The 56,653-nt window shown below is 68.4% G+C and carries 55 protein-coding genes (2 of these 55 running past the window's edge); 31 read left to right on the top strand and 24 right to left on the bottom strand.

All coding sequences use genetic code 11. The features are described from left to right. The 5 genes from ftsH to dacB form a co-directional block, all read right to left on the bottom strand. On the bottom strand, positions 1-273 hold the 5' portion of the coding sequence (gene ftsH / locus OG817_RS41310) for an ATP-dependent zinc metalloprotease FtsH (RefSeq protein ID WP_396392634.1). Its footprint begins 1,764 nt before the window's first position; only the first 273 of its 2,037 coding nucleotides appear in the window; it begins with the start codon at positions 271-273; its stop codon lies off the left edge, out of view. Between the two features lie 172 nt (positions 274-445). Further along, positions 446-997, bottom strand: a complete 552-nt coding sequence (hpt, locus tag OG817_RS41305) for a hypoxanthine phosphoribosyltransferase (RefSeq protein WP_360449883.1) — start codon at positions 995-997, stop codon at positions 446-448. A gap of 4 nt (positions 998-1,001) precedes the next feature. Further along, a complete protein-coding gene (gene tilS, locus OG817_RS41300) occupies positions 1,002-2,066 on the bottom strand; it encodes a tRNA lysidine(34) synthetase TilS (RefSeq protein ID WP_406050440.1) in 1,065 nt (354 codons plus the stop codon). After that, positions 2,038-3,132, bottom strand: a complete 1,095-nt coding sequence (locus OG817_RS41295) for a zinc-dependent metalloprotease (protein ID WP_360449888.1) — start codon at positions 3,130-3,132, stop codon at positions 2,038-2,040. The genes tilS and OG817_RS41295 overlap by 29 nt, the downstream gene beginning before the upstream one ends. Before the next feature lie 62 nt (positions 3,133-3,194). Beyond that, positions 3,195-4,556 (bottom strand): D-alanyl-D-alanine carboxypeptidase/D-alanyl-D-alanine-endopeptidase, encoded by a 1,362-nt coding sequence (gene dacB / locus OG817_RS41290; protein ID WP_406050438.1) that lies wholly within the window; start codon positions 4,554-4,556, stop codon positions 3,195-3,197. 50 nt (positions 4,557-4,606) lie between these two features. Here dacB and OG817_RS41285 point away from each other — a divergent pair, with 50 nt between their 5' ends. After that, the gene (locus tag OG817_RS41285; RefSeq protein ID WP_360449893.1) at positions 4,607-5,095 is read left to right on the top strand and encodes an inorganic diphosphatase; all 489 of its coding nucleotides are present in this window, start codon (positions 4,607-4,609) and stop codon (positions 5,093-5,095) included. Between the two features lie 70 nt (positions 5,096-5,165). Here the strand turns inward: OG817_RS41285 and OG817_RS41280 are convergent, their stop codons facing one another. Continuing rightward, a complete protein-coding gene (locus OG817_RS41280) occupies positions 5,166-5,597 on the bottom strand; it encodes a MarR family winged helix-turn-helix transcriptional regulator (RefSeq protein ID WP_396392638.1) in 432 nt (143 codons plus the stop codon). 87 nt (positions 5,598-5,684) lie between these two features. On the opposite strand from OG817_RS41280, the gene OG817_RS41275 reads away from it, so the two are divergent. Both OG817_RS41275 and OG817_RS41270 read left to right on the top strand, forming a co-directional pair. Further along, entirely contained in the window at positions 5,685-6,650 is a 966-nt protein-coding gene (locus OG817_RS41275) for a zinc-binding alcohol dehydrogenase family protein (protein ID WP_406050437.1), read from the top strand. Between the two features lie 15 nt (positions 6,651-6,665). Continuing rightward, entirely contained in the window at positions 6,666-6,995 is a 330-nt protein-coding gene (locus OG817_RS41270) for a hypothetical protein (RefSeq protein ID WP_406050436.1), read from the top strand. A gap of 42 nt (positions 6,996-7,037) precedes the next feature. Here OG817_RS41270 and OG817_RS41265 read toward each other — a convergent pair whose 3' ends face one another. The 4 genes from OG817_RS41265 to OG817_RS41250 all read right to left on the bottom strand — a co-directional run bounded on the left by OG817_RS41265 (position 7,038) and on the right by OG817_RS41250 (position 12,159). Further along, a complete protein-coding gene (locus OG817_RS41265; protein WP_406050435.1) occupies positions 7,038-8,468 on the bottom strand; it encodes an NlpC/P60 family protein in 1,431 nt (476 codons plus the stop codon). 434 nt (positions 8,469-8,902) lie between these two features. After that, positions 8,903-9,715, bottom strand: coding sequence for an endonuclease/exonuclease/phosphatase family protein (locus tag OG817_RS41260; protein WP_406050434.1), 813 nt, complete (start codon positions 9,713-9,715; stop codon positions 8,903-8,905). Positions 9,716-9,779: 64 nt separating this feature from the next. Beyond that, positions 9,780-10,865, bottom strand: coding sequence for a WD40/YVTN/BNR-like repeat-containing protein (locus OG817_RS41255; RefSeq protein ID WP_406050432.1), 1,086 nt, complete (start codon positions 10,863-10,865; stop codon positions 9,780-9,782). Positions 10,866-10,887: 22 nt separating this feature from the next. Continuing rightward, positions 10,888-12,159 (bottom strand): RICIN domain-containing protein, encoded by a 1,272-nt coding sequence (locus tag OG817_RS41250; RefSeq protein WP_406050430.1) that lies wholly within the window; start codon positions 12,157-12,159, stop codon positions 10,888-10,890. 164 nt (positions 12,160-12,323) lie between these two features. Here OG817_RS41250 and OG817_RS41245 point away from each other — a divergent pair, with 164 nt between their 5' ends. Beyond that, positions 12,324-13,208, top strand: coding sequence for a bile acid:sodium symporter family protein (locus OG817_RS41245; RefSeq protein WP_406050429.1), 885 nt, complete (start codon positions 12,324-12,326; stop codon positions 13,206-13,208). Here the strand turns inward: OG817_RS41245 and OG817_RS41240 are convergent. Next, the gene (locus OG817_RS41240; protein WP_406050427.1) at positions 13,184-14,029 is read right to left on the bottom strand and encodes a helix-turn-helix transcriptional regulator; all 846 of its coding nucleotides are present in this window, start codon (positions 14,027-14,029) and stop codon (positions 13,184-13,186) included. The genes OG817_RS41245 and OG817_RS41240 overlap by 25 nt on opposite strands. A 99-nt stretch (positions 14,030-14,128) precedes the next feature. Between OG817_RS41240 and OG817_RS41235 the strand changes: the two genes are divergently transcribed. After that, positions 14,129-14,872: an SDR family oxidoreductase gene (locus OG817_RS41235; protein ID WP_406050426.1), complete on the top strand. Its 744-nt coding sequence runs from the start codon at positions 14,129-14,131 to the stop codon at positions 14,870-14,872. Here the strand turns inward: OG817_RS41235 and OG817_RS41230 are convergent. From OG817_RS41230 to OG817_RS41220, 3 genes are read right to left on the bottom strand one after another with little or no spacing between them, the layout of a single operon-like run. Then, positions 14,861-15,160: an MTH1187 family thiamine-binding protein gene (locus tag OG817_RS41230; protein ID WP_406050425.1), complete on the bottom strand. Its 300-nt coding sequence runs from the start codon at positions 15,158-15,160 to the stop codon at positions 14,861-14,863. The genes OG817_RS41235 and OG817_RS41230 overlap by 12 nt on opposite strands. A 24-nt stretch (positions 15,161-15,184) precedes the next feature. After that, positions 15,185-16,765: an MDR family MFS transporter gene (locus OG817_RS41225; protein WP_406050423.1), complete on the bottom strand. Its 1,581-nt coding sequence runs from the start codon at positions 16,763-16,765 to the stop codon at positions 15,185-15,187. Continuing rightward, positions 16,762-17,424, bottom strand: a complete 663-nt coding sequence (locus OG817_RS41220; RefSeq protein WP_406050421.1) for a TetR family transcriptional regulator — start codon at positions 17,422-17,424, stop codon at positions 16,762-16,764. The genes OG817_RS41225 and OG817_RS41220 overlap by 4 nt, the downstream gene beginning before the upstream one ends. A 165-nt stretch (positions 17,425-17,589) precedes the next feature. On the opposite strand from OG817_RS41220, the gene OG817_RS41215 reads away from it, so the two are divergent. After that, positions 17,590-18,135, top strand: coding sequence for a hypothetical protein (locus OG817_RS41215; RefSeq protein ID WP_406050420.1), 546 nt, complete (start codon positions 17,590-17,592; stop codon positions 18,133-18,135). Here the strand turns inward: OG817_RS41215 and OG817_RS41210 are convergent. Both OG817_RS41210 and OG817_RS41205 read right to left on the bottom strand, forming a co-directional pair. Continuing rightward, complete coding sequence (locus OG817_RS41210) at positions 18,125-18,586, bottom strand: methyltransferase family protein (protein WP_406050418.1); 462 nt, start codon at positions 18,584-18,586, stop codon at positions 18,125-18,127. The two genes, OG817_RS41215 and OG817_RS41210, sit on opposite strands and share 11 nt — an antisense overlap. Next, positions 18,579-19,049, bottom strand: a complete 471-nt coding sequence (locus tag OG817_RS41205; protein ID WP_360445874.1) for a helix-turn-helix domain-containing protein — start codon at positions 19,047-19,049, stop codon at positions 18,579-18,581. The genes OG817_RS41210 and OG817_RS41205 overlap by 8 nt, the downstream gene beginning before the upstream one ends. A gap of 38 nt (positions 19,050-19,087) precedes the next feature. On the opposite strand from OG817_RS41205, the gene OG817_RS41200 reads away from it, so the two are divergent. From OG817_RS41200 to OG817_RS41185, 4 genes are all read left to right on the top strand, one after another. Beyond that, positions 19,088-20,332 carry a glycosyltransferase gene (locus OG817_RS41200; protein ID WP_406050417.1) on the top strand — a complete coding sequence of 415 codons (1,245 nt, stop codon included), beginning with the start codon at positions 19,088-19,090 and terminating at the stop codon, positions 20,330-20,332. Positions 20,333-20,398: 66 nt separating this feature from the next. Next, positions 20,399-22,879, top strand: a complete 2,481-nt coding sequence (locus OG817_RS41195; protein WP_406050416.1) for a GH116 family glycosyl-hydrolase — start codon at positions 20,399-20,401, stop codon at positions 22,877-22,879. Between the two features lie 30 nt (positions 22,880-22,909). Further along, complete coding sequence (locus OG817_RS41190; RefSeq protein WP_406050414.1) at positions 22,910-23,461, top strand: TetR/AcrR family transcriptional regulator; 552 nt, start codon at positions 22,910-22,912, stop codon at positions 23,459-23,461. Between the two features lie 10 nt (positions 23,462-23,471). Next, entirely contained in the window at positions 23,472-23,963 is a 492-nt protein-coding gene (locus OG817_RS41185) for a DUF2867 domain-containing protein (RefSeq protein ID WP_406050412.1), read from the top strand. On the opposite strand, the gene OG817_RS41180 is transcribed toward OG817_RS41185, so the two are convergent. Continuing rightward, positions 23,964-24,518: a TetR/AcrR family transcriptional regulator gene (locus tag OG817_RS41180; RefSeq protein WP_406050410.1), complete on the bottom strand. Its 555-nt coding sequence runs from the start codon at positions 24,516-24,518 to the stop codon at positions 23,964-23,966. A 91-nt stretch (positions 24,519-24,609) separates the two neighbouring features. Between OG817_RS41180 and OG817_RS41175 the strand changes: the two genes are divergently transcribed. Then, the gene (locus tag OG817_RS41175; RefSeq protein ID WP_406050408.1) at positions 24,610-27,120 is read left to right on the top strand and encodes a bifunctional FO biosynthesis protein CofGH; all 2,511 of its coding nucleotides are present in this window, start codon (positions 24,610-24,612) and stop codon (positions 27,118-27,120) included. A gap of 1,150 nt (positions 27,121-28,270) precedes the next feature. Here the strand turns inward: OG817_RS41175 and OG817_RS41170 are convergent. Together OG817_RS41170 and OG817_RS41165 are read right to left on the bottom strand one after the other, a co-directional pair. Continuing rightward, positions 28,271-28,897, bottom strand: coding sequence for a hypothetical protein (locus tag OG817_RS41170; RefSeq protein ID WP_360445860.1), 627 nt, complete (start codon positions 28,895-28,897; stop codon positions 28,271-28,273). Continuing rightward, positions 28,890-30,812, bottom strand: coding sequence for an acyl-CoA dehydrogenase (locus OG817_RS41165; protein WP_406050407.1), 1,923 nt, complete (start codon positions 30,810-30,812; stop codon positions 28,890-28,892). The genes OG817_RS41170 and OG817_RS41165 overlap by 8 nt, the downstream gene beginning before the upstream one ends. Before the next feature lie 99 nt (positions 30,813-30,911). On the opposite strand from OG817_RS41165, the gene OG817_RS41160 reads away from it, so the two are divergent. From OG817_RS41160 to OG817_RS41135, 6 genes are all read left to right on the top strand, one after another. Beyond that, positions 30,912-31,307, top strand: a complete 396-nt coding sequence (locus OG817_RS41160; protein WP_360445857.1) for a TOBE domain-containing protein — start codon at positions 30,912-30,914, stop codon at positions 31,305-31,307. After that, entirely contained in the window at positions 31,307-32,092 is a 786-nt protein-coding gene (modA, locus tag OG817_RS41155; protein ID WP_406050406.1) for a molybdate ABC transporter substrate-binding protein, read from the top strand. The genes OG817_RS41160 and modA overlap by 1 nt, the downstream gene beginning before the upstream one ends. Before the next feature lie 38 nt (positions 32,093-32,130). After that, the gene (modB, locus tag OG817_RS41150; RefSeq protein WP_406050404.1) at positions 32,131-32,895 is read left to right on the top strand and encodes a molybdate ABC transporter permease subunit; all 765 of its coding nucleotides are present in this window, start codon (positions 32,131-32,133) and stop codon (positions 32,893-32,895) included. Then, a complete protein-coding gene (locus OG817_RS41145) occupies positions 32,892-33,953 on the top strand; it encodes an ABC transporter ATP-binding protein (RefSeq protein WP_406050403.1) in 1,062 nt (353 codons plus the stop codon). The genes modB and OG817_RS41145 overlap by 4 nt, the downstream gene beginning before the upstream one ends. 169 nt (positions 33,954-34,122) lie before the next feature. After that, positions 34,123-36,015: an alkyl/aryl-sulfatase gene (locus OG817_RS41140; protein ID WP_406050401.1), complete on the top strand. Its 1,893-nt coding sequence runs from the start codon at positions 34,123-34,125 to the stop codon at positions 36,013-36,015. Between the two features lie 107 nt (positions 36,016-36,122). Beyond that, complete coding sequence (locus OG817_RS41135) at positions 36,123-37,826, top strand: SulP family inorganic anion transporter (RefSeq protein ID WP_406050400.1); 1,704 nt, start codon at positions 36,123-36,125, stop codon at positions 37,824-37,826. 56 nt (positions 37,827-37,882) lie between these two features. Here OG817_RS41135 and OG817_RS41130 read toward each other — a convergent pair whose 3' ends face one another. Further along, positions 37,883-39,001, bottom strand: coding sequence for a hypothetical protein (locus tag OG817_RS41130; RefSeq protein ID WP_406050399.1), 1,119 nt, complete (start codon positions 38,999-39,001; stop codon positions 37,883-37,885). Between the two features lie 126 nt (positions 39,002-39,127). Here OG817_RS41130 and OG817_RS41125 point away from each other — a divergent pair, with 126 nt between their 5' ends. The 4 genes from OG817_RS41125 to OG817_RS41110 all read left to right on the top strand — a co-directional run bounded on the left by OG817_RS41125 (position 39,128) and on the right by OG817_RS41110 (position 41,936). Next, positions 39,128-39,799, top strand: coding sequence for a hypothetical protein (locus OG817_RS41125; RefSeq protein WP_406050397.1), 672 nt, complete (start codon positions 39,128-39,130; stop codon positions 39,797-39,799). 231 nt (positions 39,800-40,030) lie between these two features. Beyond that, entirely contained in the window at positions 40,031-40,483 is a 453-nt protein-coding gene (locus OG817_RS41120; protein WP_406050396.1) for a hypothetical protein, read from the top strand. After that, the gene (locus OG817_RS41115; protein WP_396392669.1) at positions 40,480-41,016 is read left to right on the top strand and encodes a DUF5946 family protein; all 537 of its coding nucleotides are present in this window, start codon (positions 40,480-40,482) and stop codon (positions 41,014-41,016) included. Before OG817_RS41120 ends, OG817_RS41115 begins: the two co-directional genes overlap by 4 nt. Before the next feature lie 344 nt (positions 41,017-41,360). After that, positions 41,361-41,936: a transglycosylase family protein gene (locus tag OG817_RS41110; RefSeq protein ID WP_396392670.1), complete on the top strand. Its 576-nt coding sequence runs from the start codon at positions 41,361-41,363 to the stop codon at positions 41,934-41,936. Between the two features lie 193 nt (positions 41,937-42,129). Here OG817_RS41110 and OG817_RS41105 read toward each other — a convergent pair whose 3' ends face one another. The 3 genes from OG817_RS41105 to OG817_RS41095 are packed head-to-tail and all read right to left on the bottom strand — an operon-like array spanning position 42,130 to position 44,033. Further along, a complete protein-coding gene (locus OG817_RS41105) occupies positions 42,130-42,780 on the bottom strand; it encodes a class I SAM-dependent methyltransferase (protein ID WP_406050395.1) in 651 nt (216 codons plus the stop codon). Between the two features lie 4 nt (positions 42,781-42,784). Next, the gene (locus OG817_RS41100; protein WP_396392672.1) at positions 42,785-43,426 is read right to left on the bottom strand and encodes a Pr6Pr family membrane protein; all 642 of its coding nucleotides are present in this window, start codon (positions 43,424-43,426) and stop codon (positions 42,785-42,787) included. 40 nt (positions 43,427-43,466) lie between these two features. Further along, on the bottom strand, positions 43,467-44,033 hold the full coding sequence (locus OG817_RS41095) for a 2TM domain-containing protein (protein WP_406050394.1): 567 nt from the start codon (positions 44,031-44,033) through the stop codon (positions 43,467-43,469). A 79-nt stretch (positions 44,034-44,112) separates the two neighbouring features. Here OG817_RS41095 and OG817_RS41090 point away from each other — a divergent pair, with 79 nt between their 5' ends. The 3 genes from OG817_RS41090 to OG817_RS41080 all read left to right on the top strand — a co-directional run bounded on the left by OG817_RS41090 (position 44,113) and on the right by OG817_RS41080 (position 47,445). Then, complete coding sequence (locus OG817_RS41090; protein ID WP_406050393.1) at positions 44,113-44,712, top strand: TetR/AcrR family transcriptional regulator; 600 nt, start codon at positions 44,113-44,115, stop codon at positions 44,710-44,712. Between the two features lie 91 nt (positions 44,713-44,803). Continuing rightward, positions 44,804-45,316: an AAA family ATPase gene (locus OG817_RS41085; RefSeq protein WP_396392675.1), complete on the top strand. Its 513-nt coding sequence runs from the start codon at positions 44,804-44,806 to the stop codon at positions 45,314-45,316. A gap of 35 nt (positions 45,317-45,351) precedes the next feature. Continuing rightward, complete coding sequence (locus tag OG817_RS41080) at positions 45,352-47,445, top strand: molybdopterin-dependent oxidoreductase (RefSeq protein ID WP_406050391.1); 2,094 nt, start codon at positions 45,352-45,354, stop codon at positions 47,443-47,445. On the opposite strand, the gene OG817_RS41075 is transcribed toward OG817_RS41080, so the two are convergent. Continuing rightward, positions 47,442-48,455: a LacI family DNA-binding transcriptional regulator gene (locus OG817_RS41075; RefSeq protein WP_406050389.1), complete on the bottom strand. Its 1,014-nt coding sequence runs from the start codon at positions 48,453-48,455 to the stop codon at positions 47,442-47,444. The two genes, OG817_RS41080 and OG817_RS41075, sit on opposite strands and share 4 nt — an antisense overlap. Positions 48,456-48,768: 313 nt before the next feature. Between OG817_RS41075 and OG817_RS41070 the strand changes: the two genes are divergently transcribed. The 7 genes from OG817_RS41070 to OG817_RS41040 all read left to right on the top strand — a co-directional run. Next, complete coding sequence (locus tag OG817_RS41070) at positions 48,769-49,518, top strand: sugar phosphate isomerase/epimerase family protein (protein ID WP_406050387.1); 750 nt, start codon at positions 48,769-48,771, stop codon at positions 49,516-49,518. Further along, a complete protein-coding gene (locus tag OG817_RS41065; RefSeq protein ID WP_396392679.1) occupies positions 49,515-50,612 on the top strand; it encodes a Gfo/Idh/MocA family protein in 1,098 nt (365 codons plus the stop codon). The genes OG817_RS41070 and OG817_RS41065 overlap by 4 nt, the downstream gene beginning before the upstream one ends. 10 nt (positions 50,613-50,622) lie before the next feature. Further along, positions 50,623-51,231 carry an SGNH/GDSL hydrolase family protein gene (locus OG817_RS41060; protein ID WP_406050386.1) on the top strand — a complete coding sequence of 203 codons (609 nt, stop codon included), beginning with the start codon at positions 50,623-50,625 and terminating at the stop codon, positions 51,229-51,231. A 71-nt stretch (positions 51,232-51,302) separates the two neighbouring features. Then, positions 51,303-53,750 (top strand): glycoside hydrolase family 2 protein, encoded by a 2,448-nt coding sequence (locus OG817_RS41055; protein ID WP_406050385.1) that lies wholly within the window; start codon positions 51,303-51,305, stop codon positions 53,748-53,750. 68 nt (positions 53,751-53,818) lie between these two features. Further along, positions 53,819-55,177, top strand: coding sequence for an APC family permease (locus OG817_RS41050; protein ID WP_406050384.1), 1,359 nt, complete (start codon positions 53,819-53,821; stop codon positions 55,175-55,177). Between the two features lie 23 nt (positions 55,178-55,200). Then, positions 55,201-55,584, top strand: a complete 384-nt coding sequence (locus tag OG817_RS41045; protein WP_396392683.1) for a hypothetical protein — start codon at positions 55,201-55,203, stop codon at positions 55,582-55,584. After that, positions 55,584-56,653 carry the 5' portion of a glutathionylspermidine synthase family protein gene (locus OG817_RS41040; RefSeq protein WP_406050383.1) on the top strand. It continues 157 nt past the right edge of the window, so the window shows 1,070 of its 1,227 coding nt (coding positions 1-1,070); its start codon is at positions 55,584-55,586; the stop codon falls past the right edge of the window. The genes OG817_RS41045 and OG817_RS41040 overlap by 1 nt, the downstream gene beginning before the upstream one ends.

Genomic DNA, 56,653 nt, shown 5'->3' with positions numbered 1-56,653 from the left:
GAGGGTGTTGGCCTGGCCGTCGACCCAGTGCGCCCGGACCTTGGTCCCGTCGGTCTTCTCGACCCGGATCTCCTGGTCGGGGTCGATCAGAGTCACCGACTTGATCGACTTGTCGGAGGAGGACTTGGCCTGCTGGATCAGCTGGACCACCTGGCCGGTGGGCTCGGTCTTGTACCCGGTCGAGCCGGTCAGGAGCTGTCCGATCACCAGTACGCCCAAGAAGGCGACGACGATCCAGAACAGGGGTCCGCGGAAGATACGCTTCACGTCCATGATCGAGGCCTACGCCCCGTCCCTCCTAGCTCGGCAGGCCCGGGTATGCGGGCTTGAGACGGTAACACCAGTCCAAGTGTCTCGTGTCGCACAAGACAACACATAACGAGGGTCACCAAGACGGCGTGACCCCGTTGTACAGGCTGTCACCAAGTCTGCCCCGAAGGATGGATCAGGAGTAGACGTGCGGGGCAAGCGTCGCCACGCAACGCAGGTTCCGGTACTTCTCCGCGTAGTCCAGGCCATAACCGACCACGAACTCGTCCGGGAGCTCCAGTCCGACGTACTTGACCGGGACCCGCATCTTGGCCGCGTCCGGCTTCACGAACGCCGTGCACAGCTCCAGCGAGGCCGGTTTCCGTGACTCCAGGTTACTGACCAGCCAGCTCAGCGTCAGCCCGGTGTCGATGATGTCCTCGACGATCAGCACGTGCCGGTTGGTGATGTCGGTGTCCAGGTCCTTCTGGATCCGGACCACCCCGGACGACTTGGTGCCCGAGCCGTACGACGAGATGGCCATCCAGTCCATCTCCACGTGCCGGCTGAACGACCGGGCCAGGTCGGCCATCACCATCACCGCGCCCCGCAGGACGCCGACCATCAGCAGGTCCTTGCCCTCGTAGTCCTGCTCGATCCGCGCCGCGAGCTCGCGCAGCTTCGCCAGGATCTGGTCCTCGGTGTAGTGGACCTTGCTCAGGTCCTTCTCGATGTCCGCGGCATCCACGCGGTCAGCCTGTCACACCTTCGCCCAACACGATGTATCCGCCCCTGCGGACCGCCCGGACCCCTTGTGGCAGATCGATCCACCGCTGTCCACGCCACGCGGTCACCAGTGCGTCGACGGCAGCGATGTGCGCCGCGGTGAGGTCCGTGGCCCGGCAGCCCGCTTCCAGGGCCGCCTGACGCAAGGCCCTGGTACGAATCGCCGCCGGCTCGTCCTCGAGCATCCCGAGGTCGCACACCACTTCGTCGTCGGTACGCCGGAGTGCGGTCTCCGCAAGGTCCGCCGCGAGCACGTCCAACGCATCCGCGTCCGCCCGGAGCAACCCCGCCGTACGGGCGAGCGCTTCGACCACACCAGGCCCCAGCGCCTCCTCGAGGACTGGCAGGACCTCGTGCCGCACGCGGACCCGGGTGTACTGCGGATCGTCGTTGTGCGGGTCGTGCCACGGCCGGAGCCCCGACGCGATGCACGCGGCAGCCGTGGTGGCTCGAGGAACCTCCAGGAACGGCCTTCTGAGCAGTCCGGCGACCGGAGCCATGCCCGCGAGCGACCGAGCGCCCGAGCCGCGCCCCAGCCCCAAGAGAACAGTCTCGGCTTGGTCGTCCCGCGTGTGAGCCAGCAGTACGGCGTCCGCCCCGGATTCGTCAGCCGCGTCACGAAGAGCGTCGTACCGGGCCGTCCGGGCAGCGGCCTCTGGACCGCCGTCGGCGCCGACCTCTACCGGACGCACGTGGACCGGGTCGAGCCCGAGGGTCCGGCACTGTGTGGCGGCGGTCTCCGCGACGTGGGCGGAGTCGGCCTGGAGCCCGTGGTCGACGATGACCGCACCAGCACGGACCTCCAGCTTCGGGGCCTCGAAGGCGGTCGCAGCCGCGAGGGCCAGCGAGTCCGTACCGCCGGAGCAGGCGACCAGAACGGTCGTGCCCTTGGGCAGCTCGGCCAGCATGGTCCGCACTGCCTCCCGGGTGCGTGCGACGGCGGGGTGCAGCTTCCCTCTCCGGCGCTCGACCAGGTCGTCGGCAGCCGATCCGCCCGGTGGCTCAGCCGTGGAGCCGGCTGACCCAGGCATCCGGATTCGCGATCTCGTGCTTGGTCGGCAGCGTGTTCGGGCCGGTCCAGACCCGGTTGAACCCGTCCATCCCGACCTGCTCGACCACGCGGCGTACGAACGCGGCGCCGTCCTTGTACTGCCGCAGCTTGGCGTCCAGGCCGAGCAGCCGCTTCAGCAACTGGTCCACCGGGTTGCCGCTCTGCCGGCGCGACGTGAACTTGGAGCGGATGGCGTCCACGGTCGGGATCACCGACGGCCCGACGCCGTCCATCACGAAGTCGGCGTGGCCCTCGAGCAGGGACATGACCGCGGTCAGCCGGTCCAGCACCGCACGCTGCTCCGGCGACTGCATCAGGTCGACCAGGCTCAGCTCGGCCTCGCCGCGGACCGATCGGCCCAGCCGCTGCACCGCCTCGCGGAACATCGCGGCGTACGCCGACGCGTCCAGCTCGGCCTGGTCGAGGAACAACGCGATCTCCGACCGCAGGTGGTCCCGCAGCCACGGGACCGCGGTGAACTGCACCCGGTGCGTCTCCTCGTGCAGGCACACCCACAACCTGAAGTCCCGCGGTACGACGCCCAGCTCGGACTCGACGTGCATGACGTTCGGCGCGACCAGCAGCAACCGGCCGGTCAGACCCGGCCGGTCCGGATCCGGCTCGGATGGATAGAACGGGTCGAACTGCCCAAGCACGCGGGACGAGAGGAAGGCCAGCAACGCTCCGGCCTCGATCGCGGTCACCCGCGAGCCGACCGCGGAGGACAACCCACCGGTCCGCTCGGCCTTCTCGCGCAGCTTGTCGGCCAGTGGCTGCAGCACGGTCCGGAAGCCGTCCGCGTTCGCCTGCACCCAGCCGGGCCGGTCCACGATCACCACCGGCGCGGTCGCTGAGGTGGCTTCCAGCTTGGTGAACTCCCGGACGTGGTGCTCGGAGTCGGCCGCGAACTGCCGCAGCTCGGCCACCACCTGATCCGCCTCCGCGCGGCTGACCGCCGGTCCGGGCCGCAGCAGCTTGCGAGCCACTCCCGTTGCCAGCTGCCAGTCGACCATCTCGGCCGCGGTCTCACCTTCCGCCGTACTCATGTTTCTGACCCTAGTCGCATGTCCCAACATGCGTCTGCTGATCGGTCCGGGTCAGACCGCCGTCAGACGGCACAGCCGCAGTTGGCCAGCGCAGCGGCTGCCCGGTCGAGCGCAGCCCGCGCGTCGAGGGTCTTGGGCACCGCAACACTGTCGGTGGCCACCGCGAACACGAGCAGGGTGCCGGTGCGGTCGCGGACCAGACCGGCCAGGCTGTGGACTCCGGTCAGCGTGCCGGTCTTCGCACGGACCAGTCCGGTCCCGCCTGCAGTGCCGGCTCCGGTGAAGCGTTCCTCGAGGCTTCCGGTGAATCCTGCGACCGGCAGCCCAGTCAGCAGGTGCCGCAGCTCCGGGTGCTCGGTGGAGACCGCGGCCCGGATCGCACCGGCCAGCAGGTCCAGCGGCACATGGTTGCCCCGAGACAGCCCGCTGCCGTCGAGGATCCGGGCCTTGCTGACATCCAGACCGAGCTTGGTCAGCGTCGCCCGTACGCCCTTGACGCCACCGGCGTACGAGCCGCCGTTCTTGGTGGCCAGTCCGACCTGCCGCAGCAGCACCTCGGCTCCGTCGTTGTCGCTGTGCAGGTTCACGTACTCGACGATCTGGCCGACCGTCGGCGACTGCACCTGTGCGACGGTCTCGGCCGCAGCGGGAGCGACGGCCGCCTTGAGGGTCGGCGCCACCTTGATGCCGGCCGCCCGCAACTGCGCGGCGAAGGCAGTGGCCGCGGCCTGCGACGGGGAGTCGGCCCGCTTCGCCATCCCCGGGAACAGACGGCCCTCGTTCACCCACAGCGCGGACGTCCGGGCGGCGATGCCTTCGGTGGTGTAGTTCGGCTCCCAGTTCGCGTTGGCCGCGAGCCCGGTGAACAGTGAGGCGTCGTACCCGAGGGTGACGCTCCGGATGCCTTGCGCCTTGAGTGCCTTCGCCGTGCCGGCCGCCAGGTCCTGCAGGGAAGCGCGGACCGGGAAGTCGGTCGGGTCACCGGACCGCTTGGTGACAAGCAGTGGGTCACCGCCGCCGACCAGGATCAGGGAGCTACCGGTTCCACTGACGACCTTCGTGCTGAACCTGTGGTCCGGTCCGAGGGTCTCCAGCGCGGAAACCGTCGTCAGCAGCTTCATCGTCGACGCCGGGACGTACGGCGTCGCCGTGCCCGCCGAGTACACCGCCTTGCCGCGGGAAGCGTCGTACACGTAGATCCCACGGTGCTTGCCCAGCGCCGGGTCCTTGAGGATCGGTGCCAGCACCTTCTGGACGCCGGCGGCGGTCGGTGCGACGCCCTCGACCTTGGCTGGTGCCAGCACGGCCGGCGCCTGCTGTGTTGCCTGGACAGAGCCGGGTACGGCGTCCGCTCCGCCCGCCAGGCTCACGCAGAGCACAGTGGCGAGCAGCGTGACGAACACCGCACGGGGAGGACGGGGCACCGGGCTGCTCCTGTCAATTGGTCGGTCCGAACCGTGACAGTATCTGCCGTATGGAGTTCGACGTCTTCATCGAGATCCCCAAGGGCACGCGCAACAAGTACGAGCTGGACCACAAGACGGGCCGGCTCCGGCTGGACCGGACCCTCTTCACGGCCACCCAGTATCCGGCCGACTACGGGTTCATCGAGGAGACCCTCGGCCAGGACGGCGACCCGCTGGACGCGCTGGTGCTGCTGCCCGAGCCGACGTTCCCCGGCTGCCTGATCAAGGCGCGCGCGATCGGCATGTTCCGGATGACCGACGAGAAGGGGCCGGACGACAAGGTCCTCTGCGTCCCGGCCGGCGACCCGCGCCAGGAGCACCTGCGCGACATCCACCACGTGCCCGAGTTCGACCGGCTGGAGATCCAGCACTTCTTCGAGGTCTACAAGGACCTCGAGCCCGGCAAGTCCGTCGAAGGCGCCACCTGGGCCGGCCGGGCCGACGCCGAGGCCGAGATCACCGCTTCCTTCCAGCGCCTGAAGACCGAAGCCCACTGACCCGTCCCGCCGGCCCGGATTCCCGGCGCCGGCGGTTCAGTCGGCGGTGAGTCGGCGGTGAGCCGGCGGTTCAGTCGGCGGTGAGCCGACGGAGCAGTCCGAGCAGGGTCTTCCGCTCGTTCGCACTGAGTGGCTCCAGCAACTCCGTCTCGGCGGCCGCGATCAGCTCGTCCATCGCGAGCAGTTGCTTGTCCCCCGCGGGCGTGATCGCCACGATCTTCCGGCGCCGGTCCGCGGGGTCCACCCGGCGTTCGACGTACTCGAGCTCTTCCAGCTCGTCGAGCAGCGTGACGAGATCGCTGCGGTCGAACCCGATCCGGTCGGCCAGCGTCGCCTGAGCACCCTCGCCGTCGTCGGCCAGGCTCGCGAGCACGTGGTAGTGCAACGTCCGTACGCCGGCCTCCGTCATGTGCTGCCGGACCAGGCGCTGCGCCTGCTGGCTCGACCGGCCGAGCGCCCACAGCACCCGGTCGGCCAGACGATGGGTCGGCGACTTCTTCACCCGAACAACTCTATTGGCAGCGGCCCTGTCCGGCGTTATCGTGGGATCCTCCCATTATTTACTACTCCCACGATTGGAGACAAACCCATGCGCGCAGTGCGCTACCACGAGTACGGCGGCCCCGAGGTCCTGCGGCTCGAGGAGGTCGCCGTACCCGAGCCCGCCGCCGGTCAGGTCCTGGTCGAGGTCGAGGCCATCGGCTCCAACGCCATCGACGCCGTTCTCCGCCGCGGCAACACTCCTTGGGACCGGCCGCTGCCCGCCCGGCTCACCGGTGATGTCGTCGGCCGCATCACCGCGCTCGGTCCGGACACCTCCTCCGGCCTGGCTGTCGGCGATCGCGTGGCCGGCCTGTCCGAGGACGCATTCGCCGAGTACGTCGTCCTCGACACCGACTTCATCGCACCGATCCCCGACCACGCCGACGCGGGCGAAGCCACCATGATGTCGATGACGGCGCCGCTCGCCCTGCGCCTGCTGGAATCCGGCCGCATCCCGGCCGGCGGCACCGTACTGATCCAGTCCGCGGCCGGAACCATCGGCCACCTCGCCGTCCAGTTGGCCCGGTCGTTCGGCCCGGCGACGATCATCGGTACGGCGTCGTCCGCGGCGCGCCTGGACTTCATCCGATCGCTCGGCGCCGAGGCCGTCGACCTGACCGACCCCGAGTGGCCGGCGCAGGTCCGCAAGTTCGCACCCGACGGCGTGAACACCGCCCTGGACGCCGTCGGCGGAACGGTCTTCGACCAGAGCCTCGAGCTGATCAAACCGCTCGGCACGATGATCACGTACGGCGGTATCAGCGGTGCCCTCCCGTCGATTCCCGCCAGCAGCCTGTTCGGCCTCCGGTCGGTCACCGGCGTCTCGGTGATGGGCTGGCGCCTGGCCAACCCGGACGGTGCCCGCGCCGACATCGCCGATGTCACCCGCCGCTGGCAGTCCGGCGACCTGCGCCCAGTCGTCCATGCCACCCTTCCCCTGGCCGAGATCGTCGACCTGCACCGAACCCTCGACGCCCGCACCAACCTCGGCCGCCTCATCGCCAAGCCCTGAACCGTTGTGGAGTTGATGGGTGGAGCTTCGACAGATGCCGACGTCGCCTACCAGCCGATCAGCGAGTACGACGTGAACGCGGCACGATCCGCGGTCGACTCGAAGTTGTTCGGCCCGTCGCTGCTCGCCAAGCACGGCGTACCGGCACTCGAACCAGGCGGCGCACTCGCGTCACTCGCTTCGGCATTCACCGGCGGCGCGGTCGCGGACACCTTGGCCGCGACCGCCGCCCGCCTCCCGGCCGGCCGGACCAAGGACATCGCGGACGCGATCATCGCCCTGCTGCGCAACGGATTCATCACTGGCACCGTCCTGCATGCCGACGGCGGACACCGGCTGGTCTAGATGTTGGCGTCCCCGGCAACCATCGTTGCCGGGGACAACTGGTCAGGGGCGGCCGAAGAAGTCCGGCGGCTCCCAGTAGTAGACGCTGTCGATCTGCACCGGCTTGCCGGTCCGCGGTGCATGGATCATCCGCCCGTCGCCGAGGTACATCGCGACATGGTGGATGGTGCCGGGGTCGCTCGGGTTGACCGACCAGAAGATCAGGTCGCCGGGCCGCAACTCGTCCTCGTCGATGTGCCGGACCTGCTCGTACTGCGCGACGCTGTAATGCGGCAACTGGACGCCGGCCCGCTCCCAGGCACCCATCATCAGTCCGGAGCAGTCCCACCGCGACGGCCCGGTCCCGCCCCACAGGTACATGTCGCCGAGCTGCGAGAGCGCGAAGTCGATCGCGGCCTGCGCGCCCTTGCGGGGGCTGCCGGGGTTGTCGGGCCGGCTCGGCCGGTCCGGTTTGTGCTTCGGCGGGTTCTTCTTGCCGTGGTTCTTCTTCGCCTCTTCCCGCTCCTCGCGTTCCTCCCGCGCCTTCTCGGCCGCTTCCCGGGCCTGCTCGGCCGCTTCCCGGGCCCGCTCGGCGGCCTCCCGGGCGGCGATCTTGCGGCGCAGTTCGGCGGCCTTCTTCGCGGCGAGAGCGGCGGCTCGCTGGCGCGCAAGCTCTTCGAGTCCCCGCTGCCGCTGGGCGGCCACCTGGATCGACGTGTTCTGCAGGACGGCGAGCTGGGCGATCGCCTGCTTGCGCTGGACGCCCATCGCGGTCACCGCCGAGGCCTGCGCAGCCTCCGCGGCCTCGGCCGCCTTCTTCGCCGCGGCGGCCTCCGCGGCCGCCTTCTTCACCTTGGCGACGGCCTGGTCAGCCTGGACCTTGAACAGATTCGTCACGACCTGACTCGCCGTGTACCGCAGATACGACGCCTGCATCGCGGTCGACACCGAGCGCGCCGCGCCGGCCGAGTCGAGCAGCTCCTGCGGGCCTTCGGCGGTGAACAGCGGCGCGATCTTCGCCACGTCGCCACCGCCCTGGTACGACGCCGCGGCGAACCGGCCGATCTGCTGTCGCTGGGTCGTCAGGGTCTTCTGCGCCTTGGCCGCCCGAGCCGCCGCGGCGGCTGCCTCGGTCTTGGCCAGCTGCAACTTGTAGACGGCGCCGTTGTAGGCCTCGTCCGCAATCCCGGACGCGACGCCCAATTGCTCGAGCCGCGCGCTGGCTGCGGCGAGCTGCTGCTCGATCCCGGCCACCTGGCCGGCCTTCGCGGCGGCGGCCTGCTTGGCCTTCTCGACCGCGGCTTGGGACGGAATCACGGGCGGCTTCGGCTTGGCGGCGTCGGCCTGGATCGGGTTGACAGCCACGGAGCCGGCCAGACAAATCGCGAGCACCCCGGAGAGCAGCGCCCTACCGGTCTTCCCAGTGCCCGCGACCCGTCCGCCGGACCTGGCCCGCGAGGGGGTCCGCATCAGGTCGTTCCTTCCGACAGTCACGAACCCCTTCCCCAGGGTTCGTGAACTTTTGGTCCTTCTGGACCTCATACGTGACACTAATTGCCTGTAGCCCCATTGGGAACAGCTTTCACACAAGTAACTTTGTTTCACCTGCGTGTCGACTTGACAAACTACAAGCTTGTAATTTCGCACAGCCGGTAGCCGGACCGCCGCCGAGAGCACGAAAACGGCGCCCATCCGGCCGAAACCGAAGAGCGCCGTCACCGCCGACCCATCCCCCCGCCCCGAATCCGGGCGGTGGCGTACCCCGCGCCTCCCCGGTGGCCGTGAACACCTTCCGGTGACGGTGCACAGGGCAGGACCTGTGCCAGGCACCCGGTTCCTGTTCACGCCCACCGCGATCGGCGGCGGGCGGGAGAGCGGCGGGGGTGGGACAGGGCGGGGATGGGACAGGGGGGTTGGTGCGGGGCGGGTTAGTGGAGGGTGTAGGAGGCTAGGACCGGGAGGTGGTCGGAGGCTGGGGTGACCGGGACCGACGCCTTCGTCGGCACCAGCTGCGGACTGTGCAGCTGGAAGTCGATCCGCTTGGTCGGGCTGCCGGCCTCGATCGTGTAGCCCGGGCCGACTCCGACCTCGGTCCAGGTGTCGTTCAGTACGGCGGTCAGCGTCTTGATCTCCGGCTTTTCCGGTGTCGCGTTCAGGTCGCCGACCAGCAGCGTCGGCTTCTTCGACGTACCGAGCAGCTCGACCACCTTCTGCGCCTGCTCCAGCCGCTCGGCGTTGTTGTTGCTGGTCAGATGCGTGTTCGCGAACCGCAGTTCGGCGCCGCGGACCTTGACCGTCGCGACCGCCAGCCCGCGCTGCTCACCGGTCGGGTAGAGCGGCAGCAGGGTGTTGGTGAAGTCCTTGATCGGGTACTTCGACAGGATCGCCGTACCGTACTGGCGGCGCGGCTCGCCCGGGTTCACCGGCGGCAGGTCGAGGTTGGCGGCGTACCCGTAGTGCATCTTCAGCCGCGTCGCGAACCAGGCCGGCTGGTCGACCCAGTTGCTCCGCACGTCCCAGTGCCGGTCGACCTCCTGCAGCCCGATCACGTCGGCGTCGGACTGCTCGATCAGCTTGGCGATCCGCTCGAGGTCGAGGACGCCGTCGATGCCGGCGCCGTGGTGGATGTTGTACGTCATCACGGTCACAGGCCGCGCCGGCCGCCCGGTGTCGGGCCGAGCCGCGGCAACGGTAGGTATCACGATCAAGAGCCCCACGAAGATGGTCAGCAATTTACGCATATGGTCATCGTTCCGGAAAACCGGCGACATCCGCTCGACGAGCGAGTGTCGCCGGTCTGAACCGTCAGTGCACGAGGCGGGCGACGGCGCCCTTCGCGCCGGAGGCCCAGCAGCCGGCCTGGGAGCCGTGACCGCCGCACTCGACGCTGTCGAAGCTGCCGTCGTAGAACTGCTTCCAGCTGCGCCCGCCGTCGAAGCTCACGTCGCTGCCGGACGGACCCACCGCGATGACGGTGGCGGGCGACCAGGGCACGAAGTGGGATCCACTCCGGTAACCCTTCGGCGCCTTGTCCGCGGGCACCAGCTTCCAGGTGCGTCCACCGTCGTACGTGACGGATGCGGCCTTCACCGCCTCGGTCGGCTTCTCGAAGTCACCGCCGACCGCGACTCCGAACAGCGGACCGCGGAACGCGAGGCTGAAGATGCCCGCCGCCGCGCCACTGGCCATCGGCGAGTCCGAGACCTTCCAGTGCCGGCCGCCGTCGAAGGTCCGGAACACCCGCGGCCGATCACCGCCACCGGTCGCGAACCAGGCCGTCCGGCCGTGTCCGGCAACCAGGCAGGTCCCGCTGGCCGCGAACGCGAACTCACCGGGCAACGCGGCCGGCATCCCCTCGTTCGCCTGGACCTTCCACGACTTGCCGCCGTCCGACGTCGCCGCGATCCGGAACTTGCCGTCGACCGGATCGCTCAACGCCAAGCCGTGCCGGTCGTCGTTGAAGGCGAAGCAGTCGTAGAAAGCGTTCGCATCGGTGTTGCGGAAGGTCTCGGTCCAGGTCTTGCCACCGTCCGCGGTCCGGTACACCCGCGAGTCCTCGCCGGTCCCGATCGACAGCACCACCGCGCGCTTCGCGTCGAACGCCTCCACGTCGCGGAACTGCAGCGCCTCCGCACCGGGCGGGCTGACATTCTGCCAGTGCCGCCCGCCGTCGACGGTCCGCAGCACGGTCCCTTCAGACCCGCCCACCCAGGCGACATCCTTGCTGACCGCGGCCAGCCCGCGGAACTGCGCCGTACTCCCGGTCGGCGTCGCCTTCCACTGGTACGCCGGCGAGTGGTGCGACGAACCGGTGCTCGCCTGAGCCGGCACGAGCTGAGACATCAACAGCAGACCTCCTGCCGCAACAGCGGCCACACGCAGGATTCTCATGCGCGGCAACCTAGTCGATGGGTCAGACCATCGTCAGCAGGAAGGACTGTGCCGTACCTCCGTTGCAGGTGAGTTGGACGAGTTGGGTGCTGTCGGCGGTCGAGCCGTTGGGGACGGTCAGGCACTTGCTGCTGTGGCGGCTGACCAGGTGGAAGTAGCCGCTGCCTTCGGAGACGGCCTGCCACTGCTGGTTGTCGCCGCTGCTGTAGGTCCACAACTGGAGCCCGGCGTTGTCGGCGGTGGACACCCCGGTCACGTCGATCACCTTACTCGCGTCGTTGCGGTTGTTCACCCGGGTGAAGCCGCCCGACGTGGGCTGGAACTGGAACTGCTGTGCCTGCGTGGCGTTGCAGCTGTACTGCTGGATCACCGTGCCGTTGGCGACGCCGGCGGCCCGAGCGTCGACGCATTTGCCGTTGGCCTTGTTCGAGACCTTGTACCAGGCGGTCGGCGACGGCTGGTCCACCGGCGGCGTCGTACCGGCGCCGGCCAGCCACTTCAGCGCGTCCATCATGAACTGGTTCTGCGCCGGGCTGTCGAAGGTCGACGAGAGCCGGGTGTTGGTCTCGTAGTTCATCGCGTTGTGGCCGAAGTTGGCGTAGATCATCTTGTAGTTCTTGTTCGTCCAGATGATCGGGTAGTAGCCGCTGTACCAGGTCTGCGCCGGGTCGGTGCCGACCGGGAAGCTGGACGGGTCGATCGAAGCCAGGATCTGGATGTTCGGGTTGTTCCGCAGGTCGTTCTGCCAGCTGTACCACTCGCTCACCGAGGACTGGAACGTCGCGCCCGTGTTCACCAACGACGGGTGCGAACGGTTCTCGGCCCTCAGCGTGACGGCGGTCGGGCCCCAGGTGTTCGACTGGAACCGGCCGGTCCCGAGCAGCGTGTTGTTGAACCACGGCCAGCCGCCACTCGCGTCGTTGTACGCCGACACGTGGAAGCCGAAGAACGCGCCACCGTTGTCCATGTACCGCTGGAACCCGGTCCGCTGCGCGTCAGTGTGCGGCGAGTCGTCCAGGAACATCACCACCTGGTACTGCGAGGCACTCAGGTTGTTCAACTGGTCCCAGTTGCTGGTCGCGGTGTAGTTGAAACCGTTCTGCGCCCCGAACTGCGGGAAGCGCTGGTTCGCCTCCTTCTCGAAGTCGATGTGCGCGGCGTCCCAGGTGCCGCTGTAGAACGCCAGCACATTGAAGTTCGCTTGAACTTGAGCGGTTGCGGTGGTCGTCAGACCACTGAGCAGCAAGGCGATGGCGAGCAGGAACGCGGGCAGGCGAAAGCGATCGGAAAGCATGGGGGCGGTCCTTTCCGGCGGGCGGCTTGCATGAAATTTCAGAACTTAAATTAACTCACGACGTAAGTCCGGTAAAGGCTCTGCCGCTTCCGGAACCAACGACCTCTTGCCGCCCGCCCGGCACCGCTGTCACCCTGAGCCACCGGCCCCGGAAGGAGCGCTCGATGAACGACTCCGTGCTCACCTCGGTCCTGCTGCCGATGGCGCTCGCGCTCATCATGCTCGGCCTCGGCCTGACCCTGACCGTCGCCGACTTCGCCCGGGTCCTGCGGATGCCCAAGGCCGTCCTGATCGCACTCGGCACCCAGGTGATCCTGCTCCCGCTGATCTGCTTCGGACTGGTGAAGCTGTTCGACCTCGAACCCGCGCTCGCCGCCGGCATGATGCTGCTGGCCGCCTCCCCCGGCGGCACTACCGCGAACCTCTTCAGCCACCTGGCCGGCGGCGACGTCGCCCTCAACGTCTCCCTGACCGCGGTGAACTCGGTCCTCGCCGTGGTCACGCTGCCGATCGTGGTCAACCTGTCGCTCGACCACTTCCTCGGCGAAGGCCAGATCGGGCTGCAGCCCGCGAAGATGCTGCAGGTGTTCGCGATCGTGCTCGTCCCGGTCGCCATCGGCATGCTGCTGCGGAACCGGTGGCCCAGGTTCGCGGAGCGGATGACCCGGCCGGTGAAGCTGGGTTCGATCCTCGTGCTGGCGCTGGTGATCTTCGCGGCGATCTACACCGAGCGCGCGAACGTCCTCGACTACATCGCGGCGGTCGGCGTGGTAGCCCTGCTGCTGAACGTGCTCAGCCTCGGGCTCGGGTACGTCGTACCGAAGCTTGCCCGGCTGGGTGAGCCGCAGTCGATCGCCTGCTCGATGGAGATCGGCATCCACAACGCCACCCTCGCCCTCACCATCGCGCTCAGTCCGGCCCTGCTCGACAACAGCCAGATGTCCATCCCGGTGGCGGTCTACGGCATCGTCATGTTCTTCCCGACCGCCGCGTTCGCCTACTACCTCGGCCGGCGGCGGACGGTTCAGTGGGCCGGGTCGAGCGCCTGACTTCCGAGCACCGCCAGCAGTTCGAGCCTGTCCGCGCTCTCGCTCCCCGGGGTGGCGGTGAAGACCACCAGAGTCTGCTGCTGGTCCCGGTTGTCGATCACCTCGCAGTACAGGTCGAGTTCGCCGACGACCGGGTGCTGGAAGCGCTTGGTCCGGCTGTGCGCGATGCCGATCTCGTGCGCGTCCCAGAGCTCGTCGAACTCCGGACTCAGCTTCCGCAGTGCGCGGACCATCGAGGCCGCGTACGACTTGGGGCCGTCCGCAGTGGCGACCGAGCGCAGCCACGAGACCAGCATCCGGCTGTGGGTGGACAGCTCGGGTTCGCGGTACAGATAGCGCGAGTCCGGGTCGGCGAACCAGCGGTAGAACTCGCTCCGCGCCATACCTTCGTAGTTGGTCTGCTCGCCGGCGAACGCGACATGCGCCGGCGTCTGCGCGAGCGTCTCGCCACACCGGTTGACCAGCATCGCGGGCGTGTCCTGCAGCCGGTCGAGGATCCGCAGCATCCCCGGGTCGACGTGACAGGTCCGCGTCGTCCGAGGCGGCGTACCGTGCCCGGCGAGCACGTACAGGTGGTCGCGCTCCTCCAGCGTCAGCCGCAGCGCGCGGGCGATCGAACCCAGCATCTCGGCCGACGGCTGCGGACCCCGGCCGCCTTCGAGCCGGCTGTAGTAGTCGGCCGACATCGAGGCCAGCGCGGCGACCTCCTCGCGGCGGAGTCCCGGCGTACGACGGCGCCGGCCGCGGGGCATCCCGACATCCTCGGGTTGCAGGGCCTCGCGGCGCTTACGCAGGAAATCGGACAGGTCGGCGTACTCCATGCCTCCAGTGTCCCGGACCAGCCGCCGTTATCCACTGCTTGCCGAGCAGAGGCTGAGCCGAGCCTGGTTGCCATCGGCATCAGCTCCCAGCCTGGAGACATGAGAACCACAGGCAACACCATCTTCATGACCGGCGGTACGTCGGGCATCGGCCTCGGGCTGGCCCGGAAGTTCCGCGACCTCGGCAACACCGTGATCATCAGCGGCCGCCGCCAGGACCTGCTCGACCGGATCGCTGCGGAGGACGGCATCGAGGGCATCACCCTCGACGTCGCCGACCCCGAGTCGATCGCCGCGGCCTTCGAGACCGTCACCGGTCAGCACCCGGACCTCAACGTCGTCGTCACGATGGCCGGCATCATGCGGATCGAGGATCTGCACGATCCCGCCCACCTCGCAACAAGCGAGGAGACGATCGGCATCAATCTCCTCGGCACGATCCGGACCATCACCGCGTTCACGCCGAACCTGCTGAAGCAGCCCGACGCCGCGATCGTCACGGTCTCGTCCGGGCTGGCGTTCGTCCCGCTGGTGCACACGCCGACGTACAGCGCGACCAAGGCGGCCGTGCACAGTTACACGCAGAGCCTGCGGATCCAGCTCGCGGACACCGGTCTCCAGGTGATCGAACTGGTCCCGCCGGCCGTCCAGACCCACCTGATGGGCCACGAACCGGACCCGGAATGGATGCCGCTGGACGAATACCTCGACGAGTCGGTCAGCCTGTTCCAGACCCAGCCGAACGCCGACGAGATCCTGGTCGACCGGGTCCGCTTCCTCCGCGACGCCGAGCGCGAGAACCGGTACGACGACGTGATCCGGATCCTGAACTCAGTCGGCTAGCTCCTGCTCGATCCGCTCCACCTTCGCGGTGAGCTGGCCGGTGTACCCGGGCCGGATGTCCGCCTTCAGCACCAGGCTCACCCGCGGCGAAACGGCGGCGACCGCGTCGACGGCCTGCTTGACCACGGCCATCACCTCGTCCCACTCGCCTTCGATGTTGGTGAACATCGCGTTGGTCTCGTTCGGCAGGCCGGAGGCGCGGACCACGCGGATGGCTTCGGCCACCGCCTGGCTCACGCCTCCGGTCTCGTCACCGCCGGAAGGGCTGATGCTGAATGCAACGATCATGCATCCAGCTTGCCAGCACCGTCCTCAGACCTCGTCCTGGACTGCTTCCTCTGTGGCGCGGCGCTCGGCACCCGAGGTCGTCAGCAACGGCTTCTCCTTGATGAACACGACCGCGATCAGCGCCAGCACCGCGAACGGCACCGACATCATGAACAGGTCGGCGGTCGCCGCGCCGTACGCGTTCTCGACCACGGTCCGAACCTGCTCCGGCAGCTCCGCGATGTTCGGCACCGCGTTGCTGCCGCCGGACGACGCGCCGCCCGGGTTCAGCGTCTCGGTGACCTTGTTGGCCAGGATCGCGCCCAGCACGCTGACCCCGATCGTGCCGCCCATGCTGCGGAAGAAGCTGACCGCCGAGGTGGCCGCTCCCAGCTCCTTGGCCGGTACGTCGTTCTGCGCGGCAAGCACCAGGTTCTGCATCACCAGACCGATGCCGACACCGAGCACCAGCATGAAGCCCCACAGCATGTACTTCGACGTGTGCGCGTCGATCGTGCCGAACAGCGCCAGCCCGACCGGCAGCAGCACGCTGCCGGTCACCAGGTAGATCTTCCACTTGCCGTACTTCGTGATCAGCCCACCCGCGATCGTGGACGCGACCATCATGCCCAGGATCAGCGGCAGGCTCATCAGCCCGGCCTTGGTCGGCGAGTAACCCTGCGCGATCTGGAAGTACTGCGCCAGGAACACCGATCCGCCGAACATCGCGACACCGACCAGCATGCTGGCGACGATCGACAGGGTCACCGTGCGGTTGCGGAACAGATCCATCGGGATGATCGGCTCTGGGTGCTTGCGCTCGACCATCACAGCCGTCACCAGCAGCGCCAGTGCCACCGCGACCAGCACGAAGCTCCAGGCCGACGCCCACTCGAACTTGTTGCCGGCGAACGACGACCAGACCAGCAGCGTGCTCACTCCGGCGGTGATCAGGAACGCACCCCACCAGTCGATCCGCACGTCCCGGCGTACCGTCGGGAGCTTCAGCGTGCGCTGCAGCAGCACGATCGCGGCGAGCACGAACGGCACGCCGATCAGGAAGCAGGCCCGCCACCCTAGCGGTGAGTCGACCAGGAAGCCGCCGAGCAACGGTCCGCCGACGGTCGCCGAGGCGAAGATCGCGCCGAAGATGCCGGAGTACCGGCCGAGCTCACGCGGCGGGATGATCGCCGCCATCACGATCTGCACCAGGGCGGTCAGGCCACCGGCGCCGAGCCCCTGCAGGACCCGGCTGCCCAGCAGTACCTCGATGTTCGGGGCGAAGCCGGCCACCAGCGAGCCGACCACGAAGAAGCACAGCGAGAGCTGGACCAGCAGCTTGTTGTTGTAGAGGTCGGCGAGCTTGCCCCACAACGGCACTGTGGCCGTCATCGTGAGCAACTCGAGGGTGACAACCCAGGTGTACGACGATTGGCTGGCGCCGAGGTCGTGGATGATCCGCGGCAACGCGGTCGAGACCACGGTGCCGGCCAGGATCGCCACGAACATGCCCATCATCAGGCCCGAGATGGCCTGGATGGTCTGCCTCGGGGTCAACGTTGTAGTGACGTTCTCGGTGACCTCACCCGGCGCCGATCCGGGCGTGGGCGAAGAGGTCGTCGTCATGAGGGACCTTCCTGTTCTTCGGGCATGGTGTGGTTGGTCTTGGTTTCGTGCGGCACGGTCGGGTCGAAGCTGGGATCGAGGCCCTCGGCGAGCACGCGGAACCCTTCGGCGACGAGATCGCGGACGGACCGGTCCGGTGCGCCCTTGTGCAGCTCCATCGCGACCCGGCAGGCGGCGCCGGCGGCACTGACGATGAGCGCCGCACGGACCGATCCGGCCGGCTCACCCATCCGCTCGGCCAGCCCGGCGGTCAGCAGACGCTCGTCCTCGAAGCTGGACATCATCAGCTGGTACACCAGGCTCGGCGACGACATGATCAGCTCGCCCCGCCGCGACAACTCGCCCTCGCGCTCGAGATCCCGCAGTACGTCGTCGACGACGAACCACATCGTGGTCAGCGGGGACTCCGTGGCCGGCGCGGTCCGCATCCGGTCCAGCGCCCGCTCGAGATGCTCGGGGTTGCGCCCGAGGATCGCGTGCTCCTTGTGCGGGAAGTAGTTGAAGAAGGTGCGCACCGACACGTCCGCGGCCTCGGCGATCTCCTCGACCGTGACGTTGTCCGGGCCCTTGTCCAGGGCGAGCCGCAACGCGGCCTCGGCCAGCGCCGCCCGCGTCTCCCGCTTCTTCCGTTCCCGCAACCCACCCTCTGCGTGCCTCACCGGACCAGACTAGAAACAAACTTGCACTCACTGCAAACTATTAACCCTGAAATCTTGCAGTCCTGCAGAAAGTTGCGTGAACGGGCAGCCATGACCCCGTCGGACTGATAAAATGACTACGCAGCCTCCGGTAGCGGACCTTCCGCCGTTCGGAGGCTTTCGTGTATGCAGACACTCCTGTACCGCGCCGCCATCCGCGGCTTCCGCGGCACCGCCGTCCTCCCGATGAACGTGCTCCGCGACCTCCACCCGGACCTCTACGAGCGCGAAGCCCGCAAGTACGCCTACCGCCCTGCGGCGATGGACAACCCGGTGCCGCCACTCGGCTGCCGCTGGGCCGACGTCGTCTTCCTCTCGCCGGTCCACCCCGCGCCGATCTTCGACGCCCTGCGCGAGTCCGGTCGGGTCGGACCGGGCGGACTTTCCTACTGGACCGTCGACGCCGAGCTGCTCGACCCGAGTCGCACCTGCATCCTGATGAAGCGCCACGACCCGGAGTTCCGTCCGCAGCCCGCCGAGGACTATCTCCCCTACAGCCCCGCGACCGTCGCCACTCTCTCCACCCCGTCGAACAAAGCGCTCCACCGCCTCCGCAACCTGAACGCCACTGAGCCGCTGCTCCCCTGGGCCGACATCCCCCACGTCCTCCACCGCGGTCCCGTCCCGCTCACCGTCTTCCGCGACAAGGACGGCAACAGCATCAGCGCCTGAACCGCGGCACCCACGCCGGCACGCTCCGGCGGTACGCGTCGTACTGCGCGCCGTACCGCTGGAGCAGCACGGGCTCCTCGTACCACCGCACGAACGCCGCCATCACGGCCCACGCGAGTACGCCGTACGTCAGCACCCGCAGGTCGAGGAACAGCAGCGCCTGCCCGAGGATCGCGGTCACCACGCCGACGTACATCGGGTTGCGCACGAAGCGGTAGTCACCGCCGACCACCAACTCCTCCGTCGGAGCGACCGGCGCCGGCGTCCCCCGCCCTTCCAGCACGAACCGCACAAACGCCCGCAGTACGACGAACGCCCCAGCAGCCACCACGACAAAGCCCGGCCAGAACCGCGGCGCAGCCCACCCACTCACGGCCCACGGAATCACTCCGCCCACCACACACGGCGCGGCGAAGAAGAACGCCGTACTGCCGAGCGCGGCCTTAAGCACGGTCGAGTCTCGCGATCACGCGGTCGGACAGCTCGCAGAAGGTCTCGAGCTCGTCCGGGCTGAGGTCGGCGAACCAGTCGGCGACAGCGGCGAAGTCACCCGCATCGCGCTCACGCCAGTAGTCCGCACTGTGATTCGTTGCTGATAGCAACTTGCGACGACGGTCCGCGGGATCCGGCTCGACCTGCAGCAGCTCCTTGCGCTGCAGGGCCGCGACGATCTGCGCGACGTTCTGGTGGGTGCTCCCCAGAGCGGCCGCCGCCTCGGCCAGCGACGGCTTCCCCATCGCCTGGACCGCTGTGATCAGGGCCGCCTGCTGGGTCGTGAGCCCGTCCTCGCGCAGACGCACATCCATCTCGTTGCGCAGCTTCTGCGCAAGCATCAGCGTCGTCCGGAACGCGCGGACCGATGGCGCCAACTCCGACTCTGCTCCGAGCCCGAACATCTTGCTCCGTGACGACATAGGCAATATATTACCTATCACTGTCGAAGGGGGCAACCGTGATCTGTCTACTGCCGCACTGCGCCTACTTGTCCGAGACCTCCCGGATGCTCGAGCTGCACCGCGCCCTCACCGAGCTCGGCCTCGAGATCCGTGTCGCCACCCACGGTGGACCGCACGAGCGCCTGCTGGCCGAGGCCGGCATCGAGTACGACGTCCTCGGCCCAGGACTGTCAGCCGCCCGCGCGGCCGCGTTCGTCGGTTCGGCCGTCGGGCTCGGCGATCCGCGGCAGAGCATGTACGACGATGATGAGATCCGGACGTACGTCGCGGCCGAGGCCGAGTACTTCCGAGCGCACGGGATCACCCTCGCCGTCACGGGATTCACCCTGACCACCTTGCTGTCGTCGCGACTGGCCGGCGTACAGGTGATCACTGAGCATGCCGGCAGCTTCGTGCCGCCGGTTTTCGAGCATCGGCTGCTGCCGGCGCCGACCCGGCCGGTGGATCCACGGTTGAAGCATGCGCCGGATTGGCTGGCCCGATTCCTCATCAACCGAACCCCGAACCGCTTCCCGGGTTACTGCATCGGCTTCAACCGGGTCGCCGAAGACCTCGGTGTGGAAGGCATTCCCAGCCTGGCCGCGCTCCTCCTCGGTGACCTCTCGCTGGTCCCGGAGATCACTGAAGTTCTTGGGATCTCCGCCGCGGAGGTCGCCGCCTGGAAACCCGGCAAGGGTTACCGGCCCGGCTCGCAACTGCGGACCGTCGGCCCACTCTTCGCCCAGCTGAGCCTCCCGATCCCACCCGAGGTCCAGAAGTTCCTCGACCGCCCCGGCCCGACGATCTACCTCGCGATGACGTCGACTCCGCCCGAGCAGGTCCGCCAGGCGGTCGCCGACCTCACCCGGCTCGACGCCCGCATCCTCGTCGCCGGCACCATCCACACCCTCGCAGACCTGACCACAGACCAGATCCAGGTAGCCGGCGTCCTCCCCAGCCACCTCGTCATGCCGCAGGTCGATCTCGCCGTCACCACCGGCGGCCAAGGCAGCGTCCAGACCGCAATGGCCAGCGGTACGCCGCTCCTGGGCATCCCACTGCACATCGAACAAGACCTCAACGTCGCGCTGGCCGAACGTCTCGGCGCCGCACGCCGCGCCCGCTCCACCACCCTCGCCGATCTCGCCACCCAAATGCTCGCCAACCCCGCCCACCGCGAAGCCGCCGAACGAATCCAGAAGCTCTACGCAGCCGTCGACGGCCCCTCGGAAGCAGCCACGACCATCGCCCAACAGCTGTAAGTGGTCCACCCCGACCCGCCGGAGATCGATTTCCCTGACGGGTCGGGGCGATTAGTGTCGGTGGACATGACGACCACGGACTGGCCCCTCCTCCGCACCTACTCCGGCCGTCGGCTCCGCCGGATCGCCCTGCCGCTCGGCGGAGTCGGCACCGGGACGGTCAGTCTCGGCGGCCGCGGCAATCTCCGCGACTGGGAGATCGTGAACCGCCCGGCGAAGGGCTTCCACCCGGGTACGGCGTTCTTCGCGATCCGCACCGAGTCACCTGACGGCACCGTGACGACCCGTGCCGCCGAAGGCCCGCTGGACCTGAGCGAGTACGAGGGCGCCCACGGCAGCGCCGCCCAGAGCCACGGCCTCCCCCGCTTCCGCGAAGCCACCTTCGGTACGGCGTACCCGTTCGGGCGGCTCCAACTCCGCGATGACGACGTACCGGTCGAGGTGGACCTGGAGGCGTTCAACCCGTTCGTCCCGACCGACGTCGAGGCCAGCTCGTGGCCGGTCGCCGTACTGCGCTTCGTGGTGACGAACCCGGGCGATCAGCCGTTGACGGTCTCGCTGGCGGCGTCGCTACAGAACTTCATCGGCCGCGACGGCAGCACCGATGTTGCCTCAGACAACTACAACAGTACGGCGACCGGTGGGAGCGGGCCGTCCGGCATTCGCGTGGACGGCGTGCTCCTGCGCAGCCGCGGTATCGATCCGGTTGCGGAGCAGTACGGCTCCATTGCCCTCGGCGTGATCGACAGTCAGGACCTGAGTCGCCGGACCGGCTGGGCGGACCGGACGTGGGGCGACAGCCTGCTCGACTTCTGGGACGACTTCAGTGCGGACGGCCGGCTCGACGAACGCACCAGCGAGTCCGCGACACCGATCGCCTCGGTGGCCGACCGCCGTACGATCGAGGCCGGCGCGACCGAGCGCTTCACCTTCCTGCTCGGCTGGCACTTCCCGAACCGGCGCGCGTGGGAGAAGCCGGACATCGTCGGCAACCACTACACGACGCTGGTCGACGACGCCTGGACAACGATCTGCCGGTTCGCGCCGCAGCTCGGAGGGTTGGAGCGTCGTACGGTCGCGTTCGTCGAGGACTTCCTCTCCGGCGACCTGCCGGACCAGGTCAAGGAAGCGGCGCTGTTCAACCTGAGCACGCTGCGGACGCAGACCGTGTTCCGGACGCCGGACGGGCGGTTCTTCGGCTGGGAAGGGTGCTCCGACCACGAGGGCAGTTGTTTCGGCAGTTGCACGCATGTCTGGAACTACGAGCAGGCGACGCCGTTCCTGTTCGGTGAGATCGCACGCTCGCTGCGCGAGGTCGAGTTCGGCCATGCGACCAACGATCAAGGACTGATGAGCTTCCGGGTCGGGTTGCCGTTGGCAACGAGTGCGCAGGACTGGCAGGTCGCCGCCGCCGACGGACAGCTCGGGTCCCTGGTGAAGCTGTATCGCGACTGGCGACTCAGCGGTGACGACGAGATGCTGCGCTCCTTGTGGCCGGCTGCTCGACGGGCGCTCGAGTTCTGCTGGATTCCCGGTGGCTGGGATGCCGATCGCGACGGCGTGATGGAGGGCTGCCAGCACAACACGATGGACGTCGAGTACTACGGACCCAACCCGCAGATGCAGTCGTGGTACCTGGCGGCCCTGCGTGCCTGTGAGGAGATGGCCCGGTCCCTCGGCAGCCCGGATCTCGCGGATCTCGCGGACGAGTGCCGGCGGATGTTCGAGTACGGCAGCGCCTGGATGGACGAGCACCTCTTCAACGGTGAGTACTACCGGCACGAGATCCGCCCGCCGGCCTCCGCGGACGAGGTCGCACCGGGCCTGCGCGAGCGGATGGGCGCGGCCGACCCCACGAACCCTGTGCTGCAACTCGGCGACGGATGTCTCGTCGACCAACTGGTGGGTCAGCATCTCGCCCGGCTGACCCAACTCGGCTCGCTGCACGACACGGACCGCGTGGTGACGACGTTGCGCAGCATCCTGAAGCACAACGGCCGGTCCGGGTTCTTCGGGCACTTCAATCACATGCGCAGCTACGTGCTGGGCGACGAGTCCGCCGTACTGATGTGCAGCTACCCGCGTGGCAACCGGCCCGAGCGCCCGTTCCCGTACTTCTCCGAGGTGATGACCGGATTCGAGCACATCCTCGCTGTCGGCCTGATCTCGGAGGGTCTGGTCGACGAAGGGCTGAAGGTGATCGCCGACATCCGGGCCCGGTACGACGGCGAGCGGCGAAACCCCTTCGACGAAGCGGAGTGTGGTCACCACTACGCGCGGGCGATGGCGAGCTGGGGTGCAGTGATCGCGCTGACCGGGTTCGACTACGACGGGCGGACCGGGGTGATGCGGTTCGCGCCACAGGTCGCGGGATCCCGGCACTTCTGGTCCACCGGTGACGCCTTCGGCACCGTGGACCTGGCCGAGGGCACCCTCCACGTCCGCGAAGGCAGCCTGCGGCTCACCTCGATCGAGCTCCCGGATCGTGCGCCGATCGACGTACCGGGCGGCCTGGGAACCGCCGGGGATGTGGTGAAGTTGGGCTGACCATACCAAACGGTATGGTATGGTCATCAAATGGTGACGCGGACGGAATGGCTGGAGGCCGGGTTCGAACTGCTGGCGGACGAGGGTGCGCCGGCCGTGACGATCGAGCGGCTCACCGGCAAGCTCGGCGTCACCAAGGGCTCGTACTACCACCACTTCAAAGGCGCCGCGGGGTACCGGACGGCGTTGCTGGAGTACTTCGAGGCGCGGTTCACCACCCGGCTCATCGACACCATCGAGGGTGAGCCGGCCGCGGAACCGCTGGCGAAGTTGCAGCACCTCCTGCGGCTCGTGGTGTCCGACGCGGACAACGCGAGTCTGGAGATCGCTGTCCGGGCCTGGGCACTACAGGACCCCGAAGTACGGGCCGCGCAGGAGCGGGTGGACCGGGCACGGACGGAGTACCTCAAGGAACTCTGCCGTGGACTGAAGACGGACGTGGACGCGGACCGCTTCGCGGAACTCCTCTACCTGATCTTCATCGGCGCCGAACAGGTGCTGCCGCCGATCGCCACGAACGACCTGCGCGACATCTACGCGTTGACCTTGCGGCTCGCCACCGGCGAGACCTTGCTCGACTAGAGGAGCTGCCATGCCTACCCGCACGGACCTGCCAGAGCTGGACGATCTGCTGCCTACCGTCGACGAGATCGACGTGAAAACCATCCGCGGCGCGGTGTCACTCCGCGAGTTCATCGCGGGGTCACTGGGCTACAGTCCCTTGTGGGGCAAGGGATTGTTCGCGGCCCGGACGGCCGTGGCTCTCGCACTCCGGCTGGAGACCGTCGCCCCGCCGACACGCCGACTGCGACCGGAGACGGTGAGCTTCACCCCGGGCGAGCTGGACCTCTTCTTCACTGTGGAGCGTGGCGAGGAGGATCACTACCTGCTGCTGAAGATCTCCGACAACCATCTGATCGGCTACCTGGCCTTCATCACCGACAACGCCAAGCCCGAGAGCGAGTTCAAAGCGGTCACATTGGTGAGGTACCTGCGGCCGGCGGGCCGGTTCTACTACAACCTCATCCGGCCGTTCCACCACATCATGATGCTCAGCATGTGCCGGGCCGCCGTGCGCCAGTAGCTACCGCAGCACCTCGAGTAGTGCGGCGAAGTCTGCGCGATCGACGTCCCGGGCACCGATGAGGGCCTGCATCAGCAGGCCGTCCAGCGCGGCAACCAGCAGTCGGGCCTTCTGGGGATCGGCCGTGAAGGCGCGCGCGATCTCGGTCAGTGGTTCGAGCCATGCCCCTGCCGCGGACCTCAGCTCCGGTCGTCGAGCGGCGTACAGATAGAGCTCGTACAGGGCGAGCGTCCGGCCCCGGCGCCGGATGAGGCTGTCCTCGATCAACCGGGATAGTTCGTCCGCCGGCCGCGCGCCCAGTTCGCTCCCCCGCCCGTGCAGCTCGACGGCGAGATCGTCCGCGGCCCAGCTCAGTGCGGCGATCAGCAGATCATCCAGGGTCGCGAAGTGATAGGTGATCGACGCGACCGACACATCGGCCGCCGAAGCCACCGCACGATGGCTCACACCTGCGACCCCGTCGCGCTCGATCACGCCGACGGTGGCCCGGAGCAACTCGCTCCGGCGCTGCTCACCACGCATCCGGCGGCCGTCGACACCCCGCCTGACCTGCACGAACCTCAAACTATCAGGACGTCTGTACGGATTGTTTTTGGTCCCCGGAATCGTGCGATTCGGCGGTTTTCGGCGCCTAGGCTCGGGTGACGTGACAACCAATGAACTCAGTACGGCGATGCGCCGCGCGCTGAAGCGCGCGGACGACGGCAAGACCCTCGACCCGGCCGAAGCCGAAGTACTGCTGGCGGCCTCGGGTGATGCGCTGGCCGCCTTGATGGCGACGGCGGCGCGGGTCCGCGACCAGGGACTGGCGGATGCCGACCGTTCCGGGATCATCACGTACTCGAAGAAGGTCTTCATCCCGCTCACCCGGCTGTGCCGCGACCGGTGTCACTACTGCACGTTCGCGACCACGCCAGGGCGGGTGCATGCGCCGTACCTCTCGCCGGATGAGGTGCTGGAGATCGCGCGGCAGGGTGCGGCACTCGGGTGCAAGGAGGCGCTGTTCACCCTCGGCGATGCTCCGGAGGAGCGCTGGGACGCCGCCCGGACCTGGCTGGAGGAGGCCGGGTACGACAGCACGCTCGACTACGTGCGGGCGATGGCGATCCGGGTGCTGGAGGAGACCGGGCTGCTGCCGCACCTCAACCCCGGGGTGATGAAGTGGCAGGACCTGCAGCGGCTGAAGCCGGTCGCGCCGAGTATGGGCATGATGCTCGAGACCACGTCGCGGCGGCTGTTCGAGGAGAAGGGTCAGCCGCATTTCGGCTCGCCGGACAAGGACCCGGCGATCCGGCTGCGGGTGCTGGAGGACGCCGGCCGGTCCAACGTGCCGTTCACCACCGGTCTGCTGATCGGTATCGGCGAGACGCTCGAGGAGCGGGCCGACTCGATCTTCGCGCTGCGCAAGATCGCGCGGCAGTACAACGGGATCCAGGAAGTCATCATCCAGGGCTTCCGGGTGAAGCCCGACACGGCGATGCGCAACGACGACGACGTACCGCTGGACGAATGGCTGGCCGCGATCGCGGTGACGCGGGTCGTGCTCGGGCCGCGAGTGCGCGTGCAGGCCCCGCCGAACCTGGTCGACCTGGCCGAGTGCCGGGCGCTACTCGACGCGGGCGTCGACGACTTCGGCGGCGTCTCGCCGCTGACGCCGGACCATGTGAACCCGGAGCGGCCGTGGCCGCAGATCGACGACCTGGCGAAGGTCACCGCGGACGCCGGCTTCACCTTGCGGGAGCGGCTGACCACGCACCCGGAGTACCTGCGGGAGCCTTGGCTCGATCCGCGCCTGATCTCGCATGTCGAAGCGCTGGTCGATCCGGCGACCGGGCTGGCCAATGAGTCCGCGATGCCGGTCGGCCTGCCCTGGCAGGAACCCGATGGCGGCTGGGACAGCGTCGGCCGGACCGATCTGCACACCGCGATCGACACCGAGGGCCGTCGTACCGAGACTCGTTCGGACTTCGACGCGGCGTACGGCGACTGGGACGTGCTGCGCGAGCAGGTCGCGGGGCGATCCGCACCAGAACGCATCGAAGGTGACGTCAAGGAAGCACTGGCCGCCGCCGAACGCGACCCGGCCGGGCTGTCCGACGCCCAGGCGCTCACGTTGATCACTGCCACCGGTCCTGCCCTCGATGCGCTGGCTTCACTGGCCGATGAGTTGCGCAAGGCAACAGTCGGCGACGAAGTGACGTACGTCGTGAACCGGAACATCAACTTCACCAACGTCTGCTACACCGGCTGCCGGTTCTGCGCGTTCGCCCAGCGGCGCACCGACGCGGACGCCTACTCGCTGTCGATGGACGAGGTCGGCCAGCGCGCCGAGGAAGCCTGGGTGATCGGCGCGACCGAGGTCTGCATGCAGGGCGGCATCCACCCCGACCTGCCGGGTACGGCGTACGCCGATCTGGTCCGCGCGGTGAAGGACCGGGTGCCCGACATGCACGTGCACGCGTACTCGCCGATGGAGATCGTGAACGGCTCGGTCCGCACCGGGCTGTCGATCGAGGACTTCCTGATCTCGGTCAAGGAGGCCGGGCTGGACAGCATCCCCGGTACCGCGGCCGAGATCCTGGACGACGACGTCCGCTGGATCCTCACCAAGGGAAAGTTGCCCACGGCATCGTGGATCGAGGTCATCAGCACGGCCCACAAGGTCGGTCTGCCGTCGAGTTCGACGATGATGTACGGCCACGTCGACGCACCGCACCACTGGGTCCAGCACCTGCGCACGATCGCCGCCGTCCAGGATCAGACCGGCGGCTTCACGGAGTTCGTGCTGCTGCCGTTCATCCACCAGAACTCGCCGATCTACCTGGCCGGCGTCGCCCGGCCGGGTCCGACGTACGACGAGAACCGCGCGGTGCACGCGATGTCGCGGATCATGCTGCACGGGCGGATCGACAACATCCAGTGCTCGTGGGTCAAGCTCGGCGTGGACGGGTGCGTCGCGGTGCTGAACGGTGGCGTCAACGACATCGGCGGCACACTGATGGAGGAGACCATCAGCCGGATGGCCGGCTCCAAGCACGGGTCGCGGAAGTCCATCGCCGAACTGACCGCGATGGCCACGGCCGCCGGCCGCCCGGCGCGGCAGCGTACGACGACCTACGGCCAGGTGCCGGTGCGGCCTTCGCTCGAACTGGCCTGAGAATCACCGGACGGCGTCGAGGTCCACGCCCGTGGACCTCGACCGCCGCATACGTCGCCTGGATCGCGATACACCCAGCATGTGCCGCCCGGTGCTTGCGGTCCTCACCCACCTGACGTCGTGAGGATGCATCCCTGACGGTGTGAGCGCGCGGCGCCGGTCGGACCGTGGGCGTTTGGGTGCAATCGGATGCACGGGAACGCTGATTTTGCAGTGGCGTTCCCTGGTTGGTCTCTGGTCCCCAGCAGCACCAGACACCAACCAGGGAACGGAAACGCCGGCCATGCCCGGAGTCGGTCGCCACCTCACTGGCGACCGGCACCGCCTGCGGCACGGCCGGCGTCCTGCTGTTGCCCCGAGAGGGCAGTCGGCCCGAAGGAGGGCGGGCCGACGTCTCATTCCGTGACCGGCAGGGGAGGTACAGTCCGGTCGCGGACGGGAGTACGTCGGTACCACCTGGAGCCTGTTTGTCAGCGACCCGTCCGTCGCCGACAACTGAACGTTGTCACGTCACCACAACCGCAGACCATCCCCGGGTTCAAACATTTGCAGGGCCTTTGAACTGGGCAACCCTCAGTAAACAGACCCTCACTTTCCGTGCCCCCGTTGCCTTCCGCAACAACATTCACCCACGCCGGATCTCCAGATCCACACCCCAACCCACTGGCGGGTTGTTCCTCCACTGACGCGCAAACAACCCGCCACCCAGCACACAACCCGCCACCCGCCGGCAACCACCGCCAGTGCCCACCGATCCCGAGCAGTGCCCGACCGGACTGGGATTCGCATCAGCCGGTACGAGGAGCGGCCCGACGCGGCCCCCGGAATGCACCGAACAGATCTGTCATACCCAGCCCACTGGCGGGTTGTTTTACCGCTGGCGCGCATATAGCCCGCCAGCCAGCACATAACCCGCCACCCGTCGGGAACCACCGCCAAAGCCGACCACGTGCCGACGGTCGCAGAGGTATGGCGGGTTCCCGGCGGCAAGCATGGCGGGCTCCGGCCGGATTGGGATCTCAACCCTCCGCGACGCGGCGCTCAGTCCGAGGTGCCATACCGGACTCAAGCAGACAGGACCATCCAGCCGACCGCGTGCATCGAAGTCAGCTGGCCGGCTCCATGCTCAGCCGGAGACGGGTCCGGAGGGTTAGTACGGGTAGGTGTCGTCGCGGCGGGTGGGGTCGAGGTCCCAGAGGGAGAAATCGACGATCTTGTGGGACTCTTCGCCGCCGGCCGGCATCAGGCCGAAGGAGTCGTAGTCCTTCGACCCCATCCCGTCGAGGTAGCACAGCAACTCGAACGCCGACTGAGCGTCCTCGATGTCGTCGATCACCTCGTCGTTCTGCGCCTCGTCCGCGCGGCTCCGCACGTACTCCACGAACGCGTCCGGATCCGTCACCACGTAGTCGTACCGCGCCTGGTAGCTGAGCCGGACCCCGTCCGCCGGCAGCAGCGGCTCCTCGAGTCCCTCGAGATCCTCCAGGCCTGCGCCCTCGACCATCTCCCGGTAGTCCGCGGGGTCGTCGAAGTCGTCCGGCCCGAGCGGCAGGTCGTCGAGCTCGTCGGGGTCGTAGGAGTCGATCCCGAGGAAAATGTCGCCCCAGCCCCGCTCGTGCACGGCGTCCGCGAGCGCCCGGGCCTGGACCCGGACGTTCTCGATAGCGCCGGTGGCCCGCAGGTCGTGGAGATCCAGAGCGTCGGCCTGCTCCAGCAGCACCCGGGCGAGTTCGCGGGCGGCCTCGGCGGCCGACGCGGGTTCGATCGGCTCACTCATGCTGCGACGGTACAACCATCGGCACCTCGACCGCCGAGCCCGGTACGCCGAACGCGTCGACGAGCTCGACCGCGACCGGCCGAACCGTGGCGCAGAGCTCGTTCACCAGCGCCGTGATCGCCTTCGACCGGCCCGGCGACAACCGCCCGTGCTCGAGGTACCAGGCACGCTCCGACTCGATCGTCGCGAGCGCATGCAGGTCGTAGACGTCCTTCAGCACCTCGCGGAGCTCCTCCGGCGCATCGTCGGCCGCCGTATGGAACGCCTCCAGCACGACGCGGTCCACGTGCGCCCGCCCAGCGGCGATGACGTGGTCCTGGCACCGGTTGAACACCTCGAACGGCTCGTCCCCGGCATCGATCCCCGCCTTCAGCCGCCGCGCGACCCCGGACAGCATGTGCTCCTCACGGAACCGCAGCAGCCCCGAGTGGTACGCGTCGTCCCGCAACCCCGCATCCGGATCGTTCGCGTCGCTCCGATTCGGTACGACGTCCCGCAGCCGCTCGATCAGTGGTCGCAGGGCCGCCTTCTCGACCACGATCTCGACCGCCTGAGCCGCGATGAACCGGGCCGTGCCGAGCGGGTCCAGCTTCCCGAACGACTCCCGGTAGTCCGTCAGCAGACCCTTGGCCACCAACTGAAGCAAGACAGTGTTGTCACCCTCGAAGGTGGTGAAGACATCGGTGTCCGCCTTCAGCGTGGCCAGCCGGTTCTCTGCCAGGTAGCCGGCACCGCCGCACGCCTCACGGCACATCTGGATCGTCTCGGTCGTATGCCACGTCCCGAGCGCCTTCGTCCCGGCCGCCTGCGCCTCCAGCGCTCTCCGGTCGTGCTCGTTGCTGCCGTCACCGAAGACCCGCACGAACTCGTCGACCAGCTCGGCCTGTGCGAAGTGCAGTGCGTAGGTCCGCGCGAGCAACGGCAGCAGCCGGCGCTGGTGCATCCGGTAGTCCAGCAGCAACGCCTCCTCAGCACTCCCCGGAGCACCGAACTGCCGCCGCTGAGCGCCGTACCGGATCGCGATGGTCAGTGCGACCTTGCTGGCGTTGATCGCCGCGCCACCGACCGAGACGCGTCCCTGCACGAGCGTGCCGAGCATGGTGAAGAACCGGCGGTCCGGGTTCTCGATCTCGCTCTGGTAGTTGCCATCAGCATCGACCTGCGCGTAGCGGTCCAGCAGCGCCTCCCGCGGCACCCGGACCTGATCGAACACGATCCGCCCGTTGTCGACCCCGTTCAGCCCCAGCTTCGGGCCGCAGTCGGACAGCGTCACCCCGGGTGTCGCCGTACCGTTCTCATCCCGGATCGGCACCAGCAAGCAATGCACGCCTCGGCCCTCGCCGCCGACGAAGAGTTGCGCGAACACCGCGGCCATCCGCCCGTGCCGCGCCGCGTTCCCGATGTAGTCCTTCCGCGCGGCCGCGGCCGGCGTGTGCACGACGAACTCCGCGGTCGAGGCGTCGTACGTCGCCGTCGTACCAAGGGCCTGCACGTTCGAACCATGGCCCGTCTCGGTCATCGCGAAGCAGCCGAGCAGCCGGCCGCTCAGCGCATCCGCCAGATAGCGCTCGTGATGACGCTCGGTGCCCAGGTGCAGAATCGCGCCGGCGAACAGGCCGAACTGCACCCCCGCCTTCACCATCAACGAGAGGTCCCCGAAGGCGAGCGTCTCGAACCCGGCGATGAATCCGCCGAGATCGCCCGCACCGCCGTACTCCTTCGGGAAACCGCGTGCGGGATGGCCCTCGGCCGTGACATCCAGCAACACGTCCAGCACCTTGTCGCGGTACTCATCCGGCGGCAGGCGCAGCGACATGTCGAGCAGCTCCGCGTTCGCGCTCAGCCCGGCGCGCACGACGTCCCGCGCCGCCTTGTGCGGCCCGTCCAGATAGTCCCGCAACCCCGTTGTGCTCATGCTCTTAACCTATGCGGATTCGCCCGCACTTTCCGTCACCATCGTGTGACTGTGGACAACTCTCTCGCAATGCGCATCTGCGGCAGTATGCTGTCGACCGTGCCGAACTTGCGGATCAGTGAGGCGGCCGCGCTCCTCGGGGTCAGCGACGACACAGTACGGCGCTGGATCGATCAGGGCAGGCTGCAGTCAGTCCAGGAAGGCGGCCGGATGGCCGTCGACGGCGGCGCGCTCGCCGCCTTTGCCCAGAGCTTGGCGGAGTCGCCCGAGCCGGGGGTCACCGCCGCGGCCTCGGCACGCAACCGCATGCGGGGGATCGTCACCCGTGTGCTCAAAGACGGCGTGATGGCCCAGGTCGAGATGCAGGCCGGGCCGTTCCGCGTCGTGTCCCTGATGAGTCGCGAGGCCGCCGACGAGCTCGGACTCGAGCCAGGTGTGGTTGCCGTCGCCTCGATCAAGTCGACCCATGTGGTCGTAGAGATCCCGGAGGCCTGATGTTCCGTCGTACAGTGCTCGCCGCGCTGGCCGCCACCGTCGCGCTCACCCTGGCCGGCTGCGGCGACGACACCCCTGCGGCGTCGTCGTCCTCGGACAGCCCGAGCGCCGCGGCGTCCCTGTCCGGGACTGTCAACGTGTTCGCCGCCGCGTCCCTCACCGAGTCGTTCACCCAGATCGGCAAGGACTTCGAGGCGGCTCATCCGGGTGTGAAGGTCACCTTCAACTTCGCCGGCAGTTCGGCGCTGGCGCAGCAGATCAACCAGGGCGCGCCCGCCGACGTGTTCGCCTCCGCCGCGCCGAAGAACATGGACCAGGTGACCGACAAGAACAGCCCGACCACGTTCGTGACGAACACGCTGGAGATCGCCGTACCGCCCGGCAACCCCGGGAAGATCACCGGTCTGAAGGACTTCGGGGACAAGAGCAAGAAGATCGCGCTGTGCGCGCCGCAGGTGCCGTGTGGCGCAGCGTCGGAAACGGTGTTCAAGGCAGCCGGGATCGCCCCGCAGCCGGACAGCCTGGAGCAGGACGTCAAGGCCGCACTGACCAAGGTCAGCCTCGGTGAGGTCGACGCCGCGCTGGTCTACAAGACCGATGTGCAGGCGGCGAAGGGCAAGGTGGAGGGCATCGAGTTCCCCGAAGCCGGCGAGGCCGTCAACAAGTACCCGATCGCCACGCTGACCAAGGCCCCGAACGCTGACGGCGCCAAGGCGTTCGTCGACTATGTCCTGTCCGACAAGGGCAAGGCCGTCCTCTCCGCAGCGGGCTTCGCTACACCGTGAGTCGTCGTAGCAGGAGCACGATCGGGCGTCTGCCCCTGGTGCTTCTGCTGCCTGCGTTACTCGGCCTGGCGTTCCTGCTCATCCCGCTGGTCGGTCTGCTCGCCAAGGCGCCGTGGTCGACGCTGCCGAGCCGCTTGTTCAGTGCTGATGTCTGGGATGCACTGAGGTTGTCTTTGCTCTGCGCAACAGCGGCCACCGCGGTGTGCATGGTCCTGGGGATCCCACTGGCGTGGTTGCTGGCCAGAGCACCGATACCCGGCCGCGGCGTCATCAGAGCGTTGGTGACTGTTCCCCTGGTCCTGCCGCCGGTGGTGGGAGGTGTTGCGCTGCTCCTGGTGCTCGGACGGCGTGGACTGGTCGGTCAGCACCTGGACGCCTGGTTCGGCATCACTCTGCCGTTCACCACCGCCGGAGTGATCGTGGCTGAAGCCTTTGTGGCTATGCCGTTCCTGGTCATCTCCGTGGAGGGTGCGCTGCGCGCTGCGGACCCCCGCTACGAGGAGGCCGCCGCGACGCTCGGCGCTGGTCGGTGGCTGACGTTCCGCCGCGTCACACTGCCTTCCATCGCACCAGGTGTCGTGGCGGGCGCCGTACTGTGCTGGGCTCGTGCACTGGGTGAGTTCGGCGCCACCATCACCTTCGCCGGCAACTTTCCCGGTCGTACGACGACGATGCCGCTGGCCGTCTATCTGGCTTTGGAGACCGACCCGGACGTGGCCGTCGTACTGAGTCTGGTGCTGCTGATCGTTTCTGTCGTCGTACTGGCGTCTCTGCGTGAACGCTGGATCAGTGGGCTGCGATGACGCTGCATGCCGAGATTCGTGTGACCCGCGGCGAGTTCGACCTCTCACTCGACCTCGCCGTCGAACCAGGCGAGGTCGTCGCCCTCCTCGGACCCAACGGCGCCGGCAAGACCACCGTGCTCCGTGCGATCTCCGGCCTGCTACCTCTGGGCGACGGCCGGATCGCGCTGGACGAGGAGGTGTGGGACGAGCCTCCTCGCACCTTCCGTACGCCGGACCGCCGGCCGATCGGTGTGGTCTTCCAGGACTACCTCCTGTTCGACCACCTGAGCTGCCTGGAGAACGTTGCCTTCGGCCTCAGAGCCCGTGGTGTCGACAAACACGCAGCCCGTGCCGAAGCCACCCGGTGGCTCGACACCGTAGGCCTCTCGGCGTACGCCCGAAGCCGACCACGCTCGCTGTCCGGCGGCCAGGCCCAGCGTGTCGCTCTGGTCCGCGCGTTGGCAACCAGCCCTTCGCTGCTGCTGCTTGACGAGCCGCTGGCCGCATTGGACGCCAGTACGACGCTCCATGTGCGCGCCGAACTCGGTCAGCACCTGGACCGCTTCCCCGGGCACACGCTGCTCGTCACCCACGACCCCCTCGACGCCATGGTCCTCGCAGACCGGCTGGTGATCGTCGAACACGGCCGCGTGGTCCAGGAAGGCCGTCCCACCGAGATAGCCCGCCGCCCTCGCACCGACTACGTAGCCCAACTAGTAGGCCTCAACCTCTACCGAGGCACAGCATCCGGCACCACCGTCACGCTGTCCGAAGGCGGCATCATCACCCTCGCAGAGCCTGCGACCGGCCCGGTTCACGTAGCCTTCCCACCCACTGCCGTCAGCCTCTACCCCGAGGCCCCGTCCGGCAGCCCCCGCAACACCTGGCCCGCCACAGTGACCGGCATAGAGCAACACGCCCACACGGTCCGAGTCCGCCTGACCGCAACCCCCGCCGGCCCAACCACCCTCCTGGCCGACATCACTCCCGCCGCAGTAGCCGACCTCCACCTGTCCCCGGGCCAACCCCTCCACGCCTCCCTGAAAGCCACCGAAATCCACACCTACCCGGTGTAAGAAGGCCCACGCGCAACGCGGCAGTTGAGGACGTTCCCGTCAGTCGCCCTCGAAGGTGGCTGGGCCGGCGCCAGCTCGTCCAACAGCGACTCGCATCGTTGATGGTGCTGTCGAACTCATCCTGCTCGGGTGAAGTCGAGCGCGTCCGAGCCGGATAAGACTCAGGGGCATGACGACTCCTCGTGATGCCAGCGCTGCCGTCCGCGTCCAGCACCGAGCGGCGCTCGAGACTCTGCCGATGTCCGATACTGCCGACTTCGATGCGACCTCACGGGGTCGGATCGATGAGCTCAGCCCGGGTGTGGTGCGGGCCGTGGGCGGCGAGGTGGTGTGGGACAACGACTCGTACGCGTTCCTGGAAGGAGACGCCCCGGACACGGTGCACCCGAGCCTGTGGCGGCAGTCGCAGCTGGTCGCGCGACAGGGGCTTTTCGAGGTGGTCGAGGGCATCTACCAGGCGCGCGGCTTCGACCTGTCGAACGTCACGTTCGTCGAGGGCGAGACCGGTCTCGTGGTCATCGACCCGCTGCTGTCGGCACAGACCGCTGCCGCCGCGCTCGGTCTGTACCGAAAGCACCGGGGCGACCGACCCATCCACGCAGTCATCTATACCCACTCTCACGTCGACCACTTCGGTGGCGTGAAGGGCGTGGTCTCCCAGGAGGACGTCGACGCCGGGCGCGTGCGGATCCTCGCTCCGGAGGGGTTCACCGAGCACGCCGTCTCCGAGAATGTCTACGCCGGCACCGCGATGGGCCGACGGGCCGGCTACATGTACGGCGCGGCACTGGCCCGTGGGCCGCGCGGCCAGGTCGGCGCCGGGCTCGGGCAGACGACCTCGACCGGAACGATCACGCTGATCGCGCCGACCGACTTCATCTCCACGACCGGGCACGAGGAGACCATCGATGGGGTCCGGATGGTGTTCCAGATGGCGCCCGACACCGAGGCGCCCGCGGAGATGCTGATCTACTTCCCCGAGCACAGGGCGCTGTGCGCAGCCGAGGACGCCACCCACAACCTCCACAACCTCCTCACCCTGCGAGGCGCGCTGGTCCGCGACCCGCGCGGCTGGGCTCGCTATCTCACCGAGACCCTCGACCTGTTCGGTGCGGACGTCGACGTTGTCTTCGCCTCCCACCATTGGCCCACCTGGGACAACGAGCACGTCGTCCACTACCTCACCCTCCAGCGCGACCTGTACGCCTACCTGCACGACCAGACCCTGCGGATGCTGAACAAGGGCCTGACCGGCCCCGAGATCGCCGAGCTGATCCAGCTCCCGCCCGTCCTGGAGAACGCCTGGCACACCCACGGCTACTACGGCTCGGTGAGCCACAACGTCAAGGCCATCTACCAGCGCTACATCGGCTGGTTCGACGGCAACCCCGCGCACCTGTGGCAGCACCCACCCGTCGAGGCCGCCACCCGGTACGTCGAGTTCATGGGCGGCGCCGACGCTGTCGTGGAGAAGGCCCAGCAGTACTTCGACAACGGCGACTTCCGCTGGGTCGCGGAGGTCGTCAACCACGTCGTGTTCGCACAGCCGGATCACGCCGCCGCCCGCGAGTTGCTCGCCGATACCTACGAGCAGCTCGGCTACGGCTCCGAGAACGGCACCTGGCGCAACTTCTACCTGTCCGGTGCGACCGAGCTACGCGACGGCAGCTTCGGCACCCCGACCGTCACCGCATCTGCCGACGTGGTCTCCAACCTCAGCCCGGACATGTTGTTCGACGCCTTCGCGATCCAGCTCGACGGACCCCGCGCCTGGGACCAGGCCCTGTCCATCGACGTTGTCTTCAATGACGTCGACCAGCGCTACCGGCTCCGCCTGTCCAACGGCGCTCTCACCTACAGCTCAGCGCCACAGCGCGGGGACGCCGACGCGACCCTGACCCTCCCTCGCGCCTCGTTGCCCGCCCTCGCCCAGGCAACGACAGATCCCGCCGCGCTGGCTGCTGCCGGCATCGACGTCGCCGGCGACGCCGGAGTCCTCGACCGACTGTTCGGGCTTCTCGACCCCGGCGACCCGAACTTCACGATCGTCACACCGGACTGAGTCCAGACCAAGCATCGACCAGGACCGCCGGCCGCTGAGCCTTGGGCGGGCATCGTGCAGGTGCTGGACACCGGGGTTGGACCTTCGAGGGAGGCGGGGTGACACGCGTGAACTTCCTATTCGGATCGCTGGCCGGGTACCGGCCACAATGGCTGCGCCGGGACCTGGTCGCAGGCCTGACAGTGTGGGCGGTGCTGGTTCCCGAGTCGCTCGCCTACGCCACGATTGCCGGCGTCTCGCCGGTCGTAGGCCTGTACGCGGCGGTGCCGGCGCTGGTGCTGTACGCGGCAATCGGAAGTTCCCGGCACCTGGTGGTCGGTCCGATGTCGGCGACCGCGGCATTGTCGGCGGGCATCGTCGGCACCTTCGTCGCCGCCGGCGACGATCGGTACGCCGCGCTGACGACCGCGCTCGCGCTGGTGACCGGGGTCATCGGTGTGGCCGCGGGGCTGGCCCGGCTGGGGTTCCTCGCCTCGTTCATCTCCGAGCCGGTGTTGAAGGGGTTCATCGTCGGGCTGGCGCTGACGATCGTGGCCGGACAACTCCCCAAGCTGTTCGGAATCGAAGGTAGCGACGGCGACTTTTTCGCCAAGCTCTGGCACCTGCTCACCTCGCTGGACCAGACGAGCGGGACCACGCTGGCAATCGGCGTGCTCAGCCTCGTCGTGGTGCTGGGCCTGCGCCGGTGGCTACCGATCGTCCCGGGGTCCCTGGTGGCGGTCCTGCTAGGCATCGCCGCGGTCGCCCTGTTCGACCTCGAGCAGCATGGCGTGGCGATCGTCGGGCCGATCCAGTCCGGCCTGCCGACGTTCGGCCTGCCCTCCGGGTTGGCGTGGGACGACTACCTCGCCCTGGTGGGGCCGGCCGGTGGAGTGCTGCTGGTCGGGTTCGCCGAGGGACTGGCGGCGGCGAAGACGTACGCCGCCCGGGCCGGCTACGACATCGACGCCAACCGCGAGCTGGCCGGTTTGGGCGTGGCGAACCTCGGAGCAGGCGTCGCCTCCGGGATGGTCGTCAACGGCAGCCTGTCCAAGACCGCCGTCAACGGCGGGGCCGGCGCCCGCTCCCAGATCAGCGGGCTGACGGTTGCCGCACTCACGGTCGTGACGCTGCTGTTCCTGACCGGCCTGTTCGAGGAGCTTCCGGAGGCCACCCTGGCCGCCATCGTGATCGCCGCGGTCATCGAGCTGGTCGACATCGCCGCCCTGCGCCGGTTGTATCGCGTGTGGACCCAAAGGCTCGGCGGCATTTACGGCCCCGCCGCCCGCGCGGACTTCCTCGCCGCGATCGCCGCGATGCTCGGCGTGCTCGTCTTCGACACCCTGCCCGGCCTGGTGATCGGCATCGCCGTGTCGATGACATTGCTGCTCTACCGAGCCAGCCGGCCGCACGTGACCAGACTGGTCCGCATCGGCGATACCGACCGGCCAGGACTCTGGGTGGATGCCGACCGGCACCCCGACGTCCGCCCCGAGGACGGCATCCTCGTGATCCGCGTGGAATCCGGGCTGTTCTTCGCCAACGCCGATCACGTCCGCGACAGCATCCGTGCCCTTGCCGCACCCGGTCCCGTCGCCGTCGTGCTGGACGGCGAGAGCAGCCCGTTCATCGACGTGACCGCGGCCGGCATGCTCGATCAACTCAGCCGCGAACTCGCTGCCCGCGGCGTTCGCCTCTACTTCGCCCGCAACATCGGCCAGGTCCGTGACGTCCTCCACCACACCGACAACGGATCAGGACTCGTGATCTACCGGAACATCGACGCCGCAATCGCCGCCGCCCGAGCGCATCCGCAACGACCTGACAACTGACGCACGCACCGCTGCTCCTCCCCAGATGTGCGCGGCCGACCACATCCAACCCGTAGTTAGTGCAGTCCGTGGCTCCACGCCAGTTGGAGGAGAGCGGCGCCTGCGGGCTGGGTGGGGTTTTGGTGGGTGAAGGTGTTGATTACCTCGGGGGTGAAGGGTTGGGGGGTCAGGAGGCGGCCTTCAGGGTTGGTGGTGGGGAGGTCGGGGAAGAGGGTGTCGAAGATCGTGGAGTCGAGGGACAGTACTGTCAGTAGGTCGGTGGCGAAGGTCAGGGGGTCTACGCCTAGGCCTACGCAGTGGGCTCGGGCTGTGCCGGCTTGGAGTGCGTTGGTCAGGTGGGTGGCGAAAGGCCAGTGCGCGTAGGGGATGGGGGCGGTGGCGCTTCCGTAGTCTTCGGGGTGGGCAGCCAGCTCTTCGGCTAGTTCTCTGGTGAGGTTGTGCCAGAGGGAGAAGTCGTTCTGTTCGTTCCAGGGGGCGGCGGCGCTGGGTTGGAAGATGCCGGAGGGGACTACCTGGTAGAGGCCGCCGGCGTGGCCGACTTTGGCGGGGTCTCGCCAGTGGAGGTAGAAGGTGGACTCGCCGGAGACGACGTCGCGGCGGATGGTGAGGGTGCTGATCGCGATGTTGGTCGGGCGGTTGGCTGGGTTCCAGGGAGCGCCGATGGATGTGCGCAGCGGGGTGGGGGCGTTCGGGTTGAGGCGTTGGGCGGTGAACTCGTGGGCGGAGGCCTCTCCGGTGTTGATGCTGTCGAAGTAGGTGCCTCGGCCCAGGCGGAGGAACGGCTTGGGGCCAGTCAGGTCCGCGGCTATGAGGCGATAGGTGGGGCGGTCCTCGAAGACGGCTGGTGGGGCCAGGTCGGCGATGGTTTCGGCGTACGAGCCGTAGTGGGTGCCGTCATGGCGGAGGGGCAGCTGCACCTGGGCTGCGGGTTCGCGGCCGGTGACGCCGGTGAAGGTCGCGTCGGGATCGAACTCGAGAGTGATGGACGTCAGCGGGATGGGTGTCGCCGGTAGCCAGGTTTCTGGTGCCAGTAGCGGTGTGCCTGCAACATGATGGGCTGCAGGGAACTCGTCGGATGCGCCCAGGCCGAGGCGATAACGGTGCTCGACGAGGTGGCGGCGTACTGCGAACCAGGCGTGGCGGCTTGCCTCGACGTCGGCTGTGGAATCCGGCATGACCCATTGCAGCAAGGTGCGAGGTGCCCGAGCAATGGCGGGGTCCGGCTATCGTGTGCATTCGACCGACGGGGAGGCCGACGTGATGAAGCCTATTGTTGCCTCAGGCATCTTGGTGATCGCCGCATGACGGCGGACTTGGAGGCCGCCCTCGGGCGGTTGGAGGACGTGCTGGACGGTGTCGAGGCGAACGTCGATGACTTCTGTGGGTTCTGCTACAGCGAGGCGGATGCGAAGGCGCTTGCGGGGCCGGTCGATCGGTTCCCTCAGAGCCTGCTGACGTCGGTCGCCATGGAGGTACCGGATCACTTCGACGATTACGCCAATCTGTACCGCAAGGTCACTCCTCGCGTGATGGCCCTGATGGTTCGCGACGAGCTGCACGTCGACGAGAACCTGATCGCGAAGCGCATCGCGGAAGTCGGGTGCTGGAGCACATGGGCCGACGACGAGCGCGATGCGATGCTGTCCGTCTGCCAGGCTTGGTGGGAGGACACGCTGACGACGCACCCGCGCCAACCGGAGGCGCACGTGGTGCTCGGCTTCCTGGCGACAACCTCCGTACCGGTGACGCACTGGTTCGAGCTGTGGAACGCGCTGCCACCGGGCGCGGCCGACCTGCATGCCGTCGACCTCTGCCGGCGGTGGGTGCTCCAACTGCCCGGCGACGTGAAGGTCGGGTACTCCGAAGACATCGACATCACGGCGGACCTCCGCCAGTGGATGTTCACCGACGCTCGGCCCAGGCTCGTCCGTGCCGAGGCCACGGATGTGCTCGACATCTTTGACTCGATCTGACGCGGCAGGAACAGCCGGAGAAGTTACGGGCTGTGACGTCACCGGGATGAATTGACATCGTGTAACGGCCGGTTTCGCGCTCAGAACGCGCGATGCGGTAACGAAGAGTGTTTAGTTACTCACTTGTAGTGTGTGGATTCTTCACACGAGAGTGATGACATCGTGCACTACGCCAGCCCCTGTCCGGGTGTCCAAGATGTGCGGGGCGCCACGAGAGGGGGTCGGACAGTCATGCACGAGAGTTACGAGTTCTACTGCCTTGCGGACCGGACGTTCTACGAGACGCCGGCCAATCGTGGTACCCAGCACCCGGACTTCGCCCTGTCCGGCAGGGCGGTACCGGACGGGTGGCGGCAGGTGCCCGGGCAGACCTGGATGCACTACGCGCCCGACGGGCTGAAGCTTCCCGCGCAGGGCTGGAAGATCCACGTGTCGGCCCGGCTCGCGGATGTCGAACGGACGCTCGAGGCCGTCTGGGAGTACTGCGTCCCGCGCGGCATCGCGTTCAAGTTCCTCCGCAACGAGCCCGTCCTCGTGATGGTCAACTCGAAGGCCGCTCCGCGCGGATCGAGTGGCAAGCTCGTGACGATCTACCCGACCGACGCTGTTCATCCGCCGGTGCACCACCGCGGCGGCGAAATCCAGCTGCCGGACGGCGGGGCCCGTGCTTCGATCAACGAGTGAACCCGCCGGATGACACGCACGAATCCCGCCGCTGCCCGGGCTGCGGCGCCGATCTCCCGCGCTCGGACTGGCCGGGCGAGGCGAAGAACAACGCATCCCCCGAGTGCCTGGAGGTCTCCGGTCAGCTGCTCGGCTTCGAGATCGAGCACCAGGCCAGGCTCGGCCACCTGCACCAACTGCGGATCGACGCGTACGGCGGCCAGCATGTCCTCCCCGGGACTCCGCCGATCGGGCCGGTGTTCGCGCTCAACGGGCTGTACATGTACCTCGAGCGCGGTTCGGGCAACCTCGACGTACGCACGGCGCACGGCATCATGGCCAACTCGTACGACGACTGGCCGGTGCTCACCCCACCCGCGACGGTCGGCCGGCTCACGGCGTACGACGTCCTGACCGCGGGCGGCGTCGAGGAGGTGGAGGCGACGCTCATCATGTGGGCCGGACAGGTGTGGGATTCCTGGCCGGACGACGTCCAGGATGTGGTCCGGAAGCTGACCGTCGAGCTGGTCCCGGAACGCTATTTCCGGCGCTAGAAACCGGTCGGTTCCGAGCCTCGGATACCCCTTTCCAGCGACCCTAAAACCTCGGCGTGTCGGGCCGGAAACCGTTCTGTTGTTGGACTTTCACTACCTCAAAGGCCAGAAAAAACCGGGGCAGATTCCCCGGATGGTCTTGCGCTCCGCGCCGAGGTCGCACAGGATGACAGGCGTTGCGTCGTTACCGTGGCGTGATCATTCGGTCGCTGTCCTGTGACCTGACCGAGTGCCCCCTCCCCTGCACGGGGGGCCTGGTGAGTTCCACCATGCCCAAGCTCACGAGGAGCGCTTTTCCGATGTCCAAAGCCCGACATGCGCGCCCCCGGCGAAGTACCCGCCGGGTGGCACGGACCCTCACGATCGCCGGTCTCGGGGCCGGCATCACCGCCGCCGGCGCCGGTGCGGCGTTCGCGACCGACTACACGGTCAAGTCCGGCGACACCCTCTCCGAGATCGCGCAGGCCAACGGCGCCGACTGGCATCAGCTGGCCAGGATCAACAACCTGAAGGACCCCGATCTGATCCTGATCGGGCAGACCCTGACGCTGGACGGCGTGACGAAGGCCGCCGCTCCGAAGCGGGTGACGACCAAGAAGGTCGAGACCAGGAAGGTCCGCAAGACCGAGCGCAAGGTGAAGTCCAGCCGCTCCGAGGACCGTCGGTCGACCAGCGGCCGCGCGAACCTCAGCGGCGCCTGGGCGAAGGTCGCCAACTGCGAATCCAGTGGGAACCCGCGGGCCGTCAACCCGGCCGGGTACTACGGGCTGTTCCAGTTCGACCGGCAGACGTGGCGCAGCGTCGGCGGCTCCGGCAGCCCGGCCAATGCGTCGGCGGCCGAGCAGTTGATGCGCGCCAAGAAGCTCTACGCCCAGCGCGGCGCGTCCCCGTGGCCGGTCTGCGGCCGCTTCCTCCGCTGACCTGACCTCCACCACGCACGTTCTATCCGGCCGGGCGGCGGTAGACCGTCCTCCCACCGCCTGGCCGGGCCTCCGCGCCCCTGGCGTCTGGCGCTCCCCACCCATCGTGGCGGGTTAGTGCGCAACTCATCCGTGATCGCGACGGGTGGGGAGCACCAGACGTCAGTTGGTCAGAGGGTTCTCAGACGCCCTCTCAGGTCCGGGTGATGACCAGCATCTCGTTGGCACCGACCTGGAACTCGTACGGCACCTTGCGGGTCTCCCAGGTGATGCCGTCCAGCTCGTCCAGGATCTCCGGCAGGAATGCCACCGGCTGGCCGGCGCCCTGCAGCACGAGCGGGAAGATGCGTACCTCGGCGTTGCTGACCCGGATCAGTTCACGCAGCGCCGCCAGGTGCCAGTCGCGGTCGTACTTGTCCGCCCAGGTGAACAGCAGGTGCGAGCACAGCACCAGGTCGAATCGCCGGTCGCCGAACGGAAGCTCCGGCAGCCCGGCCGCGATGTAGCGCTCGGGCGCCACCGACACGTCCTGCAGGAACCGGTCGGCCGCCTCGATCCTGTACTGGTCCTTCCGCTCCGGCGATCCGTACCAGTGCCAGACGAAGCTCCCGTGGTGCTCATCCACGATCCCCGCGGTCGCGGGCAGGCTGCGCCGAACGGTGTCGACGAGCTCCGGCGGCTCCAGCTCGTACGCCGGATCGACCGCGATCGCGTCGACGCCACGCGCGGCGGCCTCCGCGGTGAAGCTCGCACCGCCCGCACAGCAGTCGAGCACGGAGTCAGGGAGTTCTCTCAGGTCGAACATCGCTTCGTACTCGGCGTACGAGCGCGAGGTCACCAGCACGGGTCTACCTTTCGACGGTTGTCTTCCGGTGCAGGCGGCGATCCAGGAAGGATGCTCCGGCCGCCAGAGCCAGGAAGAGTACCGCGACCAGCAGACAGTTCAGCAGCACCCGGGCGTACCCGTGCTCGCCGACGTCCACGAACGGATACGGGTAGAAACCGACGAACTCACCGCGGACCAGTGTGAAGACCAGCCACAGCAGGGGGTACACGATCGACCACCCCACGATCCGCTGATCCACCACGCCGCGCGGGCCGAACAGCAGCCATCCGAGGACGCCGAGGATCGGCGTCGCGGTGTGCAGCAGCAGGTTCGCCACCGACGCCCACCCGGACAGATCGTCCTGCCCGGCCAGCACCAGGTGGTAGACGATCCCGGTCACCGCGATGCACAGCACACCATTCAGCCGCAACGTCTTGAACACGGTCCCCTGCGGCCGGTCCGGCTGCAGAGCCAGTAGCAGAACCGTTGCCCCCAGCAGCAGGTTCGACTGGATCGTGAAGTACGCGAACACGTTGAACACCCGTTCCGGATTGTCCCGGAAGAACCCCTCGGTCCCGTTCGCCGTCACGAACAGCTGCACCACGATGCCGGCCGCCACGGCGAACGCGGTGACCCCGGCCCAGACCCGCCCGGTCGTCGTCATGCCCGCAATGTACGACGGCCGGACGGCGGAGCCGGGGACCTCAGACGGACTGCTTCTCGCGCGGCGCCTGCTCCTGGCCGGCGGACGCGTCGGCGGCCTGGAAGCTGTAGCTGAACGAGACGATGGCGTCGATCACGAGCACGATCGTCCACGTCCACGCCGGTGCGAGGGCGGCGTCGTACCCCTGCCCGGAGAGCAGGCCGAGGGCAATCATGATGCCGACGGCGACGACGTACGCGAGCAGGTGGCGGTACCAGCCGGCGCGCTCGCGGCGGGCCCGCTCAGGCCCGCGCTTCGGCGGTTTGACCGGCCGCGGCGCGCCACCCAGGTAGTGCGCGGCCCACTTGTCCGCCCACTGGAGCGTCTGGTGGCCGAAGCCGACGCTGACGCCGATGAAGATCGCGGCCAGCGAGTGCTTGAACGACGGCTCGCCGCCGCGATGGATGTCGACCACGCTGGCAACCAGCATGACCACGTCGACCAGCGGCACCGCCGCCAGCAGGACCAGGCCGGCCGTCGGCAGCCGGAGCAGATAGCGCGTCGCGAGGCCGGCGGCGAGCAGGACCCAGAACCCGATCTCACATGCGGCGATCACAGCGAGCAGCACAGTGGTCCACCCTCCCGAGATGTTTATTAGTACGACTGTGTTGTGAACGACTGTAACACGACTGTGCTAAAAAGGGCACATGCCGAAGATCGTCGACCACGACGTCCGCCGCGAGGAGATCGCCCAGGCGCTCTGGCGGGTGGTCCGCCGCGACGGCGTCCGCGCCGCCTCGGTCCGGACCGTCGCTGCCGAGGCCGGCTGGTCGCCCGGCGCCGTCCGCTACTACTTCCCCGACCAGGAGGGTCTGCTCAGCTTCGCGATGGACCTGGTGGCGCGCCGGGTCGGCCAGCGGATCAGCGCACTGGACGTCAAAGGAAGCGCCCTGACGATCGCGCTGCGTTATCTGGAGGAGGCTCTCCCCCTCGACGCCGAGCGGCGGGCCGAGTTCGACGTCTGGCTGGCGTTCATGGCCCAGGCCCAGGCCGAGTCCGGGGCCGGCGCACTGCACGGACACGTCGACGCGGTGCACGACGGCTTGCGCCAACTCTGCGAGTCGCTGCTCCGATCCCTGTCCGAGGCCGGCGGTCTCCGGGAGGGTCTGGATCTACGCCGCGAGGCCGAACTTCTGCACGCCCTGATCGACGGTCTGGCCCTGCACTCGGCCATCCTGCCCGGCCGGACCACACCGGCCCGGATCCGGCAGCTCCTCCGGCACCACCTCGAGACACTGCTTGCCTGAAACCCCTTGCACACGGGGCTCTTCTGTCCGATCACAGACAAGATTCGGCGAGACCGGACTAAAACCTTGCGCCGCGTGGCACGATCACCGCATGGAGTCCGAGGGGGTGATCGTCGTCAGTGGGATCATGGCGGCCGGGAAGTCGACGGTTTCCCAATTACTGGCGGAGAGATTCCAGTACGGCGTCCATCTCCGGGGTGACGTTTTCCGCCGGATGATCGTCAGCGGGCAGGCCTCGATGGCCGACGACATGGCCGAGGCCCAGCGGCAACTCCAGCTCCGGTACCGGCTCGCTTGCCAGGCCGCCGACGGGTACGCGCAGGCCGGTTTCACCGTGGTCCTGCAGGACGTGGTGATCGGTGAACTGCTGCGCGAGTTCCTGGACGGGATCCAGAGCCGACCGCGCTATCTCGTCGTTCTGACGCCGCGACCCGAGGTGATCTCCAGCCGGCTCGGCGGGGCTTATCACCTGGTCGACGAGCTCGACTACGAGCTGCACGCGTTCAGTCCGCGGCGCGGGTTGTGGCTGGACAACTCCGATCTGTCCGCCGGCGAGACCGTCGACGCGATCCTCGGCCGCCTGGACGAGGCGCGCTTCGAGTGATGACCGGACAGGCTACCCAGGGGTAGTTTGGCTGGATGGCGACCACAGTACGGCGGACCTCCTGCAACCTGTGTGAAGCGATCTGCGGCGTGCTCGTGACGGTCGACGACGGCCGGGTCACCGACATCCGCGGCGACGAATCCGACCCGCTCTCCCGCGGTCACATCTGCCCCAAGGCCGTCGCGCTCCGCGATCTCCAGGAGGACCCCGACCGGCTGACCACGCCAGTACGACGTACTGCCGACGGCTGGCAGGAGATCGGCTGGGACGCGGCGTACGAGCTGGTCGTCGAGAGGCTGACCGAGATCCAGCGTGAGCACGGCCGGAACTCGGTCGGTGTCTACCTCGGCAACCCGAACGTGCACAGCCTGGGTGCGCTGACTCACCTGCCGACGATGATCCGGCAGCTCCGGACCCGGAACCGCTTCAGTGCCACGTCGATCGATCAGCTTCCGCACATGCTCGCGTCGTACCTGCTGTACGGACACCAGCTGATGGTCGCGGTGCCGGACATCGATCGGACGTCGTACCTGCTGATGCTCGGCGCCAACCCGCTCGCGTCGAACGGCAGCATGATGACCGCGCCCGGCTTCGGCCGTCGGCTCAAGGACCTGCGTAAGCGCGGCGGCAGGGTCGTGGTGATCGACCCGCGCCGGACCGAGACGGCCGCGGTTGCCGACGAGCACCACTTCGTCCGGCCGGGCACCGACGCGGCGTTCCTGCTCGCGCTCATTCACCAGATCATCGCCGACGGTCACGCGCGGCCGGCGTCGTACGTCGACGGGTTCGCGGCGGTCAAGGCAGCGGTCGTGCCGTGGACCCCGGAGCGGGCAGCCGCCATCACCGGGATCGACGCGGACCTGATCCGCCGGATCGCGACCGAGTTCGCGACCGCGGACCGGGCCGCCTGCTACGGGCGGGTCGGGGTGTCGACGCAACAGTTCGGCGCGATCTGCCAGTGGGCGATCCAGGTGCTCAACATCATCACCGGCAACCTCGACCGGCCGGGCGGGACGATGTTCCCGCGGCCGGCGGTGAACGCGCTGCTCGGCTTGGGCCGCGGTCACGTGGGGCTGTGGAAGAGCCGGGTCCGCGGGCTGCCCGAGTTCGGCGGCGAGCTGCCGGTGTCGACGATGGCCGAGGAGATGCTGACGCCGGGCGATGGCAGGATCCGGGCGATGGTGACGGTCGCCGGCAACCCGGTGCTGTCCACCCCGAGCGGCCGGCGCCTGGACGAGGCCCTCGACTCGCTCGACTTCATGGTCGCGGTCGACCCTTACATCAACGAGACCACTCGGCACGCGGACGTGATCCTGCCGCCCGCGCCGCCGCTGGAGCGCGACCACTACGACGTGATCTTCCACCAGCTCGCGGTCCGCAACACGGCTCGCTGGAACGACGCCGTACTGCCCAAGCCGCCCGAGGCCCGGCACGACTGGGAGATCTTCCGCGACCTCGGCCTGGCCTTGGTACGCCGTACGCCGTGGAGCCGGCGGAAGGTGGAGGTGATGGCGCGACTGCGGATGTCGCCGCGACGGATCGTCGACCTCGGACTGCGGATCGGGCCGTACCGGTTGTCGCTGCGCAAACTGCGGAAGTCGCCGGGCGGGGTCGACCTCGGACCGCTCCAGCCGGCGCTGCCCGGAGCACTCCGGAGCAAGAGCAAGCGGATCGACCTGGCCCAGTCGATGATCCTCGACGACCTGCCACGGCTCGAGTCGCTGGTCGCTCTCGACGACGGCGGGCTGTTGCTGATCGGACGGCGGCATCTGCGCAACAACAACTCGTGGATGCACAACTCGGCCCGGTTGGTGAAGGGCCGGCCGCGGCACCAGCTGCTGATGAACCCGGCGGATCTGGCCGAGCGCGATCTGAAGGACGGCCAGCTGGTCACGGTGGCGTCGGCGGCCGGGTCGGTCTCCGTGGAGGTTGCCGCGAGCAACGACATCATGCCGGGCGTGGTCAGCTTGCCGCACGGCTTCGGGCACGGCCGGCCGGGTGTCCGGCTCACGGTTGCGAGTCAGGTCGCGGGAGCGAGCGCGAACGACGTCACGGACGCCGGGCTGACCGACACCGTCGCCGGCACCGCCGCGGTCAACGGCGTACCGGTGACGGTGACGGCCGGTTAGACCGGCGGTGGGCCGGAGCTGTCGCGGACGATCAGCAAGGGTGTGGAGTAGAGGTGCGCCTGTGGGCGGGCGCCGTTGAGCAGGTCGAGCAGCCGGTTGGTGACCTCGGCGCCGTACCCGATGATGTTGTGACTCATCGCCGTCAACGTCGGGTGCGTGATCCGGCACAGAATCGAGTCGTCCCAGGCGACCAGGGTCACGTCGTCGGGTGAGCGCGACCCCAGACCGTGCACGACGGCCAGACCGGCCACCGCCATCAGGTCGTTGTCGTAGATGATCGCGGTCGGCCGGTTCGCGGCGGCCAGCAGGTCGCGCGTCGCCGCGGCACCCTCGTCGGCGGAGAAATCGGTGTGCACGACCCGGACGTCGAGGCCGAGCCGCCGGCCCGCCGTCGCGTACGCACAGTCGCGGATCCAGACATCGCCGTACTGCGGTGGTCCGGCGACGCGGGCGACCACGCGGTGACCGAGCGACGCGACATGGTCGAGCGCCGCGTTCATCGCCGCCGTACCGTCGGTCCAGACACACGGCATCCCCTCGGCCAGCTCCGGATCGGCGACCAACACGGCCGGCAGCCCGAGCTTGCGGAGCAACGGGATGCGCGGATCGGCGACCCGCAGGTCGACCACGATCACACCGTCGACCCGGCGTTCCGCGGCCCACTTCCGGTACGTCGCCAGCTCTTCGTCCAGGTCCGCCACCACCTGCAGGGCGAGCGCGTACGACTTCTGTGCGAGCACGGACTCCACGCCACCCACGAAACCCATGTAGAACGGTTCCTCGGTCAGGGTCTTCGCGGTCCTCGCGAGAACGAGCCCGAACGTCTCGCTCCGCGCCGCGGACAGCTGGCGGGCGGCCCGGTTGGGCACCCACTCCAGCTCTTCCGCGACCTTCAGGACCCGCGCCCGGGTGGCCTCGGAGACGCCCGGCTGGTTGTTCAGCGCATACGACACCGCGCCCTGGGAGACGCCCGCGCGGCGGGCGATCTCTTTGATCGTGACTCGGGGCACAACGGCCTCCTCGAAGGGCGGCCGGACCGCTGACGGTCGGTCCGGAATCCTTCAGTGTGCGCCGCTTTCCACACCGTGTCACCACTCAGGCGCGGAGGGTGACTGTTTGATCAAATCCTCGTCCGTTCCAGCAAACCGCGGCGGCTGCGCGGACGGGTGGAGTGTGGAGGTGGTGACCGCCCAGTGGTTGGGCGGAGGGTGGTGTGGGCGGGGCCGGGTGGGATACCGTTGCCGTCGTTACTTAACCGGTTCGGCAATCAAGCCGGCGACGATCCCAGGGCAGCGGGTGAGCCGCCGGCGACGAGGAGAAACCATGGTCGCAGTGGACAACCTGTCCCTCCAGTTGTACACGGTCCGGGGCAAGCTCGAGGAGGACTTCGACGCCACCCTGGCCCACATCGCGCAGATCGGCTACACCAAGGTCGAGCCCTTCGGTGTGACGAACTTCGCGGACCGCCTGGCCGAGGCGCTGCCCAAGTACGGACTGTCGGCACCCACCACGCACGCCGGCCTGCTCCGCGACGAGAGCGGCCCGATCTACGCCGCGGCGAAGCGGCTCGGCATCACCACCGTGATCGACCCGCACACCGACCCGGCCCGCTGGCAGGCGGCCGACGACATCAAGGCCATCGCCGAGGGCCTGAACAAGGCCGCGGTCGAGGCCGCCGACCACGGCATCACGGTCGGCTACCACAACCACCAGTTCGAGCTCGAGTCGAAGATCGACGGCGTGCACGGGCTGGAGATCCTCGCGGACAACCTGTCCGACGAGGTGATCCTCGAGGTGGACACCTACTGGGCCGCCGTCGGTGGCGCCGATGTCACGGCACTGCTGGCCAAGCTCGGCGACCGGGTCAAAGCGATCCACGTCAAGGACGGCGACGGCACCCTGGACAACAAGGCCCAGGTGGCGGTCGGCGACGGCAGCATCGCGGTCCGGGAGATCCTGGCCGCCGCACCGAACGCGCTGCGGGTGGTCGAGCTCGACGACTTCACCGGCGAGATCTTCGACGCGGTGGAAGGCAGCTACAAGTTCCTCACGGGAGAGGATGCGCCTGAATGAGTGCCGTTGGCGTAGGTGTGATCGGCGCCGGAGTCATCTCGGACGCCTATATCAAGAGCATGCAGAGCTTCCCCGACCTGAAGGTGCACGCCATTGGCGACCTCCGGCCGGAGGCGGCGAAGGAGAAGGCCGAGCAGTACGGCATCGAGACCCACGGCGGTCCCGAGGCGGTCCTGAACCACCCGGACGTCGAGATCGTGGTCAACCTGACCATCCCGATCGCGCACGTCGAGGTGGCGCTGGCAGCGGTTGCCGCGGGCAAGCACGTGTGGAGCGAGAAGCCGTTCTCGCTGGACCAGGACAGTGGCCTGAAGCTGCTGGCGACGGCGCAGGACGCGGGCGTGCGGCTGGGCTGTGCACCCGACACCATCCTGGGTCCGGGCCTGCAGGAGTCTCGCCGCATCATCGAGCGCGGTGACATCGGGCAGCCGATGACCGCGCTGACCCTGATGCAGTCGCCCGGCCCGGAGTCCTGGCACCCGAACCCCGCGTTCCTGTTCCAGGAGGGCGCAGGCCCGCTGTGGGACATCGGCCCGTACTACCTGACCACGCTTGTGCAGCTGTTCGGTCCGGTCGCGGCGGTCGCCGGGCTCGGCTCGAAGTCGCGGGAGAAGCGCACGATCGGCTCCGGTCCGCTGGCCGGCACCGACTTCGACGTGACTGTGCCGACGCACGTCAGCACGATCGCGCGGTTCGAGTCGGGGCAGTCGTCGCAGAGCATCTTCAGCTTCGACTCGCCGCTGTCGCGGGGCGGGTTCGTCGAGATCACCGGCGCTGACGCGACTCTCGCCGTACCGGATCCGAACGGGTTCGACGGTGCGATCAAGGTCCGCCGTCGGGGCAGTGACGACTGGGAGACCGTCGCCGAGACGAAGGCGGTGGCGCAGCGCGGCACCGGCGTACTCGAGATGGCGCGGGCGATCCGGGCCGACCGGCCGCATCGCGCGACCGGGGCGCTGGCGTTCCACATCGTCGACGTGATGGCCTCCATCACCGAGTCGATCGACTCCGGTGCGTTCGTCGACGTGAAGAGCACGGTCGAGGTCGCGGCGATCCTGCCGGACGACTGGGACGTCACCGCGGCGACCCTGTGAGTCCGGCACAGTGACCACGATCCTTCTCGATCCCCGGCGGACCGTCGTGTTCGCCGGGGACTCGGTCACCGACTGCGGCCGCCGTACCGACCCGGCCGGGCTCGGCGGCGGCTATGTGCGCAACCTGTACGACGACCTCGGCCAACGCCGGCCGCGGATCGTCAACGTCGGCATCAGTGGCAACCGGGCCGCCGACCTCGTCGGCCGCTGGTCCGCCGATGTGCTGGCCCACGACCCCTCGCTGGTGTCGATCATGATCGGCATCAATGACACCTGGCGGCGGTACGACAAGTTCGACCCGACGACGGCCGAGTCGTTCGAGACGTCGTACCGGGCGTTGCTGGATCCGCTCACCTGCCCGGTCGTGCTGGTCGAGCCGTTCCTGATGCCGGTGAAGGACGGGCAGGAGGACTGGCGGGAGGACCTCGACCCCAAGCTCGACGTCGTCCGCAAGCTCGCCGTCGAGTACGGCGCCATCCTGGTGCCGGCCGACGTGGAGCTCAACCGCCAGGCCAGGACCGTCGGCGCGGCCACCCTGGCGCACGACGGCGTGCACCCGTCCGCCGCCGGACATCGTGCCATCGCCGACCTATGGCGCAAGACCGTCCTCGAAGACTGAGACCACCGCTCCCCATTCCCTGGAGGGCGGTTTTTCAACGGAACTAAACCGGTTCACTTTGGAGAGCTGCTGTGACATCGCTCAAGACAGTCCCGCTGACCACTGAAGGCGGCGCCGCCTGGACCGTGCGCGCGGCCGCCGGGCCGGTGCCCGAGGGGATCCGCACACCGGTCGCCGCCACAGTCCCGGGCGAGGTGCACACCGACCTCCTCGCCGCCGGACTCATCCCGGATCCGTTCGACGGTGACAACGAGGGCGAGCTGGCCTGGATCGGCCGGACCGACTGGAGCTACCGGACCACCTTCGACTGGGCGGCCGACGGCCACGCGGTCCAGGAATTGGTGGCCGACGGGCTGGACACCGCGGCGACCGTGACACTGAACGGGACCGAGCTGGGCAGGACCTGCAACCAGCACCGGGGCTACCGGTTCGACGTCACCGGACTGCTGGTGGCCGAGGGCAACGAACTGGTCATCGACTTCGCCGGGCCGGTGCGGACGGCCGAGGAGCTGGCCGAATCGCTCGGACTGTGGCCGCACACGAACCACCATCCGTACAACGCGATCCGCAAGATGGCCAGCAACTTCGGCTGGGACTGGGGACCGGATGTCGCGACGGCCGGCATCTGGCAGCCGATCAGGCTCGAGTCGTGGTCGGACGTTCGGATCGACTCGGTCCGCCCTTTGGCCGGGCTCGACGGCGACCGCGGAGTACTGACCACGCACGTCGCACTGGCCTGGGCGGACGGCGCGACCGAAGGCGCTACCGTCACCGTCGAGGTCGGTGGGACGACCGTCTCGGAGAAGGTTGCCGCTGGCACCGGAACCGTGGAGCTCACCTCGACGGTCGGGTCGGTCGACGCGTGGTGGCCGCGAGGCTACGGCAAGCAGCCGCTGTACGACGTGGCGGTGGCACTGGACGACCAGGACAGCTGGCAGGGTCGGGTCGGCTTCCGGACGATCACGCTGAACGTTGCCCCGGACAAGGACGGTGGGCCGTTCGTGCTGTCCGTGAACGACAAGCCGATCTTTGTGCGTGGCGCCAACTGGATCCCCGACGACGCTTTCGTCACCCGGCTGAACAGGGCGACGTACGAGACCAGCCTGCAGGACGCGGTGGACGCGGGTATGAACCTGCTGCGGGTCTGGGGCGGCGGGATCTACGAGAGCGAAGACTTCTACGACATCTGTGACGAGCAGGGCCTCCTGGTCTGGCAGGACTTCCTGTTCGCGTGCGCGGCATACTCCGAGGACGAGCCGATGCGCAGCGAGGTGGAGGCCGAGGCGCGGCAGGCGGTGACCCGGCTCAGCCGGCACGCCAGCCTCGCGGTGTGGAACGGCAACAACGAGAACATCTGGGGGTACGTCGAGTGGGGCTGGCGGGCGCCGCTCGCCGGGCGCGCGTGGGGTGAGGGGTACTACTTCGACCTGCTGCCCGGGATCGTCGCCGAGCTCGACCCGCGAACGCCGTACTCGCAGGGCAGCCCGTACTCGTACGACCACTTCATCCACCCGAACGACGAGCGCAACGGGACGATGCACATCTGGGACGTGTGGAACCAGGTGGACTACACGACGTACCGCAAGTACAAGCCGCGGTTCGTGTCGGAGTTCGGCTTCCAGGGGCCGCCGGCCTGGTCGACGCTGGTCTCGGTGGTGCACGACGAGCCGATGGATCCGTACGGCCGGCAGATGCTCGTGCACCAGAAGGCGTTCGAGGGCAACCTCAAGCTGGAGCGCGGACTCGGCGAGCATCTGCCGAAGTGGAAGGACATCGACGACTGGCACTGGACGACACAGCTCAACCAGGCGCGCGCGATCATCTACGGTATCGAGCACTTCCGCAGCCTGTTCCCGCTGAACACCGGCGCGATCGTGTGGCAACTGAACGACAACTGGCCGGTCGTCTCGTGGGCAGCGGTCGACGGGCACGGCATTCGCAAGCCGCTGTGGTACGCCTTGAAACGCGTGTACGCCGAACGCCTGCTGACCGTCCAGCCTCGGGACAACGAACTGGTCGTTGCCGCGCACAACGACTCCGACGTTGCGTGGAGCACCGAGGTGACGGTCACCCGCAGGTCGACCGCCGTCGGCAGCGAGGTGCTGGCGCGGGAGACGTTCGTGCTCGAGGTCGAGCCGCGGTCGGCGGCGCTCAGCTCGCTGCCCGCATCGGTCGGCGTACCGGGTGATGCTGCCGGTGAGTATCTCGAGGTGCGCGGCGGCGACGGGTCGACGGCGTACTGGTACTTCGTCGAGGACACTGCACTGCGGCTGTCCGGAGACGCGTACGCGGCCTCGGTCACCCCGACCGAGGATGGGTACGACGTGACCGTAACGGCTGCCTCACTGGCGAAGGACCTGGCTTTGTTCCCGGACCGGCTGGACCCTGCCGCCCGAGTGGACTCGTGCCTGGTCACGCTGTCCGCGGGCGAGAGCCACACCTTCCACGTGACGGGTGCGGCAGCGCCGGCGCAGGTCGGCGTACCGGTGCTGCGGTCCGCGAACGACCTGGTGAGCTGACTTACTTGACCATGGAGTGACCGGCCTGCGTGGCGTGAGCTTGTGGGCGTGCGACAGTTGATGTCGCCATGACCATCACAGACTCGCGATCACGCGGCCGGAGCCTGCGCAAGGATGCCCTGGGCCTCAGTTCGTCCACCGCGATCGGCATCGCTTCGACCGCTCCGGCGTACTCGCTGGCGGTGTCGGTCGGCCTGCTGGCCGGGTACGTCGGTGCCGCGGCACCCGTGGTCCTCGCGGTGAGCGCGATTCCGGTGTTCCTGGTCGTGCTGTGCTTCCGCGAGCTCAACCGGGCCGAGCCGGACTGCGGTACGACGTTCCCCTGGACGGAGAAGGCGTTCGGCATCGGCGTCGGGCGAATGGTCGGCTGGACCACCGTGATGGCGTGCCTGCTGGTGATGAGCAACCTCGCGCAGGTCGCTGCCATCTACACCTACCTGCTACTCGGTCTGGACGGCGCCGCCGACTCCCGCCTCGCCAAGGCCGGGCTGGGCGTCGTGTTCATCCTGCTGATGGCGGTGCTCGCCTACCGCGGTATCCGGATCGCCGCGACCACACAGTTCATCTTGTTGACGATCGAAGTACTCGCGCTGCTCTGGTTCGCCGTCAACGCCTTCATCGAGGCCGGCACGGTCAGCATCCCGGCGTTCTCGGAGACCGGCGACGGCTCCTGGGTCGCCGCGGTCCTGGTCGCGATCTTCGTCTACTGGGGCTGGGACTCCTCGTTCAGCATCAACGAGGAGACCCGCGACCCACGCCGCATCCCCGCCATCGCCGCCCTGGTCGCGAATGGCTTCCTGGTCGTCCTGTACGTCGTGGTCGCGTGGGCCGCGGTCGCGTACGCCGGGTCCGCTGCGCTCGGGGACATCGCGGACGACGACTTCTTCGCCGTACTGTCCAACGAGCTGCTCGGGACCGCCGGCGGGAAGCTCTTGGTCGCCGCGGTCCTGGTGTCGGCGCTGGCGTCGACGCAGACGACGATCCTGCCGACCGCACGGACGATGCTGTCGATGGCCCGGCGGGACGCGTTTCCGGGCCAGTTCGCCCGGATCTCCTCCCGCTACCAGACGCCGACCGTGTCGACCTGGGTGTTCGCGGGAACCAGCGTGGTCGTGTATGCGTCCCTGGTCTTGACGTCGGACGACGTACTGGCCGATTCCGTCGCTGCTGTGTCCCTGCTGGTGTCGCTGTACTACCTGGCGACAGCGGCCGCCGTACCGGTGTACTTCGCCGGGCAGTGGAGCGGGCGCATACTGCAACGGGTGGTCGTGCCGGTAGTGGCGGCCGCGTCGTTCGTGGGAGTGCTGGTGCTGTCGGTGATCGACGTTGGCGCCGGTCCTCTGATCGTTGTCGCCGTGGTGCTGGTGATCGGGGCGGCGATCATGTTCTCGATGAAGCCACCGGCCGAGGGGGAAGGCAGGCAGTGACACAACGCCAGACCAGGAGGCGGATGCGCAGCGCGGGCGTCACGCTCGGGCTCACCGCGCTGGTGGCCGCGTCGCTGACCGGATGCTCCAACAACAGCCAGCCCGACTATGCCGCGATCTGCGTCGATCCACAGACCCAGACCCGGTCCGACGACGAGAACTGTAAGGACGACCGCGAGTACCACGGCTCCGGCGCCGGATTCTTCTGGTTCTACATGGCCACCCGCGGAGGCGGCCTGGTGCCGCCGATCGGCGGCCGCTACAACGCCGGCCAGGGCACCTACACGATCCCGCGGACGGGATCGCCGACGATCAAGCGGGGCGGCGTCGACAAGAAGGGCGGCGACATCGGCACCATCACCCGCGGCGGGTTCGGCAAGTCCGGCAAGGGGAGCTCTGGCGGCTGATGTGGCGGCACCTGATCAAGCCCCGGCCCGGCTGGCAGGACACGGTGATCGAGCAGGGACTGGTCTTCCCGATGACCGACCTGCCCGACGGCAGCCAGCGCCCGTACTGGAACGAGAGCGCCTGGTACGAGGTGACGATGGACGAGGTGCTGCACCTCGAGCGCGTCACCGAGGAGCTATACGAGATGTGCAAGCACGCGGCATCGGTGATGGCGTCGGGTGACCGGTTCTCGGATGCCCAGCTCGGTCTTGCCTCGGGCACGCTCCCGCTGGTGCAGGAGTCGCTGAAGCGCGACGACCTGTCGGCGTACGCACGGTTCGATCTGGCCTGGAGCGGGGTCGAGCCGAAGATGCTCGAGATCAACGGGGACACCCCGACCGGACTGCTGGAGTCGGCGGTGATCCAGTGGAACTGGTTGGAGGACGTCTTCCCGGACGCGGACCAGTGGAACTCGGTGCACGACCGGCTGGTGAAGTGGTGGGGCGAGCAGCTGGCGGCCGGGCGATTCCCCGGCCGGGAGGCGCACTTCTTCAACTCCGGCGCGGAGACCACTGGCGAGGAGGCGATGACGGTCGCGTACCTGCGCGACACCGCCGCGATGGCCGGACTGGCGACGTACGGGCATGAGATGGAGGATGTCGGCTGGGACGAGGCGCGGCGCGCGTTCGTCGACTGGGGCGGCCGGCCGATCCGGACCGCGTTCAAGCTGTACCCGTGGGAGGACATGCTCGACGACCAGTTCGGCCGGTACATCCTGGCCGGGCTGGAAGCCGAGCCGGTGCGCTGGATCGAGCCGATCTGGAAGACGATGCTGTCCACCAAGGCGATCCTGCCGGTGCTGTGGGAGCTGTACCCGGACCACCCGAACCTGCTCCCGGCGTACTTCGGTGATCCCGGCGATCTGCTCGAGTGGGTGGCGAAACCGCTGCACGGCCGCGAGGGCAGCAACATCGTCATCCACACCATCGCCGACACCGAGGACCACGTCCACGACGGTCCGTACGACACCTCGACGATGGTCTACCAGGAGTGGCACCCGCTCCCGTCGTACGAGGGCAACCGGGCGGT

The sequence above is a fragment of the Kribbella sp. NBC_00889 genome (assembly GCF_045207705.1).
GTDB lineage: Bacteria > Actinomycetota > Actinomycetes > Propionibacteriales > Kribbellaceae > Kribbella.
Note: the sequence above shows the minus strand (reverse complement) of the source record. Positions and strands in the feature narration are given on the sequence as shown.

Excerpts from the sequence above, each read along its gene's own strand:
- tilS (WP_406050440.1), bottom strand. The coding sequence starts at position 2,066 with ATGCCTGGGTCAGCCGGCTCCACGGCTGAGCCACCGGGCGGATCGGCT.
- OG817_RS41295 (WP_360449888.1), bottom strand. The coding sequence starts at position 3,132 with ATGAGTACGGCGGAAGGTGAGACCGCGGCCGAGATGGTCGACTGGCAG.
- OG817_RS41285 (WP_360449893.1), top strand. The coding sequence starts at position 4,607 with ATGGAGTTCGACGTCTTCATCGAGATCCCCAAGGGCACGCGCAACAAG.
- OG817_RS41275 (WP_406050437.1), top strand. The coding sequence starts at position 5,685 with ATGCGCGCAGTGCGCTACCACGAGTACGGCGGCCCCGAGGTCCTGCGG.
- OG817_RS41270 (WP_406050436.1), top strand. The coding sequence starts at position 6,666 with ATGGGTGGAGCTTCGACAGATGCCGACGTCGCCTACCAGCCGATCAGC.
- OG817_RS41260 (WP_406050434.1), bottom strand. The coding sequence starts at position 9,715 with ATGCGTAAATTGCTGACCATCTTCGTGGGGCTCTTGATCGTGATACCT.
- OG817_RS41255 (WP_406050432.1), bottom strand. The coding sequence starts at position 10,865 with ATGAGAATCCTGCGTGTGGCCGCTGTTGCGGCAGGAGGTCTGCTGTTG.
- OG817_RS41250 (WP_406050430.1), bottom strand. The coding sequence starts at position 12,159 with ATGCTTTCCGATCGCTTTCGCCTGCCCGCGTTCCTGCTCGCCATCGCC.
- OG817_RS41245 (WP_406050429.1), top strand. The coding sequence starts at position 12,324 with ATGAACGACTCCGTGCTCACCTCGGTCCTGCTGCCGATGGCGCTCGCG.
- OG817_RS41240 (WP_406050427.1), bottom strand. The coding sequence starts at position 14,029 with ATGGAGTACGCCGACCTGTCCGATTTCCTGCGTAAGCGCCGCGAGGCC.
- OG817_RS41235 (WP_406050426.1), top strand. The coding sequence starts at position 14,129 with ATGAGAACCACAGGCAACACCATCTTCATGACCGGCGGTACGTCGGGC.
- OG817_RS41230 (WP_406050425.1), bottom strand. The coding sequence starts at position 15,160 with ATGATCGTTGCATTCAGCATCAGCCCTTCCGGCGGTGACGAGACCGGA.
- OG817_RS41225 (WP_406050423.1), bottom strand. The coding sequence starts at position 16,765 with ATGACGACGACCTCTTCGCCCACGCCCGGATCGGCGCCGGGTGAGGTC.
- OG817_RS41215 (WP_406050420.1), top strand. The coding sequence starts at position 17,590 with ATGCAGACACTCCTGTACCGCGCCGCCATCCGCGGCTTCCGCGGCACC.
- OG817_RS41205 (WP_360445874.1), bottom strand. The coding sequence starts at position 19,049 with ATGTCGTCACGGAGCAAGATGTTCGGGCTCGGAGCAGAGTCGGAGTTG.
- OG817_RS41195 (WP_406050416.1), top strand. The coding sequence starts at position 20,399 with ATGACGACCACGGACTGGCCCCTCCTCCGCACCTACTCCGGCCGTCGG.
- OG817_RS41190 (WP_406050414.1), top strand. The coding sequence starts at position 22,910 with ATGGTGACGCGGACGGAATGGCTGGAGGCCGGGTTCGAACTGCTGGCG.
- OG817_RS41185 (WP_406050412.1), top strand. The coding sequence starts at position 23,472 with ATGCCTACCCGCACGGACCTGCCAGAGCTGGACGATCTGCTGCCTACC.
- OG817_RS41170 (WP_360445860.1), bottom strand. The coding sequence starts at position 28,897 with ATGAGTGAGCCGATCGAACCCGCGTCGGCCGCCGAGGCCGCCCGCGAA.
- OG817_RS41165 (WP_406050407.1), bottom strand. The coding sequence starts at position 30,812 with ATGAGCACAACGGGGTTGCGGGACTATCTGGACGGGCCGCACAAGGCG.
- modA (WP_406050406.1), top strand. The coding sequence starts at position 31,307 with ATGTTCCGTCGTACAGTGCTCGCCGCGCTGGCCGCCACCGTCGCGCTC.
- OG817_RS41145 (WP_406050403.1), top strand. The coding sequence starts at position 32,892 with ATGACGCTGCATGCCGAGATTCGTGTGACCCGCGGCGAGTTCGACCTC.
- OG817_RS41140 (WP_406050401.1), top strand. The coding sequence starts at position 34,123 with ATGACGACTCCTCGTGATGCCAGCGCTGCCGTCCGCGTCCAGCACCGA.
- OG817_RS41130 (WP_406050399.1), bottom strand. The coding sequence starts at position 39,001 with ATGCCGGATTCCACAGCCGACGTCGAGGCAAGCCGCCACGCCTGGTTC.
- OG817_RS41125 (WP_406050397.1), top strand. The coding sequence starts at position 39,128 with ATGACGGCGGACTTGGAGGCCGCCCTCGGGCGGTTGGAGGACGTGCTG.
- OG817_RS41120 (WP_406050396.1), top strand. The coding sequence starts at position 40,031 with ATGCACGAGAGTTACGAGTTCTACTGCCTTGCGGACCGGACGTTCTAC.
- OG817_RS41100 (WP_396392672.1), bottom strand. The coding sequence starts at position 43,426 with ATGACGACGACCGGGCGGGTCTGGGCCGGGGTCACCGCGTTCGCCGTG.
- OG817_RS41090 (WP_406050393.1), top strand. The coding sequence starts at position 44,113 with ATGCCGAAGATCGTCGACCACGACGTCCGCCGCGAGGAGATCGCCCAG.
- OG817_RS41085 (WP_396392675.1), top strand. The coding sequence starts at position 44,804 with ATGGAGTCCGAGGGGGTGATCGTCGTCAGTGGGATCATGGCGGCCGGG.
- OG817_RS41080 (WP_406050391.1), top strand. The coding sequence starts at position 45,352 with ATGGCGACCACAGTACGGCGGACCTCCTGCAACCTGTGTGAAGCGATC.
- OG817_RS41070 (WP_406050387.1), top strand. The coding sequence starts at position 48,769 with ATGGTCGCAGTGGACAACCTGTCCCTCCAGTTGTACACGGTCCGGGGC.
- OG817_RS41065 (WP_396392679.1), top strand. The coding sequence starts at position 49,515 with ATGAGTGCCGTTGGCGTAGGTGTGATCGGCGCCGGAGTCATCTCGGAC.
- OG817_RS41050 (WP_406050384.1), top strand. The coding sequence starts at position 53,819 with ATGACCATCACAGACTCGCGATCACGCGGCCGGAGCCTGCGCAAGGAT.
- OG817_RS41045 (WP_396392683.1), top strand. The coding sequence starts at position 55,201 with ATGCGCAGCGCGGGCGTCACGCTCGGGCTCACCGCGCTGGTGGCCGCG.